Genomic DNA, 56,852 nt, shown 5'->3' on the forward strand with positions numbered 1-56,852 from the left:
TGCTGTATTGCTCGACGGACTGCCTCTGTCGTTGTGGCGCTCCCATGGAGAACCTGGCCCATAGCGCATCCCTCCATTCCGGCGATAAGAATGCACCATCAAACCCCGGGATCAAACATCCTAGGCAAGAGCCTTCGCTGCCGCCAGTACCTCCTCAGCGTGACCCGCTACTTTCACCTTCGGCCAGACCTGGGCGATGTTGCCTTCGCGGTTGATCAGCACCGTGGTCCGCTCCACGCCCATGTATTTGTGGCCGAACATGCTCTTCTGGGTCCAGACGCCGTAGGCTTCCAGCATGGTCTTGGTCTCATCCGAGGCGAGGGCGAAGTCGAGGCCGTATTTGGAGCGGAACTTGTCGTGGCTCTTCAGCGAGTCCGGTGAGACGCCGATGATCTCGGTGTCCGCGGCCGAGAAATCCTTCCTGAGAGCCTGGAAATCTTTAGCCTCCAGGGTGCAGCCGCTGGTGTTGTCCTTGGGGTAGAAATACAGCACGACCTTGCGGCCCTTCAGGCCTTCCAAGCTGATCTCCCGACCATCTGTCGCAGGCAGGGAGAAGGCCGGAGCTTTGGTTCCGATGGTAAGAGACATGAGTCGCCTTCCTTTTGGCGGAATGTATTGTTTGGAAACCTCGGGTGTGCACGACTGACAGGGACAGTCGCGGGAGGCACCCGAGACGGTTAAGGTCTCTACTCTGATTCCCTGATGAGCGCTCAAGCGCAAAACCGGATCACCTGACGTCACAAGAATGAAGCTGCCATTTCGTACCACGTTGTTCCGGCAAGACCCGGTCAAACGGAGCCTCTTCAAGCGCATTCTTCGTGGCACTCTCTATGTGAAGCTTGGGCTTGTCGTTCTCGTGGTGGCCACGTTGGGCCTGCTTTATCTGCGTCTTTCCGCAGCCCCCATGAGCTTCGGACGTCTGCCCGAGCGGGTTGCGGAAGCCCTGGCGGCCCGCATCGGACCCGGCTGGAACGTCACGTTGCGGAATACGGCGATCGAGCTGCATGAGGGCTCGCCGGCCCTGCGGGCAAATGGCCTCGACATCCGGGCCCCGGACGGCGATCTCGTGCTGCGGGCTCCTTATGCAATCCTGAGTGTCGATCTCACTTCTCTTCTGACGGCCAACCTCCAGCCCAAAGCCATCGAGGTGCGCGACCTGCAATTACGGGTTCTCGTCAACCGCGACGGTTCGCTTGCCTTCTCGCCCGTGCAGGCAGCTGAGACAGATGCGGGGGCAGCTCCGCCGCCCGTCACGTCTGAGCCTTCCAAGGAAGCCGCGGCGTCGCTGGCTCTCGATGTCAATGGGCCGTCCCCGGTCTCTGGCGTTGTCGGTTCGCTGCTTGAGCTGATCGTCGGTCCCGGAAGCGTCCTTAATTCGCTCGGCCAAGCCCAGCTGACCAATGCGCGCCTCGTCTTCGTCGATGCGGACGGTCGCGAGCGGGCTAGGTTCCAACGCGTAGATGCCGCCTTCGACTGGACCGAGAACGGAGGACGGCAGTTCGCCGCGACGGTCGAAGGGGATCAGGGCCCCTGGCAACTCAACGGCGATGCCGTTGTGGAAGGCGATGGCGCCTATCGGGCCGGCGTGGTCGCGAATGAAGTGCCGATCAAGGACATCCTGCTGCTCGCGGGGGCGTCCGAGCTGCCGGCGACCACGGACCTCGAATTCTCCGGGCGCTTCGATATCGCCTATGCGGACGGCCGCGTTACGGAGCTGAAGACACGGCTCGAGAGCAATGCCGGTACGTTTCAGATCGAGGACAAGGACACGTCGCCCTTCCCGGTCGAGCGGGCAACGATCGAGGCGCAATGGAACGAGGCCGAGAAGGCTCTCGAACTCCAGGAGCTTGACCTGACGGGCGGGGATACCAAGCTGCGCCTGCAGGGGCGCCTCGCGACGCCCGTCGCAGACAAGCCGTGGCATTTGTCGCTTCATGGCCGCGATATCGTTTGGTCCGGCGCGGCATCGGGAGACCGTCCCCTCCCGGTCAGCGAGTTCGCCGCGGATCTGTCCGGCCCGGACGGCGTCAGGATCAACAGTGTCACGCTGAAAGGGCCCGAATTGTCGGCCCGCATCAGCGGTCTTCTGGGAGCCTCCGCGGATCCGAAGGGCTTGAACCTGGATGTGCGCGCCGAGAAGACGAATATCCGCTCCGCCCTGCGCATCTGGCCCGAGGCTGTTGCTCCCCCGGTCCGCCGATTCCTTGTGTCCAACCTGACGGCGGGCACGCTGGAATCCATTGATCTCAAGGTGGCGATGACGGGCGCAGACATTGCAAAGGCGGTGACGGGCGGTCCGACGCCTGATGAATCCCTGAAGATCGATTTTTCCATTTCCGATGGTGTTCTCCAAGTCGCAGACGGCCTTCCACCGATCTCCGGGATGAACGTGACCGGTCATGTGACGGGCAGGAAGGTTGCCGTCCGCGCATCGACCGGACTGATCCAAATGGCGGGCAGCCGCTCCTTAAACGCCTCCGACGGTGCGTTCATCCTGGACAATTATTGGGATGACAGTGCCTTGGCCCGCATCGATTTCCGTCTCACGGGCGGAGCCGATGGGCTGGGCGCCCTGTTGCTTGAGCCGCGCATCAAGGAAATCGCCGGCTTCAACATCGATCCCGCCACGATGAAGGGGAAGACCGATCTGCGCATCGGCATCGGCCTTGCCGCCCACAACATCCCCGCCTTCGCCGACCTGCCTCTCAAAGTCAGCGGAACGGTCAACGACTTCGCCGTCGACAAGTTCTTCGGCAAGGATCGCCTGGAAGGCGCAAACCTGACGATTGCCTATGACAGGGGCGATCTCGCGGTCAAAGGCGACGGCAAGCTCGCCGGCAGTCCGGCTGTCATCGATCTGCAGAAGAACCGGCAGGGCGGGCAGGCCAGCGTGGCATTCTCCCTCGATGAGGCAGCGCGCAGCAGGCGGGGCCTCTCCTTCGGCTCCCAACTCACGGGAACGATCGGGCTCAAGGCGAGCCTGCCTCTGGGCGCATCGGCTCCGTCGGACATCCTCGTCGAAGCCGATCTCGCCAAGGCCGGTGTGGATCAGCTGATCCCCGGCTGGGTGAAGCCGGTCGGGCGGCCTGGGAAGCTGTCCTTCGCCATGGTCGAGGGGCCGACCAACGAGATCCGGGATCTGCAGCTCGACAGCGGTACGGTGCAGTTGAAGGGCCATGCCACGCTTTCAAGCGAGGGCAGCCTGGAGAAGGCCGAACTCTCGACCTTCAAGCTCTCGCCCGGCGACGACATGCGCGCCCAAGTCGAGCGCGCCAACAATGTCTACAAGGTCACGATACGCGGCAATGTGGGCGATGCCCGACCCTTCGTGAAAGGCGGGGCAACGGGTTCCGCCGTGTCCGGCCGAAATGCAACTGCGCAGAAGGACGGCAAGGATTTCGACCTCGACCTGAACCTCAACATCCTCACCGGCTACAATGAGGAGGCGATCACCAACGCCGTGATCAAAGCCTCCGTGCGAAAGGACAACCTTCGCCAGCTCGACATGAAGGGGCGGCTCGGTGCGACCGATATCATCGGGCGAACTCTGCCGGATGGCGGAGGTCAGGTGGTGATCCTTCAGGCGGAGGATGCCGGCGCGCTTCTGCGCTTCACCGATGTCTACAGGCGGATGTCCGGCGGCGATCTCATCCTCCAGCTTGCCACAGGCGACGGCCCGCAGGGTGGGCATGTCATTCTGCGGTCGTTTGCTCTGGTCAACGAGCCGGCGCTCCGGCGGATCATTCCCACCCAGACCCAGATCATCGCCGGGCAGGACCGAGCCGGCAATCCGCAGACCGTCCGCGTGGACGTGAACGAAGTGCAGTTCACCAAGGCGCGTCTCGAATTCACCCGCAATACCGGACGGCTTGATTTCAAGGACGCTGCTATCTGGGGCAATCAGATCGGGTTCACGCTCGGGGGCTTTATCGATTACGCCCGTGACCGGCTCGACATCACGGGGACCTTCGTGCCGGCCTATGGCCTCAACAACGTCTTTGCCCAGGTGCCGCTCTTCGGACCACTTTTGGGCGGAAGCCAATATGAGGGGCTGTTCGCCGTTAATTTCCGGCTGAACGGGCAGGCGAGTTCGCCGTCCCTGACGGTCAACCCGCTCTCGGCGGTCGCTCCTGGATTCCTGCGCAGGCTCTTCGGCGTCGGAGCGGGAGGGGAACCGCAGACGGGATCTCTGCCGGTGGTTCCGGAACGTTAGAAAGTCCTATTGTTGGGACAGGTCAATATCCGGTGTGTAATCGACGCCCTCCACCTCTTTGACGAGAGCTTGTCCGCAGATCACGCGCTTTTGCTCGTCGTTATAGGTGAGCGTTGGGTTGCCGTATAATTCCCAACCCCTGTTCAAAGCAGCCGTCACCCGTTCGCAAAAGCTCGCGTCATCGGGTCCTGTAAAATAGCGGAACAACTTCATGAGGGTCTCCCAGCATCGACGTTGCCGGGAGACCCATAACTTTCTTGACTTTCAAGATTATTAAAGCAGTTCTCACACAGCGCGCAGGAGAACGTGCTTCTTCTTGCCGAAGGACAGCTTGATCACGCCCTCGGCCGTGACGTCCGACAGGCTCAAAGTCCCGCGCTCGTCCGAAACGGTTTGGTCGTTCACCTTCAGGCCGCCGCTCTTCACCTGTCGGCGGGCTTCGCTCGATGACGGAACGAGCTTTGCGTAATCAGGCCCGAACGCCGCCAGGATGCCGAGGCCACCTTTGAGCACATCGGTCGCGATCTCGACGGTCGGCAGGCTTTCCGCCAGCGCGCCCTGCTCGAAGGTCTTGCGGGCGGTTTCCGCAGCGAGTTCCGCAGCCTCGCGGCCGTGGAGGAGGGCAGTCGCTTCCGTCGCGAGAACCTTCTTCGCCTCGTTGATTTCCGCACCGGGAAGCGCCTCGAGCCGCGCGATCTCGTCCATCGGCAGGATCGTGAAGAGCTTCAGGAAGCGGCCGACATCCGCATCCTCGGTGTTGCGCCAGAACTGCCAGTAATCATAGGGGCTCAGCATGTCGGCGTTGAGCCAGACCGCACCGGAGGCAGTCTTGCCCATCTTGGCGCCGGAGGCGGTGGTCAGGAGAGGGCAGGTGACCGCGTAGAGCTGCGGCGTGCCGAGGCGGCGGCCGAGATCGATGCCGTTGACGATGTTGCCCCACTGGTCCGAGCCGCCCATCTGCAGCACGCAGCCATAGCGCTTGTTGAGCTCCACGAAGTCGTAGGCCTGGAGGATCATGTAGTTGAATTCCAGGAACGACAGTTCGTGTTCGCGGTCGAGGCGCAGCTTCACACTGTCGAAGGACAGCATCCGGTTGACCGAGAAGTGCCGGCCCACATCGCGCAGGAACTCGATGTAATTGAGCTTGGTCAGCCACTCGGCATTATCCGCCATCATGGCGTCTGTCTTGCCCTCGCCGAACGAGATGAAGCGCGAGAACACCGTCTTGATGCTCTCCTTGTTGGCCTCGATCTGCTCGACGGTCAGGAGCCTGCGGCTCTCGTCCTTGCCCGAAGGATCGCCCACGCGGGTCGTGCCGCCGCCCATCAGCGTGATCGGCTTGCCGGCCCCGGTCTTCTGAAGCCAGTGCAGCATCATGATCGAGAGGAGATGCCCGACATGGAGGGAAGGGCCAGTGCAGTCATAGCCGACATAGGTCGTCAGCCGGTTCTCAAGGGCCGCGGCATCCATCCCCACCAGATCGGAGATCTGGTGAATGAACCCCCGCTCGGTGAGCACCTTCAGAAATTCGGATCTCGGCGCGTTCATCGCGTCTCTCTCATCAGTCTTGGTCGCATGTGAGGCGACCCTCTATCAGTTTCGTTCCAGGATTTCACGCGGTTTTGGCGACAGATGGATCCGGATCGATCGCGCCCCCACACGGATCTCCTCATTGGCTCTTAGAGCTTTAGTGTCCCGCAGAATCCTCTGGCGCGACAAGAATGCGAGGTCTTATAGGAATAAAAGCTCGTGTAACGTAACGGTATATTGACAAAGCTGGGCCGCGCCATATGCTAATGTAACATTGTTAAATTATGGTGAGTTCAATGTCCTGGTTCTCGGATGCCTTCAGATCTGCCGGCGATTGGGTTGTCGATCAAGTCGAAGCCATTGGGGACTGGATTGGCGACCAAGTTGATTCCGTGTGGAATTGGCTCGACGACAACATTTCTGGGCTGCCCTTAAAATTTTTCTCGGCCATGGCCGACCTATTCCCGTCCCAGTCCTTTGGTGGAGTTCAGTATTTTAAGCCCAATCATGCCGATAATGACGTGAATGCGCTCATGGGCGGCTCCAAATGGAACAAGGCTATCATAACCTATTCGCTGCCTGACTCGAAGTCAGACTACGGCTGGCTCAATCCGAGCGCATCGGGATTCTACCGTCTCTCGGCCAAGGGCGAGGAAGCCGTTCACAGCGCTATGGCCTCGGTTGCAGGATATGTGAACACCGGCATTGCATATGTCGGTCGGGATGGAGCCGACGTTCAGGTCGGGGGCTTTCAGCCCAATTCAATCATCACTCGCAGCCATGGTTATTATCCCGGGGTTCCGGTCTATGGCGGTGATACATGGCTGAATGTCGGGGCACAAAGTCATTTCACGAAGGGGACTGCTGCTTATTCTCTGGTCATGCACGAGCTTGGCCACTCGCTGGGCCTGAAACACTCCCATGATCATGCGAACGGCATTCCTAAGATGTCAGCTGCCCGTGACAGCACCGAATATACGGTGATGTCATACAATGATACTGAAGATAGCCCGCAATCCTTCATGCAATACGATATTGCCGCTTTACAGGCGATGTATGGTGCCGATTTTACGACGAACAACGGGGATACGGTCTATCGTTGGAATTCGTCCACGGGTGAGATGTATATCAACGGCTACAGCCAAGGACTGACCAATAAGGGGCTCATCTTCCTGACAATTTGGGACGGCGGCGGCATCGACACATACGACATGTCCAATTACGGCGCCGATACGGTGATCGATCTCGCCCCCGGTGGGTTCTCGCGCTTTTCCCAGGCACAGCTCGCGAATGTGAACAGTCAGGCAAAGGTGAATGGTAACGTCTATAACGCTTTCCAGTTTAAGGGCGACAGCCGCTCACTGATCGAGAACGCCATCGGTGGTAGTGGCGCTGATCAGATCCTCGGCAATCAAGCCTACAATTTCCTTCGAGGACTTGGCGCTGGCGACGTATTGAACGGCAAAGGCGGCAACGACACGCTCGACGGCGGCATGGGTGACGATACCCTGCTCGGCGGCGCAGGCGCGGACCATCTGATCGGCAGCTTTGGAATCGACTGGGTGTCCTATGCCGATGCCGCCGGCGGCGTCAGCGTCAGCCTGGCCGACGGACGCGGCTACCACGGCAGCCTGGGCGGCGGTGCCGACGCGGCCGGCGACACTTACGACAACATCGAGAACCTCGAGGGCAGCCATGGGCATGACGTGCTCGCCGGCAACGCGGCGGCCAACGTGCTCAAGGGCGTGGGCGGCGACGACATCCTGCAGGGCGGTTGGGGTGCCGACACGCTCGACGGCGCCGGCTTCAACTGGGCCTCATATACCAACGCGGCCACGGGCGTGACGGTCAACCTGGCCAACCGCTGGGCCAACACCGGCGAGGCAGCGGGCGACGTCTACATCGATATCCGCGGCCTGCAGGGCTCGCAGTATGGCGATTATCTGGTGGCGGATGCGACCACGGCCGGCAATGCTCTATCGGGGTTCGGTGGCAACGACACACTGCAGGGCGGCACCGGCGGTGATGCGCTCGAGGGCGGCGAGGGAAGCGACCGGCTTTCAGGCGGAGCAGGCTCAGATCAACTGATCGGAGGACAGGGAGCGGACAAATTCTGCTTTGATACCGCCCTCGGCGTCTCCAATGTTGACCGGATCAGTGATTTCAACATCCTTGAGGATAAGATCGAGCTGGATAGCCGAATCTTTGTCGGTCTCTATTCCTATTCTTGGGGAGCGCTTGTGGATTGGAATTTCAAGGCTGGACTTACCGCTGGCGATCAGTTTAGCCAGATCGTCTACAATAGCGCGACCGGCGAGCTGTTCTACGATGCGGATAGCTCGGGAACAGGGGCGGAGATTAAGTTTGCCGAGATTTCCAAGGGGGTGGCTCTGACTTCCAGTCACTTCCTCTTCGTATAAAGTGGCGGAGCGAAGACATCTGCTATTGTAAAACGAAAAGGCGCCGGCAGTCGATTTGCTGGCGCCTTTTCGTTTTCAGAGGTGGGATCCGAGGTCCCTTAGAGCATCGGATCGATCCCAAAGCGGCACATCGTCGGGCGCGGCCCTCTGGGTCCGCACGATGCGCTAGGCCGCTTCCTCAGTCGCCCCGAGCCGCTTGTCGAGGTACTCATCCACGGCCACCATCAGCTCGTCGACGCGGCCGTCGAAGAAGTGGTTGGCGCCGTCGATCACAGCGTGTTCGAGCTTCACGCCCTTCTGGGTCTTCACCTTCTCGATCACACTGACAACGTCCTTGACCGGGGCCACGCGGTCTTCCGAGCCGTGGACGAAGAGGCCGGAGGACGGGCAGGGGGCGAGGAAGGAGAAGTCGTAGCGGTTCGCCATGGCGGCGATCGAGATGAAGCCTTCGATCTCCGGACGGCGCATGAGGAGCTGCATGCCGATCCAGGCGCCGAAGGATACGCCGGCGATCCAGCAAGCGCGGGCATCCGGGTTCATCGCCTGGGCCCAGTCGAGGGCGGCGGCGGCGTCCGACAGCTCGCCCTGGCCGTGGTCGAAGGCGCCCTGGCTGCGGCCGACGCCACGGAAGTTGAAGCGCAGGACCGAGAAGCCGCGCTTCACGAAGTCATAATACAGGTTGTAGACGATCTGGTTATTCATCGTCCCGCCGAATTGCGGGTGCGGGTGCAGGATGATGGCGATGGGAGCGCCTTTTTCCTTGGCAGGCTGGTAACGTCCCTCGATGCGACCGGCAGGACCCGTGAAGATGACTTCAGGCATATACGCGAACCTCTTGATCACCTCTCCATCGGGAGAGGGAAAACCCCGTGACGACCTTGACTTCAGGCCGTGGATCCTCATAAAAGGACCCTTAGAATAATTCTAAATTGTTTCAATGTTTCATTTTCCCGGGCTGCTTCGGCGACGGGGGAAACATTGGACAGGTGGTTGCGGTGCTTTAACACGGCAACCAGGGTCGATTGCAAGAATTTCGTGAGGGCCCAGGGCAGCTATGACGTTCAGCCCGCGCACCTATCTCGACCATAATGCGACCTCGCCCCTGCGGCCGGAGGTGGCCGAGGTCGTTCTGCGCGCGCTCCGGCTTCCCGGAAACGCCTCGTCCGTCCATGCCGAAGGGCGCGCCGCGCGGGCCGAAATCGAGACCGCCCGCGAAAAGGTGGCCAAGCTCGTTGGTGCCAGGGCGAAGAACGTGGTCTTCACCAGCGGTGGCACCGAGGCCGCCAATCTGGTTCTGACGCCAAGCTTCCGTCGTTTGAGCCAGACCGGAGTGACAAGGCTTCTGATTGGTGCTGTCGAGCATCCTTGCGTCCTCAATGGCCATCGCTTTCCTGTTGACACAGTCGAGAACATTCCTGTCGACGCCCACGGAATCCTTGATCTCGCCTGGCTCAAAGCCCACCTGGAGAAGGCAGGCGATGAGCGGGTTCTGGTATCCGTTCAGCTTGCCAATAACGAGACGGGCGTGTTGCAGCCGGTGGCGGAAGCGGCCCGCCTGGTTCACGAGCATGGTGGCCTGATCCATACCGATGCCGTTCAGGCGGCTGGCAAGATCCCGGTCGACATCATCGCCCTTGGGGTCGATGTGCTCACGCTGTCTGCCCATAAGATCGGTGGTCCGAAGGGCATCGGGGCGGTGATTCTGGCCTCTGACCAGTTCGAGATCGCCGAGAAGCTGATCCGCGGCGGTGGGCAGGAGAAGGGTTTTCGGGCTGGCACCGAGAACGTGGCGGCCATCGCGGGCTTCGGTGCCGCGGCCGAGTTGGCGCTGGCGGGCTTGAAGCAGGAAGCCCAGCGTCTCCGGGAGCTGCGGGACGAGGTCGAGGCGCAGGTCCGCCGGATCGCGCCGGATGCACTTGTTGTGGCTTCCGCGGCTGAGCGGTTGCCTAATACCGTCGCCTTTGCCATACCCGGCCTCAAGGCCGAGACGGCATTGATCGCCTTCGATCTGGCAGGGGTGGCCCTGTCCTCCGGTTCGGCCTGCTCGTCCGGAAAGGTCAAGCGATCGCATGTGCTCGACGCCATGGGCGTGGAGCCCGCCCTTGCTGAGGGCGTTTTGCGTGTGAGTTTGGGGTGGTCGACCACACATGAGGACGTGATCCGCTTCGCGGAGGCGTGCGAAAGGGTGGTCGGCACCTTATATAAGCGGAAGGCGAGCGCGGCCTGATTGGGCCGGTTCGACTTCCATGTCATCAACCCGCGGCCCTTGAAGCCGTGAGCGGTGGGAGAGACGAATGCCTGCAGTGCAGGAAACGATCGATCAGGTCCGTCTGATCGACGTCGATCAGTACAAGTACGGCTTCGAGACCGAAGTCGAGATGGAGAAGGCACCGAAAGGCCTCTCCGAGGATGTGATCCGCTTCATCTCGGGCCGGAAGGGCGAGCCGGAGTGGATGCTCCAGTGGCGTCTCGATGCCTATAAGCGCTGGCTCACCATGAAGGAGCCGAACTGGGCGCGCGTGTCGTACGACAAGATCGACTACAACGACATCTATTACTATGCCGCGCCGAAGAAGAACCCGGCGCCGAAGTCCCTCGACGAGGTCGATCCGGAAATTCTCAAGACCTATGAGAAGCTCGGCATCCCTCTGCGCGAGCAGGAGATCCTGGCGGGCGTCGAGCCCTCGAGCCGGGTCGCCGTGGACGCGGTGTTCGATTCGGTCTCGGTCGCCACGACCTTCAAGGAAGAGCTGAAGAAGGCCGGCGTGATCTTCATGCCGATCTCCGAGGCGATCCGCGAATATCCGGACCTCGTGCGCCAGTATCTCGGCTCGGTCGTGCCGGTGACGGATAACTTCTTCGCCACGCTGAATTCGGCGGTCTTCACCGACGGCTCGTTCGTCTACATCCCTCCGGGCGTTCGCTGCCCGATGGAGCTGTCGACCTACTTCCGCATCAACGAGAAGAATACGGGCCAGTTCGAGCGCACCCTGATCATCGCCGACAAGGGCTCCTACGTCTCGTATCTCGAAGGCTGCACGGCGCCGAAGCGCGACGAGAACCAGCTCCACGCTGCGGTGGTCGAGCTGATTGCGCTCGACGATGCCGAGATCAAGTATTCCACGGTCCAGAACTGGTATCCGGGCGATGCCGAGGGCCGGGGCGGCATCTACAACTTCGTGACCAAGCGCGGCGATTGCCGCGGCAAGAATTCGGTCATCACCTGGACCCAGGTCGAGACCGGCTCCGCGATCACGTGGAAGTATCCGTCCTGCATCCTGCGCGGCGACAACTCGCGCGGCGAGTTCTATTCGATTGCGGTATCGAACGGTAAGCAGCAGGTCGATTCCGGCACCAAGATGCTCCATCTCGGCAAGAACACCACGAGCCGGATCATCTCGAAGGGCATCGCGGCCGGCAAGTCCGAGAACACCTATCGCGGTCTCGTGTCCGCTCACCGCAAGGCGACCGGCGCGCGCAACTTCACGAACTGCGACTCGCTGCTCATCGGCAACCAGTGCGGCGCGCACACGGTGCCGTACATCGAGTCGAAGAACGCGACCGCCGTGTTCGAGCACGAGGCGACGACATCGAAGATCTCTGAAGATCAGATGTTCTACTGCCAGCAGCGCGGCCTCTCGGAAGAAGAGGCGACGGCGCTGATCGTGAACGGCTTCGTGAAGGACGTTCTGCAGCAGCTCCCCATGGAGTTCGCGGTCGAGGCGCAGAAGCTGATCTCAATCTCGCTCGAAGGCTCGGTGGGATAATCGAAAACCAATGGTGTCATCCCGGCCGAAGCGTAGCGAAGAGCCGGGATCGGCCAAGCCAGTTCAATTCGGATAGCGATCCCGGGTCTCGCTACGCTCGCCCGGGATGACGCAGATGGAAGTGTAAAGATGCTCGAAATCAAGAACTTGGTTGTCCAGATCGAGGACAAGCGCATTCTCAACGGCCTCAACCTCACCGTGAACAAGGGCGAGGTGGCTGCCATCATGGGCCCGAACGGATCGGGCAAATCGACCCTGTCCTATGTGATCGCCGGCAAGGAGGACTATGAGGTCCTCGACGGCGAGGTCCTGCTCGACGGCCAGAACCTGCTCGAAATGGAGCCGGATCAGCGCGCCGCAGCCGGCGTGTTCCTGGCCTTCCAGTATCCGCTGGAGATCCCGGGCGTCGCGACGATGACCTTCCTCAAGGCGGCGGTGAACGCCCAGCGCAAGGCCCGCGGCGAGGAGGAGCTGACCACGCCGGACTTCATCAAGCGCGTGAACGCCGCAGCCACCCAGCTCGAGATTCCGAAGGACATGCTTAAGCGCGCTCTCAATGTCGGCTTCTCCGGCGGCGAGAAGAAGCGCATGGAGATCCTGCAGATGGCGCTGCTGCAGCCGTCCTTCTGCGTTCTGGACGAGACGGATTCCGGCCTCGACATCGACGCGCTTCGCATCGTGTCCGAGGGCGTGAACGCTCTGCGCTCGCCTGACCGCGCCTTCCTCGTCATCACGCACTATCAGCGCCTCTTGAACCACATCGTGCCCGACACCGTGCACGTGATGCATGGCGGTCGCATCGTGCGCTCGGGCGGCAAGGAGCTGGCCCTCGAGCTCGAGGCGAACGGCTACGCCGATTACCGGGAAAGCGAGGCCGCGTAACATGGCTGACGTCACCCTCATGAAAACGCCGGCGGAAACCGCGCTGGAGCAGGCGTTCGAGAGCGCGAAGACGGCCTTGCCCGGCGAGGCCGAGTCGCGCGCTCAGGCCTTTGAGCAATTCACTCAGCGGGGCCTTCCGCACCGCCGGGTCGAGGAGTTCAAGTACACCGATCTGCGCGCATTGCTGCGTGAGGTTGCGCCTTTCGCCGGCGTGCCTTCAGTCGACGAGGCTAAGGCTGCCCTGGCGAGCGCAAAGGCGCTCGCTGGTGTCGAGGCGCTTCAGGTGCCGTTCGTGAACGGTCACTTCATGCGCGAGGCGGTGGACTTCCACGCTCTGCCGGAGAATGTCGAGATCGTTCCGCTGGCCGAGGCTCTGGCGAATGGTCACGAGTGGCTCGCGAAGCTGAGCCCGGTTCCGTGGGCGAACGACAATCCGGTCTACCAGCTCAACACGTCCTTCATGGCCGATGGCGTCATGATCCGCGTAGCCGGACCTGTCGAGGCTCCGGTGCATCTGCGCTTCGTGACGGCTGCCGCTTCGGCGGTTGCCACAGCGACCCGCGTTCTCGTGGTCGTGGAGGAGGGCGCATCCGTGACCCTGCTCGAAACGCATGAGAGCACGAACGGCGCCAACCACCAGCCGAACGACGTGGTGGAAATGATCGCCGGCGACCGCACCAATGTGCAGCACGTGCGCGTCAATGCCGAGGGCGACAAGGCACTCGCGCTGTCGACGCTCGCCGCCAAGATCGGCGGCGAGTCCCTGTTTAACAGCATCAATGTGACGGTAGGTGCTGCAACCTCGCGGCATCAGGTCTTCGCCATCCTCAACGGCGAGAACACGAATCTGCGCGTCAATGGCGCGACGATGCTCAAAGGTACGCAGCACGGCGACTCGACCCTCGTCGTCGAGCACGCTGCGCCTCATTGCGAAAGCCGCGAGCTGTTCAAGACCGTCATCGACAACGAAGCGACCGGCGTGTTCCAGGGCAAGATCATCGTCCCGCATCACGCCCAGAAGACTGACGGCCGCATGATGTCGGCAGCGCTCCTCCTCGAGGAGGGTGCCTCCATGAACAACAAGCCTGAACTCGAAATCTTCGCCGACGACGTGCAGTGCGCCCACGGCGCCACCTGCGGCCAGCTCGACGAGGATCTCCTGTTCTACCTCATGGCCCGCGGCCTGCCGAAGAACGAGGCCGAAAGCCTTCTGGTCCAGGCGTTCCTCGGCGAGGCGCTGGAATTCGTGGAGAACGAGACCGTCCGCGAGGCGCTCATCGAGACGGTCGAGGGCTGGCTGGCGGCGCGAGCATAACCCTCCGCGTCATGCCCGGCCTTGTGCCGGGCATCCGCGTCTTTGCTTCGCGCCGACGTGGGAAGACGTAGATGTCCGGGTCAAGCCCGGCCATGACGGCAGAGAAACGGTTTAGGCAATGAATGCTCCTGTGAAGCCATACGATGTCGAAGCGATCCGGGCGGAGTTTCCGATCCTGGCGAGCCAAGTCTATGGCAAGCCGCTCGTCTATCTCGACAACGCCGCCTCGGCCCAGAAGCCGCGCGCGGTGATCGACGCCATGGTGAACACCATGCAGACGGGCTATGCCAACGTTCACCGCGGCCTGCATCACATGGCGAACGTGGCGACGGAGGGCTTCGAGCGTGCGCGGGAAACCGTGCGGGAATTCCTCAACGCCGAATCCATCGAAGAGATCGTCTTCACCAAGTCGGCCACGGAAGCCTACAACCTCGTGGCTGATTCCTTCGGCCGTATGGGAATCGGGGAGGGGGACGAGATCATCCTCTCCATCATGGAGCACCATTCCAACATCGTACCCTGGCATTTCCTACGTGAGCGGAAGGGCGCGGTGATCAAATGGGCGCCGGTGGACGACGAGGGCAACTTCCTCATCGAAGAGTTCGAAAAACTCATCACGCCGCGCACCAAGATCGTCGCCATCACGCATATGTCGAACGTGCTCGGCACAGTGACGCCGGCGAAGGAGATCATTCGCATCGCCCACGCGCACGGCGTGCCAGTGCTGATCGACGGCGCTCAGGGCGCGGTGCATCTCCAAGTCGACGTGCGCGATCTCGATGCGGATTTCTATGTCTTCACCGGCCACAAGGTCTATGGCCCGACCGGCATCGGCGTTCTCTACGGCAAGCGCGAATGGCTTGAGAAGATGCCGCCCTATTCCGGCGGCGGCGAGATGATCCGCGAGGTGCGCCAGGACGCGATTACCTACAACGATCCGCCGCATCGCTTCGAGGCGGGAACGCCGCCGATCATCGAGGCCATCGGGCTCGACGCGGCGCTCCGCTTCATGATGCAGCTCGGGCGGGAGAACATCCAGGCGCACGAGGCGGCTCTCTCGGCCTATGCTCATGAGCGCCTCGGCGCCATGAATTCGATCCGGATCATCGGCCGCGCCAAGGGCAAGGGGGCCATACTGGCCTTCGAGATGAAGAACGCGCATGCCCACGACGTCGCGACGATCATCGACCGGCAGGGCGTGGCTGTCCGGGCCGGCACCCATTGCGCCATGCCGTTGCTGGAGCGCTTCGGCGCGACCTCGACCTGCCGGGCCTCATTTGGCCTCTACAACACCATGCAAGAAGTCGATAAGCTGGCGGAAGCCCTGCAGAAGGCGGAAGCCCTGTTTGCTTGAGGATTGACCTGTGAATGACATGACCCCGACCCAGGATCGGCCCAACGCGCCCCAGGTGTCCCCGGGCTCCGCGATCGCGCCGGAAGAACTCGACCGCATGACAGATGACATCATTGCGGCGCTCAAGACCGTCTACGATCCGGAAATCCCGTCCGATATCTACGAACTCGGCCTGATCTACCGGGTCGATATCGACGACGACCGCAACGTCACCATCGATATGACGCTGACCGCGCCGGGCTGTCCGGTGGCCGGCGAAATGCCGGGCTGGGTCGAGAACGCCGTGTCCACGGTCCAAGGCGTTCAGAGCGTCAAGGTCAACATGGTCTTCGATCCGCCATGGGATCAGAGCCGCATGTCAGATGAGGCCCGTGTCGCGCTTGACATGTGGTAGGGCTTCGAGGCTCGTCGATTAATTTTAGCGTCATGGCCGGGCTCGTCCCGGCCATTCACGTTTTGAGGGCGTGAAAACGTGGGTCCCCGGAACCAGTCCGGGGATGACGAGGGGGATCAGCATTGACCGATCACGTCCGATTGATGGAAACGCCTCCATCGACGAGCATGGCCGTGCCTGTCGTGAAGCTCGATGCATCCGAAGCGAGGTAGAGCGCTGAACGGGCAATTTCCTCAGGCCGCGCCCGTCGCTTCAGCGCATGCAGGCCTTCGACGAAGGCCAAAGCCTCAGGCGTGCTGACCCAGGCCTCCGCCAAGGGCGTATCCGTACCTCCCGGCAGCAAGGCGTTGACGCGGATGCCTTTTGGGCCGAACTCGCTCGCGAGTGATTGCGTGAGTCCGATCAATCCGGACTTGCTCGCTGCATAGGCCGCGACACCCGGCATTCCGGCCGTGTAGCCGACGAAGGTGGAGGTGAAGATGATCGAGCCTCCGCCGCGGTCGAGCATGGCTGGGATCTGGTATTTCGCCCCCAGAAAAGCAGCCGTGAGATTGACCGCAAGTGTCTCGTTCCAGCCCGTGAGCGAGACGCCCGGCGTCGGCCCCATCTCGCCGTTCGTGCCGGCATTGTTGAAGGCGATGTCGAGACCTCCGAAACGGCTGACTGCCGTCTCGACCAGAGTTTGAGCCAAAGCCTCGTCGCTGATATCGCCGGCAACAGCGACGGCGCACCCGCCATCTCTTTCGATCTCGGCGACGAGCGTGTCCAGCGCATCGGATCGCCGTGCCGTCACGATGATGTTCGCGCCTTCCTGCGCGAACAGTCGTGCCGTGGCACGACCGATTCCGGAGCTTGCCCCCGTCACGATGGCGGTCTTGTTCATGAGCGTCGTCACAGCTGAGTCCCTTTCCTTGATGAGCTCAATGCTCGGGATTGGGATCGCAAATCGAGTCGCTGCTTCCGACCCGATTCCTGCGCCCGATTTCTGTGATGGAAGAAGAAGGGGGAGCCCCTGGGATGGAAACCGGGCTCGCGTTTTGGAAGTAGGCAGAATGGTCGTAGGGTTGTGCTGACTGACGGATGTTCCGAGGGCATCCCCAGGAGACCGCGCATGAACACACCTCACGCGTCAAGAACTCTTCAAACCCGTTGTTGCATCGTCGGAGGCGGCCCCGCCGGCATGATGTTAGGGTTTCTCCTTGCCCGCCAGGGTGACGAGGCTCTCGTTCTTGAGAAGCACGCCGATTTCCTGCGCGATTTCCGAGGTGACACCATCCATCCATCGACGCTCGAAGTGATGTACGAACTCGGACTGCTCGACGAGTTTCTCTCGCGGCCGCATCAGCAAACCCAGACGGTCAGTCTGGTCGTGGGCGGAACGACCTTGCAATTGGGCGACTTCTCTCACCTGCCGACGCACTGCAAGTTCATCGCCTTCATGCCCCAATGGGACTTCCTCGATTTCCTGGCCGATCACGCGCGTGTCTATCCTCATTTTCACCTGAAGATGCGGGCGGAGGTCATCGATCTGATCGAAGAGAAGGGCAGGGTGACGGGCGTGCGCGCTTCGACCCCCGAAGGCGTTCTCGATGTGCTGGCCGATCTTGTGGTCGCGGCCGATGGGCGACGTTCCGTCGTCCGCGAAAAGGCAGACCTCGAGGTCGTGAATATCGGTGCGCCGATGGACGTGCTGTGGATGCGGGTGCCCAGGCATCCGGGCGATCCCGGCCAGTTGCTCGGGCGCATCGAGGCGGGGCAGATGCTGGTCATGATCGACCGCGGGCAATACTGGCAATGCGCCTATCTCATCCCGAAGGGGTCGCTCGAGGCTTTGCAGCGGGAAGGCCTGGTGGCTTTTCGCACTAAGCTTGCCGGGCTTGCGCCGTTTCTTGGAGGGCGCGTCGAGGAAATCCAATCCTGGGATGACATCAAGCTTCTGACCGTCGCCGTCGACCGGCTGAAGCAATGGTATCGGCCAGGCCTTCTGTGCATCGGCGATGCGGCCCATGCCATGTCGCCGGCCGGCGGGGTCGGCATCAATCTCGCGATTCAGGACGCGGTCGCAACCGCCAACATCCTAGGATCGGTATTGAAGGCAGGGCCCGTGGGCCCTGAGCAGCTTGCCCTCGTTCAGAAAAGGCGCGAGCTGCCGACACGCCTGACGCAAGGGCTGCAGGTTCTGCTTCAGAAGCGGTTGATCGATCCTGTCCTAACCAGCAAGGGGCCTGTCTCAGCGCCCTGGATCATCCGCTGGCTGGCGCAATGGTCCCTGTTCAGGCGTATTCCCGCCCGTTTGATCGGTCTCGGCTTCAGGCCCGAGCACGTTCGTTGATGGTTGGGGCGGCGTGTTCTCGTCCGCACCGGCTTCATTCTGCTCGTCTTCCGCGGCGACACCGTCCGCCTCGTCGACCGCGGACAGCACGGGGGTGCGGGGCGCATCGGGCACGGCGGCGAACATAGCGCGCGCAATTTCCTGCTCGCCCATTACGATCCGCGACGCGCCATATTTCATGACGTGTTCTTCCTGAGCATCGGAGTGAACGCGAACGATGATCGGCAGGTCTGGATTGATTCTGCGGGATTGCTCGACAACCTGGCCGCTTTCGAAAGCATCCGGAATGGCTACGAGGAGGCAGCGGGCTTCCTTGATGTTGGCAGCGGCGGCCACCTCGGGATCGGCGGCATTGCCGATGATGATCGGGTGGTTGTCCTTCTGCAGGCCGGCGACCTGACTTTTGCTGGTCTCGATGACCAGGAAGGGGGTTCCCGATGCCAGCAGCTTGCCGGTGATGAATTTGCCGACCCGTCCGTGGCCCACGAGGACCACATGATCCGTGAGGGAGGTCACGGGGAGGGACTCCTTAGCATCGGCGGCTTTCTCCTCCTCGGTGACCATAGGCATGCTCTCGGCCGAGGGCTCTGCTTTCGCGGCGTGAGCCTTCTCGCGCTTGGCAAACCACCGGTCGAGCAGGGTGAAAAGGAACGGATTGATCAGGATCGACAGGATGGCGCCGGCCAGGATCAAGTCGCGGCCCTTTTCCGGCATGAGCTGAAGTTCGACGCCGAGGCCTGCGAGGATGAAGGAGAATTCGCCGATCTGGGCGAGGCTCGCCGCAATGGTCAGGGCCGTCTCGTTCGGGTGTCTGAAGAGCCTGACAATCGCGAAGGCGGCGAGCGATTTGCCGACGACGATGATCAGGAAGGTCGCGAGAACCGGGCCGAAATCGTTGATGAGGATCATCGGGTCGAACAGCATGCCGACCGAGACGAAGAAGAGAACCGCGAAGGCGTCCCGTAGCGGCAGGGTTTCTGACGCGGCCTGATGGCTGAGTTCCGACTCGCTCAACACCATGCCGGCAAAGAACGCGCCGAGTGCAAAGGACACGCCGAACAGCTCCGCTGCTCCGAAAGCGGCACCAAGCGCGATCGCAAGAACGGCCAGACGGAACAGCTCGCGCGAGCCGGTATGCGCGACGTAGTGCAGGATCCACGGAATCACCCTTCGGCCGACGATCAGCATGATCGCCACGAAGGCGACGACCTTGCCGAGTGTGACGCCGAGGGAGATTGCGATGGATTCAAGATCGGCCGAGGCGCTGGCCGTGGCGTTGGCGAAAGCCGGCAGCAACACCAGGGTCAGCACCATTGCCAGGTCTTCGACGATCAACCAGCCGACGGCGATATGCCCGCGCTCGGTTTCGACGAGCCGTCGCTCCTGGAGCGCGCGCAGCAGCACGACCGTACTGGCGACGGAGAGCGCCAGACCGAAGACCAGGCCGCCGCCGAGGTTCCATCCCATCAGCCAGGCGAGACCCATGCCCAGGACTGTCGCGCTTGCGATCTGGACCACGGCGCCGGGAATGGCGATGGCCCGGACTGACAGGAGATCCTTGAGCGAGAAATGAAGACCGACGCCGAACATCAGCAGGATCACGCCGATTTCGGCGAGCTGATTGGCGAGCCCCTGATCCGCCACATATCCCGGCGTGAAAGGTCCGGCCAGGACGCCAGCGAGGAGATAGCCGATCAGAGGGGAGAGACGGAAGCGATGCGCTATAGCACCGAGGGCAAATGCCATCACAAGGCCGACAACGATGGTTGATATCAGCGGCATATGATGCGGCATCTGCTCTCCTTAGGCTGTGGCGGAATTGGGGATGGGGTCTACCCGATATGGTCGACCTCGGCCGTTGGGGCAACCCTGAATGGTCTCGACGTTTGCCCTTTCAGCTCTTATCTATGGAAAAACCAACTCGTTCTGCCCGGGCCTTGAACCCGGCTGTCAGGAGAGAAGTCTTATGGCTTTACCCGGCTTCAAGGTCGTCACCTTGACCGACGCGGCAGCGAACCGCGTCAAGGATATCATCGGCAAGGCGGACCGCCCCATCGTCGGCGTCCGCGTCGGCGTCAAGAACGGCGGCTGCGCCGGCATGTCCTACACCATGGAATATGCGGAAAGCGTCAACCCGCTCGACGAGGTGGTCGAGGACAAGGGCGTGACCGTTCTGATCGATCCCAAGGCCGTGCTGTTCCTGCTCGGCACGGAGATGGATTTCCAGACGACCAAGATGTCGTCCCAGTTCGTCTTCAACAATCCCAATCAGACCTCGGCCTGCGGTTGCGGCGAGTCGGTCGCGATCACGCCGGCCACGCCTGCTGCGCTTCAATCAGCTAACTAAGCCATGGATGCAGAGGATCTACGCGACATCTTCCGCAGCCTCGGGCCCGTTCATATTCGGCGCATGTTCGGTGGGCAGGGGGTCTATCAGGATGAGCTGATGTTCGCCCTGGTGGCCTATGGCGAACTCTACCTCAAGGTTGATGACGAGAGTGTCGCTTATTTCCGTGACTTGGGCTCACGCCCTTTCACCTACGAAGCCCGCGACGGCCGCAAGACCACGATGAGCTATTGGCTCATGCCGGAATCCGCCCTTGACGATCCCGACGAGGCGGCCGAGCTTGCCACCATGGCCGTAGCAGCGGCGCGGAGGGCGAAATCCGCTCAGACGCGTAAAGGCAAGGCCGCGCCGAACCGGAAGGCTCGGAAGAAAGCATCCGAGCCCGTTACTTAGCTTTCTTATTTGACTTAGCTTTCTTATTTGGCTTTCTTGGCCGCCACCGGCCGCATGAGGAAGGCCGGTACGTGATCACCGAGACCGATCACCTTCTCGTCCATGTCGTCGTCACGACGAGAGCGGCCCTGATAGTTTCGATCCGACGAACGCTCGCCGCGCTCTTGGCGGGGCCTGCGGCTGGGCTGCTCCTCGCGGAGAGGCTCGACGGCACGACCAATTGAGGCCTCTTCCCGCGGCTCCTCGGAACGGCCACGGCTCCGGTCCCCCGACCGCACCTTGACCTTGCGGCCGCGCGAGCGTTCCTCACCTCGCCCGGCGCGGCGGCGCGAGGATCCTTCGGAGGGGGGACGCTCGGCGAGCGTCGGTCCCTGCCACTCGACCGGCTGGCCGATCAGCTTCTCGATGGCCGCCAGGGACTTCTCGTCCCCCGGACCCACCAGCGTAAAGGCCTGACCCGAACGTCCCGCTCGGCCCGTGCGGCCGATGCGGTGGACATAATCTTCTGCGTGGTGCGGGACGTCGTAGTTGAACACGTGGCTTACCGCCGGAATGTCCAAGCCACGGGCGGCCACGTCGCTGGCCACCAGGATCGGCATCTCCCCGCTGCGGAAGCTGTCGAGCGCCGCCATGCGGGCATGCTGGTCCATATCGCCATGAAGAGCGACTGCCGCGAAACCGTGCTTCTGCAGGGAACGATGAAGGACGGCCACGTCACGTTTGCGGTTGCAGAAAACGATGGCGTTCTGCAGGTCCGTGGCGCTCCGGATCAGCTCCCGCAGGGTCTCGCGCTGCTCGTAATCCTCACGGCCCGTCGCCACGAGGCGCTGGGTGATCGTCGCGGCAGTCGAAGCGGCGCGAGCGACCTCCACCTTCACCGGATTGTGAAGGAAGGCGTCGGCAAGACGCTGGATCTCCGGAGGCATGGTCGCGGAGAAGAACAGGGTCTGGCGGGTGAAGGGCACGAGCTTAACGATGCGCTCGATATCCGGGATGAAGCCCATATCGAGCATCCGGTCGGCCTCGTCGATGACGAGCAGCTCGACGCCGGTGAGCAGGAGCTTGCCGCGCTCGAAGTGATCGAGCAGGCGGCCGGGAGTCGCGATCAGCACGTCGACGCCGCGGGTGATCTTGGCATCCTGATCGCCGAAGGATACGCCGCCGATCAGCAAGGCGACGGAAAGCTTGTGATTGATGCCGTATTTGTCGAAGTTGTCCTCGACCTGGGCCGCCAACTCGCGGGTCGGCTCGAGGATCAGCGTGCGCGGCATGCGCGCCCGGGCCCGGCCGGATTCGAGCAGGGTCAGCATCGGGAGTGTGAAGGCGGCCGTCTTGCCCGTGCCAGTCTGGGCAATGCCCAGCACATCGCGGCGTGAGAGAACATGGGGGATGGCCTGGGCCTGGATCGGCGTCGGCTCCGTATATCCGGCGGCGGCGACGGCCTGTTGAACTTTATCGCTAAGTCCGAGTTCGGCGAACGACATGAATGCTAATTACCGTTGAGGGCTAGGCGCGCTCTAAAAGTGCCGGCCGCGCTCTACGGCAACAAACAAGCGCGAGACTGGTTTCACCTGAGGCTCTTGCTCAAGTTTAGGAGTGGCGGGACCATAAGATAAGCTATGCCAATGGCAAGTATTAAAATCAGCTACTTAGCAGAAACGTGTGACAAGGGACGGCTTGTGCCAAACTTTGTGCCGATGGTGATAGGGGATGCGTCGGTCCATCGACGTATAACTAATTGAAAACAATAGATTTTTCTTGTTATGCTGGAACTGGCCCTAAGATAAGCTATGCGCTTGTCAATCCAGGGAAACTTGCCGAGACGCGACAAAGGAAAGTTTGATGGCTGAAACACTCGTTCTGATTCCCGGATTGGCCTGCACCTCCCGGCTTTTCGAGCCCCAGATCGCCGCCCTGTCCAAGGAGCGCAGCATCGTTCTCATGGATCATACCCAGGATGATTCGATCCCGGGAATCGCCACGCGCCTCCTGCGCGAAGCGCCCGAGCGGTTCGCTCTCGCAGGGCTCTCCATGGGCGGGTACATCGCCATGGAGGTCATGCGGAAGGCGCCGGAACGGGTGACACGGCTTGCCTTGCTCGACACGAGCGCACGTCCCGATACCCCGGAGGCGAGCCAGGATCGCAAGCGGCTGATCGCGCTCGCGGAAGCGGGCCGATTCGAGGAGATTCATGCCGCGCTCTGGCCGCGTCTTGTCCATCCCGATCATCGGGGCGACCGGGATCTTCAGGACATCCTGTTCGGGATGATGCGGGAGACCGGGGCTGAGGCCTATGTCCGGCAGCAGCGGGCTATCATGGCGCGTCCCGACTCGCGTCCTTCCCTGTCGGGAATCGAGATCCCGACCCTGGTGCTGGTCGGGGAGGGCGATGCCATCACGCCGCCGGAGATCGCCCGCGAGATGGCCGAAATGATCGAATGGGCCTCCCTGGTCGTCATTCCCGAGGCCGGGCACATGTCGACGCTCGAGCAGCCGGAGCGGGTCAATCAGGCCCTCCAATTGTGGCTGAACCGGAATTAACCATAGATCCGTCCGCTGCTTGCGAAACTCCTCAGGAATATGGTCAATGATTGGTTACCGACCCTATCAGATGCCGGCCGTCTGCCTCATCGTTCCGATAACCTGCTGAAGTGGCAGGGTTATTGCGAATTTCCCGCTGAGGGTAACAGGGCGGCATGTATGGTTGTGCGAGGGTAAAAAACGCCCATCATGGGTTGCGAATGCGAAAAGCCGCGCTTCTTGCCTTAACTGTGGCAGGAAAGTGACAGACGCTGGGTCAAGTCTGGGATAGAAGCGGATCACATCCTTCTAACAGACGGACCAAGACAAATGAAAAAGATCCTCCTCTCCTCGGTTGCTCTGCTCGGCCTCGCCACTGGCGCCATGGCTGCTGACCTTCCGTCCCGCCGCGCTCCGGCTCCGGTGATTGCGGCCGTTCCGGTCTTCACCTGGACCGGCTTCTATGTCGGTGTGAACGCCGGCTATGGCTGGAACACCAATGACAGCGTCACGATCGGCGGCGTCCGCTTCGACATCGACGACGAAGGCGGCTTCGTCGGCGGCGCTCAGGCTGGCTACAACTACCAGATCGGTTCGTTCGTGGTCGGTCTCGAAGGCGACATCCAGTACGCCGACTTCGGTGGTGATGATGACCTCATCCTCGCTGACGGCACGGTTGTCGGCTTCGATCGCAGCGACTGGTTCGGCACGGTGCGCGCTCGCGCCGGTGTGGCCTTCGACCGCGCCCTGATCTACGCCACCGGTGGTTTCGCCTTCGCGGACGATGCTACCGGCTGGACCGTCGGTGGTGGTCTCGAGTACGCCTTCACCAACAACCTGTCGGCCAAGGTCGAAGGCCTGTACGTCAACCTCGATCAGGACGACAACAGCATCCTTGGCTTCGACGACGATGCCGAATTCGGCGTGATCCGTGCGGGTCTGAACTACCGCTTCGGCACCTACTAAGATCCATCGCTCCCGCGATAATCGAAAGGCCCGGGTCTCCCCGGGCCTTTTTGTTTGCGGAGGCGCAGGCGCCTCGCATCATGGGCGGCTGCGGGCGCTCGATCTGTGGGAGTTCGAGAAGCATCAAGAAACCGCTCCGGCTCTTCAGAACTGAGCTAACCCTGTCATTTGAGTTATTGGTCGGAAGCCTCCTGCCCACCGCGCGCAGAATCCCGCTATCTTAATCTCCGACCCCGAAGGCTCGCATCGAGCCAAGTCATCTCATGCGGCAATCAGATAAAAGATCGCGATAGCCGCAATGAAGAGGTCGGAAGCCATGGCAATGGTCTCCAAGCCGGTCCGATCCTTGTTGCGTAAGTGCTGCAGGCCTGCGAGGCCGTAGAAAACCGCGCCGGCGATCGCCGGCGGCGTTATCCAATCGGTTCGGTAAACTGAGAGAAGCGCGAGCAGCGCAATCGACACATTGCCGAAGCCCAGCTCCATGACGATCTTGCGCGCGTCCGGATCTTTGATCTTGAAGATCGTTTCGGCGGTAAAGGCTGGATCGAAGATCTGACGCAGCCCGGCAAGATGAGCCGAACACCTACGGCCCAGAACACGAACCATTTTCCGATCAGGAAGATGAGATTTCCGTTCGGCGCGACTGCGTATTCGATGCCGATCGAAGCCAGAGGCAGGAGGACCATCAGCAGGACGATCATGCCTAGATACATCGGCGCCTCCATCCAAATGCGTGTCGGATGTTCTTCCGGTGGGATCCGCAGCCTGACTTTACGCGAAAGGCTAAGCTTTGGGACCCCATCCCGATGCAGGCCATAAAAAAGCCGGAGCCCGAGGGCTCCGGCGAAGGAAGGCTGCGATCTAAGCAGCCGGGAGGATTCTCTGTCCGATTAGACGGAGTAGTACATCTGGAACTCGACCGGGTGCGGGGTCATCTCGAAGCGAGCGACCTCGGCCATCTTCAGCTCGATGTAGCTGTCGATGAAATCGTCGTTGAAGACACCGCCGGCCTTCAGGAATGCGCGGTCCTTGTCGAGGCTGGCGAGAGCTTCGCGCAGCGAGCCGCAGACGGTCGGGATCTTCTTCAGCTCGCGCGGAGGCAGATCGTAGAGATCCTTGTCCATCGCCTGGCCGGGATCGATCTTGTTGATGATGCCGTCGAGACCGGCCATCAGCAGCGCCGCGAAGGCGAGATACGGATTGGCGGTCGGATCGGGGAAGCGAACCTCGACGCGCTTGGCCTTCGGCGAGGTCGTCCACGGAATACGGCAGGAAGCCGAACGGTTACGGGCCGAGTAGGCCAGCAGCACCGGAGCTTCGTAGCCCGGGACGAGACGCTTGTAGGAGTTCGTCGACGGGTTTGTGAAGGCGTTGAGCGCCTTGGCGTGCTTGATGATGCCGCCGATGTACCACAGGCATTCCTGGGACAGGTCGGCATACTTGTTGCCGGCGAAGAGCGGCTTGCCACCCTTCCACAGGGACTGGTGCACGTGCATGCCCGAGCCGTTGTCGCCATAGACCGGCTTCGGCATGAAGGTCGCCGTCTTGCCGTAGGACTGGGCGACGTTGTGGATGCAGTACTTGTAGATCTGCATCTCGTCGGCGGTGCGAACCAGCGTGTTGAACTTCGTGCCGAGCTCGTGCTGGGCCGAGGCCACCTCGTGGTGGTGCTTCTCGACCGTCACGCCCATGGCCTTCATGGCAGCCAGCATCTCGCCACGCATGTCCTGAGCGGAATCCAGCGGCGGAACCGGGAAGTAGCCGCCCTTGGTCGGGATGCGGTGACCGAGGTTGCCGCCCTCGTAAGGCGTGTCGCCGTTGATCGGCAGCTCGGACGAGTCGAGCTTGAAACCGGTGTTGTAGGGATCGGCCATGAACTTCACGTCGTCGAACACGAAGAACTCGGCCTCGGGGCCGACATAGACCGTGTCGGCAATGCCGGTGGACTGCAGATAGGCCTCGGCCTTCTTGGCGATGCCGCGCGGATCGCGGTTGTAGGGCTCGCCGGTCGCCGGCTCGAGAATGTCGCAGTTGATCGTCAGGGTGGACGCCGAGAAGAACGGGTCCATCTGGGCGGTCGTCGGATCGGGCATGAGGGTCATGTCGGATTCGTTGATCGCCTTCCAGCCGGCGATGGACGAGCCGTCGAACATGACACCGTCGGCGAACATGTCTTCGTCGACCATCGAGACGTCGAAGGTCACATGCTGCCACTTGCCGCGCGGGTCGGTGAAACGGAAGTCGACGTATTGGACGTCGTTATCTTTGATCGCCTTGAGCACATCCTTGGCGGTCTGCATGATCGTCTGGTCCTCTTCTGCCCTTTTAAGATTATCCTCGGCCGACGGCCTTGGCTTTGGAAAGCGAGCTTAGATCGCGTCGGATCCGGTCTCGCCCGTGCGGATACGAACGGCCTCTTCGACCGTCGAAACGAAAATCTTGCCGTCGCCGATGCGGCCGGTCTGCGCGGCCTTGCGGATGGCCTCGATGGCGCTCTCGGCCATGTCGTCGTTCAGGACGATTTCGAGCTTCACCTTCGGCAGGAAGTCGACGACGTATTCCGCGCCGCGATAAAGCTCGGTATGGCCTTTCTGGCGGCCGAAACCCTTGGCCTCGATGACGGTAATGCCTTGAAGGCCTACTTCCTGGAGAGCTTCTTTGACTTCATCGAGCTTGAAGGGCTTGATGATGGCTTCGATCTTCTTCATCCCGGTCTACCGTTTTCGTTCGAGGTTTTGCCGCTTTTAGCACCAGCAAGAGGTGCCTTCCATGCGATCATCGATTCAAAGCGGGCCATTTTGCCGAGTTGTTAAGCATATTATGATCAAAGTTTGTGCAGTTGCGGAAAAGCTCGCCAAATCCCCAAAAACGAGTCCATTTTGCCCCCATGCCAGCCCCTGAACTCGTCCTGACACCCTCCGAAATGAAGCAGGCTGACCTGGATGCCATCGCAAAGGGCATTCCGGGCATCGAACTCATGAGGCGGGCGGGGCGCGCTGTCGCCGATTCTGCCGAAAAATTAGTCTCCAAAGGCGGCAGGATCGTCATCGTGGCAGGTCCTGGCCAGAATGGAGGCGACGGCTTCATTGCGGCTGCTCTTCTGGTCGAGCGAGGCTATCGGGTGAGCCTTAGCCTCCTGGGAGATCTCAACCGGCTGACGGGCGATGCGGCGGACGCAGCGCGGGGTTGGAAGGGAGAGGTCGGTGCAGCCGAGACCGCGCCCTTCCATGAGGCGGATCTCATCGTCGATGCTCTCTTCGGCACTGGCCTGTCCCGCGATCTCGATGGTGCGGCACGTCATGTGGTCGATCGGATGAACGGTTCGGGCAAGCCAATCCTGGCGGTCGATCTTCCCTCCGGCATCGACGGCGATACCGGTGGGGTACGCGGCATTGCGGTCAAGGCCGCTCGCACGGTGACCTTTGCGGCCCGAAAGCCCTGCCATCTCCTGATGCCGGGGCGGGCCTTCAGCGGGCCTGTCGCGGTGGCCGATATCGGAATTGGACGAGAGATTCTCGAGGCCAAGGGCGGGGAACTCTTCGCCAACAATCCGGCTCTGTGGCTGCACGCTTTGCCGAAACCCGGGCTTTCTTCTCACAAATATGAGCGGGGGCACACGCTCGTCGTCTCGGGAGGCGCCACCCGCACAGGCGCGGCGCGGCTGGCGGCTCGGGCGGCGCTCAGAATTGGCTCCGGCCTTGTCACGGTGGCCTCTCCGCCGGAGGCGATCGGGGTCAATTCCGCCCATCTCACCGCCATCATGCTGAAAGGCTGCGACGGACCCGAGGGACTGCATAATATTCTGCAGGATCCGCGTCTCAATGCTCTCGTCCTTGGGCCGGCCTTAGGCGTCCATGCTGGCACCCGTGCCATGGTCGCTGTTGCCGTCCAGACAAGACGAAGTCTCGTCCTGGATGCCGATGCACTGACGTCCTTCGAGGGGCTGGTGTCGGAGCTGCATGGAGTATTTCGCCATGCTCCGACGGTGCTCACACCCCATGGCGGCGAGTTCAGCCGTTTGTTCAAAGGTCACCCGGATATCCTTGATCCGGAATCGAAAATCGAGCGCGCCCGGCGCGCTGCTGCTTACACTGGGGCGGTCGTGCTGCTGAAGGGGAGCGATACTGTGATTGCCGCTCCCGATGGCCGAGCGGCTATCAGCGAGAACGGCACGCCCTATCTCGCGACGGCCGGTTCGGGCGATACGCTTTGCGGCCTCATCGCAGGGCTGATGGCCCAGAATGCGCCGGCTTTTGAGGCAGCCTGCGCGGGGGCCTGGATCCACGCCGAGGCCGGCGCGAGCTTCGGGCCGGGGCTGATCTCGGAGGATCTGGCGGATCTTGTTCCGAGCGTCCTGCGCACGCTCCTCAAGTAACCTCGATCCAGGTCCACAGGCCCGCATCGAACCGCTCCATGACGGTGGAGGCGAGAAGCCATTTGCCGGGGTTGTCGGCCACGAAGGCGATCCGGACCGTCTTGTTCTCAGGCACTTGCACAGTGTCCAGCCAATAGGGCTCCCAGCCGTCGTCGAGCGCATGCAGCAGACGGAATGAGTGGCCGTGCAGGTGCATGGGCTGGACGAAGGCGGTCTGGTTCGTGAGCGCCAGCACCACCGGGTTCCCACGCCTGACCTTGATCAGGGGGGCACCCGAAGAGCGTCCCGCCGCTCCGTTGATGGTCCAGGGCGCGTTGGGAACCTTCGGATCACCTTTGATCACCACATCCTTGCGGGTGGCGTTCTGGAGCTTGATGGCCTCCGGCAGCTTCGGGTTGGGCGGGAGCGGGACGAACACCGGCAGGTCGGGTCGCTTGTCCCCAGTGGTCACGATCTCGACGAGAGGCATTCCGTCGCCGATCAGGGCCATGACGGTGCCGGTTACGCCCGCTTCCGGCGCGAGATCGACCAGCAGATCGTAGCGGGTGCCAGGCCCGAAGGGCAGGGAGGCTTTGAGGGGCTCGAAGATGCTGGTCGGCTGGCTGTCGATGGCGATGACATAGGCTCTCACGCCATCGAAACGCAGGCGCATGGTCCGGGCGTTGCAGGTATTGGCAAGCCGCAGGCGTAGGCGGCCGCCGGGAGGCGCCTCAATCCGCTCGGGCGTCGCCTTGCCGTTGACAGTGAGCCAGCTTCCGAGCCGTCCGGCAGGGGTGGTTCCCGCAGGCTTGTCGAAAGGGGCCATCGAGCCGTCGCCGTCCAGGCGCCAGTCATCGACGAGCAGCGCGATGTCCCGATCTGCCTGGGGCGGGTTGGGCTCCTCCACGATCAGGAGGCCCGAAAGACCGCGTTCCGTGGGCTCGGCGCTGCCATCGAGAACACAGGGGCGGACCAGGAAGGTGCCGGCATCGGGCGGGGTGAAGCGATATTCGTGGCTCTTCCCGGGGGCTACAGGCTCCTGAGTCAGGCCGCCGACGCCATCCATGGCGTTCGGGCCCCGGACGCCGTGGAAGTGAAGTGAGAGGGGCAGGGCGGTCTCGTTCTGCAGCTTCAGGCTGAGTTCCTTCCCGTGCTTGATGTGCAGAGCAGGGTTTAAGACTCCGTTGAAGGTCCAGATATCGGCCTCGGCGGAGGCATCGGGACGGAATTTCATCGGGCTAGACTTTGCCGTCAGGACCTGTTCGGCGCCGTCCGCGTTCTGGCCATGCGCGTGCCGGGAGAGGGGGATCAGGGTCGTGGCGAGACCGGCGGTGATGGCGCGACGGGTGATCATGAAGGCAGGCTCGTCTCGAGGCTTGCGAATAGTCGGCATGGGTACAGCTTTGAACGTGAACGGCCAAGTTTGGTTGCCTTTTGGACGCACATGAACTTTTTTGATGCACTGTCTTTTAACCGTGCTATAGAGCCGCGTCCCGGAAGAGGGGTGCGTCTCGCGCGCCGCTCCCGCGCGGGCGTGGCGGAATTGGTAGACGCACTGGATTTAGGTTCCAGCGACGAAAGTTGTGGGGGTTCGAGTCCCTCCGCCCGCACCAATCCCGTCAGGGTTGGTTATCCGGAGGCTCCGAGTGGCCTGGTTGACGGCGTGACGCCGCATCGGCCGGAGCCTGACAGAAATTTTTCGAGTGAATGAAGGCGAATAGAACCATGCAGGTGACGGAAACACTGTCCCAAGGCTTGAAGCGAGAGTTCAAGGTCGTGCTCCCGGCCACCGAGTTGGAAGAGCGCCTGAACAGCGAATTGTCGACCCTCAAGGATCGCGTGCAGATCAAGGGGTTCCGTCCCGGCAAGGTGCCGGTGGGTCATCTGCGCAAGGTCTATGGTCGCTCGGTCATGGCGGACGTGCTGCAGAATGCCGTCAACGAGGCCAACCGCAAGATCGTTGAGGACAACAATCTGAAGCTCGCCAACGAGCCGAGAATCCAGTTCCCCGAGAGCCAGGAAGAGGTCGAGAAGGCTATGGAGGCCAAGGGCGACTTGGCCTACACCGTCGCTCTCGAGGTTCTGCCGGTGTTCGAGCTTGCCGACCTGTCCGACGTGACGGTCAAGAAGCCGGTGGCCGAGGTCACCGATGCCGAGATCAACGAATCGCTCGAGCGCATGGCCAAGCAGAATCGCTCCTTCGACACGAAGGAAGGCGCTGCAGTCGACGGTGATCGGGTCGTCGTGAACTTCGTCGGCCGCATCGACGGCAAGGAGTTCGAGGGCGGCAAGGGTGAGGACATCCGGGTCGAGCTCGGCTCGAACACCTTCATCCCCGGCTTCGAGGATCAACTCGCCGGTCTCAAGGCCGGCGACACCAAGCTCGTGAAGGTCACCTTCCCGGCGAATTACATGGCGGAACACCTGGCCGGCAAGGACGCCGAGTTCGACGTGACCGTGAAGGAAGTCGAGGCTCCGGGCGAGCTGAAGATCGACGACGAGATGGCCAAGGGTTTCGGCATGGAATCCCTGGACAAGCTCAAGGACGCGATCCGCGATGCCATCAAGCGCGACTTCGATGCCCAGTCTCGCCGCAAGGTGAAGAAGGATCTGCTTGATTCCCTCGACGCCAAGTACAGCTTCGAGCTGCCGCCGACCCTGGTCGAGCAGGAGTTCACAGCCGTGTGGTCGCAGGTCGTCGGCGACATGAAGTCGAACAACCGCACCTTCGAGGACGAGAGCACCACGGAAGACGAGGCCAAGGCCGAGTACCGCAAGATCGCCGAGCGTCGCGTGCGTCTCGGTTTGGTCCTTGCACAGATCGGTGAGAAGTCCGATATCAAGATTTCCGACGACGAGGTGACTCAGGCCCTCATCGAGCGGGTCCGCCAGTATCCCGGCCAGGAGCGGCAGGTTTGGGAGTTCTACCAGAAGAACCCGCAGGCCCTCGCTGAAATCCGGGCTCCTCTGTTCGAGGAGAAGGTCGTCGACCAGATCCTGTCCCAGGTGAAGGTGGACGAGGAAACCGTCTCCAAGGATGCGCTGTTCAGCGATGAGGACGACGGCGAAGAGAAAGCCGGCAAGGGCGAGTAACGCTCCTTTAAGCGTCTCGTTGCTTGCATGAAATGCACGGCCGCGAATCTGCGCGGCCGAATTGGAGCAGTGAGACAATGAGAGATCCGGTAGCGCTCTTTAACAATACGCTCGTCCCGATGGTGGTTGAGCAGTCGAACCGCGGCGAGCGCGCATTCGACATCTATTCGCGCCTCCTGCGCGAACGGATTATCTTCCTCACGGGCCCCGTTGAAGATTACTCAGCCTCGCTGATCGTGGCACAGCTTCTGTTCCTCGAGGCCGAGAACCCCAAGAAGGAAATCTCCTTCTATATCAACTCGCCCGGCGGCGTCGTGACCTCGGGCCTGTCGATCTACGACACCATGCAGTTCATCCGCTGCCCCGTCTCGACCCTCTGCGTCGGCCAGGCAGCCTCCATGGGCTCCCTCCTGCTGACTGCCGGCGAGAAGGGCATGCGCTTTGCCCTCCCGAATGCCCGCATCATGGTCCACCAGCCGTCCGGCGGCTACCAGGGTCAGGTCACGGACATCATGATCCATGCCCGCGAGAGCGAGGCTCTCAAGCGCCGTCTGAACGAGATCTATGTCGGCCATACCGGCCGCAGCTACGAAGAGATCGAGCGGGCCTTGGAGCGCGACAATTTCATGACCGCCCAGGCGGCCCTGGAATTCGGTCTGATCGACCAGGTGATCGAGAAGCGTCCCGAGCCAGCCGCCACCCCGGCTTAACCCTTAAAACCTGGGGACAAAATTCCCCCAGGTGCGTCTTTTTGCCGAGTAACCCCGTTTCTATTGATCAGGCGGCTTCCGCGTGATTGCATGGGGATTCGGGAGACACGGCGATTTGGGCGTTCAATTCTTAGCGACGGAACATTTTATTAGTTCCGTCGCCTATAACTTAGGTGTGTTGGGTCGGCTGGGGTCGTCCCGGCACGGATTGGAGATGTGATAATGACCAAGGCTGGCGGCAACGACTCCAAGAGTACGCTGTACTGCTCCTTCTGCGGCAAGAGCCAGCACGAGGTTCGCAAGCTGATCGCTGGCCCGACGGTTTTCATCTGCGATGAATGCGTCGAGCTGTGCATGGACATCATCCGCGAGGAGTCGAAATCGTCTCTCGTGAAGTCCCGCGACGGGGTGCCGACCCCGAAGGAAATCAGCCGCGTTCTGGATGACTACGTGATCGGCCAGGAGCACGCCAAGAAGGTGCTCTCGGTGGCGGTCCACAACCATTACAAGCGTCTCGCCCACGCGACGAAGCACAACGACGTCGAACTGGCCAAGTCGAACATTCTGCTGATCGGTCCCACCGGCTCGGGCAAGACTCTGCTCGCGCAGACCCTGGCCCGGATCCTGGACGTGCCCTTCACCATGGCGGACGCGACGACCCTGACCGAGGCAGGCTATGTCGGCGAGGACGTGGAAAACATCATCCTCAAGTTGCTCCAGGCCTCTGACTACAACGTGGAGAGGGCTCAGCGGGGCATCGTCTATATCGACGAGATCGACAAGATCTCCCGCAAGTCCGACAACCCGTCCATCACCCGCGACGTGTCGGGCGAGGGTGTGCAGCAGGCCCTCCTGAAGATCATGGAAGGCACCGTCGCCTCCGTGCCTCCGCAAGGCGGCCGCAAGCATCCGCAGCAGGAGTTTCTGCAGGTCGACACCACGAACATCCTGTTCATCTGCGGCGGCGCCTTCGCCGGTCTGGAGCGGATCATCGCCGGTCGCGGCAAGGGCACCTCCATCGGCTTCGGCGCCAGCGTGAGTTCGCCCGACGATCGCCGGACGGGCGAGATCTTCCGCGAGGTCGAGCCTGAGGATCTGTTGAAGTTCGGCCTCATCCCCGAGTTCGTCGGCCGTCTTCCGGTTCTGGCGACGCTGGAAGACCTCGATGTCGATGCCCTGAAGACCATTCTGCAGGAGCCGAAGAATGCCCTGGTGAAGCAGTACCAGCGCCTCTTCGAGATGGAGAACGTGCAGCTGACGTTCCAGGACGAGGCTCTGACCCTCATCGCCAAAAAGGCGATCGAGCGGAAGACGGGTGCCCGCGGCCTGCGCTCCATCATGGAAGGCATCCTGCTGGAGACCATGTACGACCTGCCGGGGCTCGATTCCGTCGAGCAGGTGGTGATCGGGCCCGAGGTGGTGGAGGGCAAGGCCAAGCCGCTCTTCATCCACGGCGAGCGCAACGATCAGGCCGCCAGCGCCAGCGCCTAAAAGGCTACCGGGGCTTAGCCATGACACGAAGCGTTGCGGGCAATCTTCTTGAAACGCTAAGCCCGCAACGCCACATTATCTCTTGCGCCGGGGCTGTCCGCTCAATCGAGGGAAAGGCCCGGCGTACCGGATGCAGCCCATAACAAAAGCCTGAGCATTCCGGTTATTCGTCTGGCATCCAGCTCATTCGAGGGGGTCGTCGGACGCAGTGAAAAGGATACCGTCTCATGACACAATCGAAGCCACGTCAGCCTGTCGTTCCAGGCTCGACCGGAACCTATGCGGTTCTGCCTCTGCGCGACATTGTTGTCTTTCCACATATGATCGTGCCGCTCTTCGTCGGCCGTGAAAAGTCGATCCGCGCGCTTGAGGAAGTGGTCAAGGGGGACCGTCACATTCTTCTGGCCACCCAGATCGATGCGACGGATGACGATCCGTCGACGGATGCGATCTACAAAGTCGGCACCCTGGCCAACGTCCTGCAATTGCTGAAGCTGCCCGACGGCACCGTGAAGGTGCTGGTCGAAGGCGCGAGCCGGGCGCAGGTGAAGGCCTATACCCGCACGGATGAATATTACGAAGCCGAAGCCGAGGCGCTTCCGGATTCGCTCGGCGATCAGGTGGAGGCCGAGGCGCTCGCCCGCTCCGTCGTGTCCGAGTTCGAGAACTACGTGAAGCTGAACAAGAAGGTGTCGCCGGAGGTCGTGACCGCCGTGACCCAGATCGACGAGCCTGCGAAGCTCGCCGACACCATCGCTTCGCATCTGGCCATCAAGATCGCCGACAAGCAGGCGATTCTCGAAACGCCTACCGTCGCTCAGCGCCTCGAGAAGGTGCTCGGCATGATGGAAAGCGAGATTTCCGTTCTCCAGGTAGAGAAGCGGATCCGGACCCGCGTGAAACGTCAGATGGAAAAGACGCAGCGCGAGTACTACCTCAACGAGCAGATGAAGGCGATCCAGAAGGAGCTCGGCGACGATGAAGGTCGCGACGAGCTGGCTGAGCTCGAAGAGAAGATCGAGAAGACCAAGTTCACGAAGGAAGCCCGCGAAAAGGCGCTCGGCGAGCTGAAGAAGCTGCGCCAGATGTCGCCGATGTCGGCGGAAGCAACCGTCGTGCGCAACTATCTCGACTGGCTGCTCGGCATTCCGTGGAATCGCCGCTCGAAGATGAAGAAGGACCTCAAAGCCGCCCAGGATCTGCTCGATGCGGATCACTATGGCCTCGACAAGGTCAAGGAACGCATCGTCGAGTACTTGGCCGTGCAGCAGCGCGCCAACAAGCTCACGGGCCCGATCCTGTGCCTTGTCGGTCCTCCCGGCGTGGGTAAGACCTCGCTCGGCAAGTCGATCGCCAAGGCCACGGGCCGCGAGTTCGTGCGCATGTCGCTCGGCGGCGTTCGCGACGAGTCGGAGATCCGCGGTCACCGTCGGACCTATATCGGCTCGATGCCCGGCAAGATCATCCAGTCGATGCGCAAGGCCAAGACGTCCAACCCGCTCATCCTGCTCGACGAGATCGACAAGATGGGCATGGACTTCCGCGGCGACCCGTCGGCGGCTTTGCTCGAGGTTCTCGACCCTGAGCAGAACAACACGTTCAACGACCATTACCTGGAAGTCGATTACGACCTCTCCAACGTGATGTTCGTGACGACGGCGAACACGCTCAACATCCCGGGTCCGCTCCTCGACCGCATGGAAGTGATCCGCATTGCGGGTTACACTGAGGAAGAGAAGGCGGAGATCGCCCGCACCCACCTGATCCCGTCGTCCATGCAGAAGCACGGACTGCAGGAGAAGGAATGGAAGATCGGCGATGAGGCTCTGCTCATGCTGATCCGCCGCTACACCCGCGAGGCGGGCGTGCGTAACCTGGAGCGAGAGATCGCCAACCTCATCCGCAAGGCCGTGAAGGAGATCCTGATCTCCAAGGTCAAGACGGTCGAGGTGACGACCGACAACCTGCCCGAGTTCCTCGGACCGCCGCGCTATCGCTACGGCGAGGCCGAGACGGAGGATATGGTCGGCGCGGTCACGGGTCTGGCCTGGACCGAGGTCGGTGGCGAGCTGCTCACCATCGAAGGCATCATGATGCCGGGCAAGGGCAAGATGACCGTCACGGGTAACCTGCGTGACGTCATGAAGGAATCGATCTCGGCTGCGGCGTCCTACGTCCGCTCCCGCGCTCTCGATTTCGGCGTCGAGCCGCCCATGTTCGACCGCCGCGACATCCACGTGCACGTGCCGGAAGGTGCGACGCCCAAGGACGGTCCGTCGGCCGGTATCGCCATGGCGACCGCCATCGTCTCCGTCATCACGGGTATCCCGGTTCGCCGCGATATCGCCATGACGGGCGAGGTGACGCTGCGGGGCAGGGTGCTTCCCATTGGTGGTCTGAAGGAGAAGCTCCTGGCGGCTCTGCGTGGTGGCATCAAGAAGGTGCTGATTCCGGAAGAGAATGCCAAGGATCTGGCCGACATCCCGGCCAGCGTGAAGAACGGCCTGGAAATCGTGCCGGTCTCCATGATGGATCAGGTTCTCCAGCATGCTCTCGTGCGCATGCCGGAGCGGATCGAGTGGGATGAGGCGTCGGAGCTCAAGAGTCACAAGCCGGGCGTCGAAGACGACTCGGCTGGGGTGATCGCTCACTAAAGCCGAGCTCCTTACGTTACGAGAAAGGCCCCTGGACTCCTGTCCAGGGGCCTCTTTTTTGATGAAAAGTGCAAAAAAACGGCTGATTTCAGCCACTTCGGGGCTTGCGTAAGGACAAGCTTTGCGCCAAACGGGTTGTCCCTGAAACGGTGGACCATTTCCTTTGCGACCGCCGTGATCACTGGAGGATATGACTATGAATAAAGGCGAGCTCGTTGCGGCCGTCGCCGATAAGGTGGGCCTTTCGCGTGGCCAGGCTGGTGACGCGATCGACGCCGCCATCGAGGCGATCACCGGCGCTCTGAAGAAGGGTGATGAGGTGAAGATCGTCGGTTTCGGCACGTTCGTTGTGACCAACCGCGCTGCCGGCGAGGCGCGCAACCCGCGCACCGGTGAGAAGGTCAAGGTTCCGGCCTCGAAGACCCCGAAGTTCCGCGCCGGCGCGGGCCTGAAGGACGCCGTCAACGCGAAGTAATCGCTTTTTGAGCGATGTTCGTTCGTAAAGAAGGCCGACGACGCTTGCGTTGTTGGCCTTCTCTTTTTATGTCAGGCCCATCGGGCGGTTAGCTCAGTTGGTAGAGCTTCGGTTTTACACACCGCAGGTCGGGGGTTCGAGTCCCTCACCGCCCACCATCCCCCCTTCATCATCATGTGTCGGCACCGAAGGCCCTGGCGCTCGTTCCAACCATGAGTTGGAACGTCGCACCTTGCGCGATGAAACATTCCGGCTTGGATTGGGTTTGGGAATGATCCCTCCAAGGATTGCTCCTGAGACCTTACCCGCCCCAGCCTCGACTGGGGCGGGTATTTTATCTGGACGTCAAATTGCGTCTTCCGGGGCGGCGTTTCGAGCGGTTTCCCTGCGAAAGTGCATTTCAGGGGTTGCGAACCGGGGACGCCGGAGCTAATTGACACAGGCCGTTCAAGGCGTCGGAGCGTAGCGCAGCCCGGTTAGCGCACTAGTCTGGGGGACTAGGGGTCGGAGGTTCAAATCCTCTCGCTCCGACCATTGAATGTCTTGAGCCGCCAAGGCTCCCGCAGCCGGCCGAGAGGCCGGTTTTTTGTTGTCCGGAATCGTGGGGCTGACACTGGCCCGCTATCCCAGAACTGTGGGTCTGCAAGCTACGATACGCTCGCTTGCCGGCGCCAGGCGTCGAGATCGTCCAAAGACAGGTTGGAGCCACAGAGCACGAGGCCGATCACGCTGTCGTCCGGCAGCGTCGGAATGATCGCCTCGGCTGCGGTCAGGACACAGGCGGCGGCAGGCTCGCAGAGCAGCTTTTCCGTCTGGAGGAGCCAGCTTACATCGGCGATGACCGGCTCGTCTTCTACGAGCAGGATCTCTTTGAGAAAGAGCTTCGCAGCCGCAAGGGTTCTGTGGGTGGCGAAGGGAGCCGCAAGGGTTCGTGCGATGGAGGTCGGACGGATCGTCACCGGCTCCTCCGCCTTAAGTGCCTCCGTCATGGTCTGTGCGCCTGTGGGCTCCACGCCGTAGACGGTGAGCGATGGCCGCTTTGCCTTGAGGGCTGCCGCCACGCCGGACATGAAGCCGCCACCGCCAATCGAGACGAACACGTGAGTGAGGTCGGGTATGCCCTCGATGAATTCGAGGCCGAGCGTGCCGTGGCCCGCGATGATGGCGGGATCGTCATAGGGATGCACGAAGAGCCGGCCCTGACGCTGGTAATCCTCGGCCTTGGCGAAGGCTTCCGCTGCATCGTCGCAAAGCTCGACGCGGGCGCCGAATTTCTCGGTCAGGTCGATGTTGAACTGGGCCGCTGTCTTGGGCATCAGAACGAGGGCATCGAGGCCGAGCGTTCCCGCAACCCTCGCGACGGCAATGGCGTGGTTCCCGCCCGAGACCGTGACGAGACCGCGCCTGCGCTCGTCCTCGCTCAGGGTCAGAACCTTGTTGAAAACGCCCCTGACCTTGAAGGAGCCTGCCAGCTGCAGTGCCTCCATCTTCAACGCGGTACGCCGTCCAAGCCGCGCTGACACGTCAGCGCTCTCATAGGCAGGAGTGCGTCTGACACGCCCGGCGATGCGGCTGCGGGCAGCTTCGATGTCAGCGAGCGTTACGTCAAAGGCGGTCATGAAGGTGTCCGTTCAACAAGGGCGATACATTCGACTTCGAGGAGCATCCCGCCGGGAAGCCGGCCGATCTCGATGGTCGAGCGCGCAGGGTAGGGTGATTTGAAAACGGAGGCGTAAACTTCGTTCATGCTGGAAAAGTCGTCGAGGCTCGTCAGGAAAACCGTGGTCTTGACCACTTGCTCCAGGGACGATCCGGCTTCGCGAAGAATGGCGGCAATGTTGTCGAAGACCTGCTTGGTCTGAGCTTTGATATCGCCGGGCCCCACCAGGCTGCCCCTCGGATCGAGAGGCAATTGGCCCGAGACGAACAGCAGGTCTCCGGCGCGGATGGCCTGGGAGTATGGGCCCGCAGGCGGGGCGGCGTCTGAGGTTTGAATTGCTGAACGGGTCATGGCGGGCGGCCCGATCATGCGAGCGCCGCCGTTGCCGAGTCAACGGGCGTGGGACGAAATAAGCGCCGATAAATCCAGCTTGACCGCAGGCTCAACAGGATCGGATGCTTGGCGCTTGTATTGAGGAGCTGTGTACGATGTCGCTGTCCCCTCGCGAGATGCTCGCGCGCCTGATTGCTTTCCCGAGCGTTTCAACAAGCAGCAATCTCGATATCATTGGTTTCTGCCGCGACTGGCTGAACAGCCATGGCGTCGAAAGCCATCTCGTCATGAGCCCGGAAGGAGACAAGGCCAATCTCTACGCCACCATCGGGCCGCGGGTCGAAGGCGGAGTCGTTCTGTCTGGCCATACGGATGTGGTGCCGGTGGAGGGCCAGAATTGGTCCATGGATCCCTGGACGCTCACGGAGAAAAACGGCCGCCTCTACGGTCGCGGCACGACCGACATGAAGGGCTTTGATGCGCTCGTTCTGGCGCTGGTACCCGAGATGGTGCGTGCACCGCTCAAGCGGCCGATTCATATCGCCCTTTCCTATGACGAGGAGATCGCCTGCCGTGGCGCGCCGTTCCTGGTGGAGGCGATGGCAAAGTCCATTCCGGCGCCTTCCGCCGTGATCGTCGGCGAGCCCACCCGTCATGCGGTGGTGACGGGGCACAAGGCGTCCGTGCAGCTGCGCACCCACGTGACGGGATATGCCGTCCATTCCAGCCGGATCGACCAGGGCGTGAGCGCCGTCATGAACGCGGCGCGGCTGATCGCCTGGCAGGAGGACGTCATGGAGGAAAATCGGAAACGGGTCGATCCGCAGAATCCGTTCGAGCCGCCCTACACGACGCTGCATTGCGGCATGATGGCCGGCGGCAATGCCGCCAATGTGGTCTCGTCCTCCGCCTGGTTCTTCACCGACATCCGGGCGATCCCGACCGAGAGCCCGATGGACTATCTCGCCCGCTACGAGGCCTATATCCGCGAGGTCGTCGAGCCCCGGATGAAGGCTATCGCTCCCGAGACGGGCGTCGCCGTCGAACTCATCGCCGAGGTGCCGGGCCTCAGGCCGGAGACGGACGGGGCGGCCGAGCGCCTGATGCGCCGCATCACCGGCGACAATGGCACCCATGTGGTGTCCTACGGGACGGAAGCGGGTCTGTTCCAGCGGGTCGGCTGGTCGACTGTGGTCTGCGGTCCCGGCGACATCGCCCAGGCCCACCAGCCGGACGAATACATCGAGGTTAGCGAGTTCGAGGCCGGCGAGGCGGTGCTGCGCCGTCTGATTGAGGATCTCTGTGCCTAATTGCTGAGCAAGATGGTCCAAGTCGGGGCTAGACCATCGGCCACTTTCCTGCCTAACTTCATGCCCGGCGGAAGAAACAACGGTTCATTCCGGTCTTCCGACAAGAAGAACATCGCGCAAAGACGCGGGACCTCCAGAGGAGAAAGACACAAGATGACGATCCGTTCGAAGTTTCTCGTGGGCACCATTGCGGCCCTCATGGTCGGCGTAGCCGTCCCGGCGATGGCCGTGACCTTGCGGTATGCCAACCAGGGCGACCTGAAGTCGCTCGATCCCTATACCCTCAACGAGACCACCACCATCGCGCATCACGGGCATGTCTATGAGGGCCTGACGAAGCGCGGCAAGGATCTGGCGATCGAGCCGGGCCTGGCTGAGCGCTGGGAGATCAGCGAAGACGGCATGACGTGGCGTCTGTTCTTGCGCAAGAACGTGAAGTTCCACAACGGCAATCCCTTCAATGCCGACGACGTGATCTTCTCGGCGAGCCGCGTGCGCGCACAGGGCTCGAACTTCCAGACCCGCGTTCCCAGCGGCTCGGAATGGGTGAAGGTCGACGATTTCACGGTCGACGTGAAGCTGAAGTCGCCGAACCCGATCATGAATGCCCAGTGGGATACCTGGTACATCATGGACAAGGAGTGGTCGGAGGCGAACAACAGCGTTGCGCCGACGCCGGCCGCGGCAACGACGCCGAGCTATGCCTCTCTGAACGCCAACGGTACCGGTCCGTTCAAGATCGAAAGCCACCAGCCCGGCGTGAAGACTGTCTTCAAGCCGAACAAGGATTGGTGGGGCAAGGTCGAGCACAATCTCGACGAGATCGTGTTCACGCCGATCGCATCCGATGCCACTCGCGTCGCTGCGCTGCTCTCGGGCGAGGTGGACGTGATCGAACCGGTTCCGTTGCAGGACGTGCAGCGCGTTAACGGCACTGCGAACGCGAAGGTGCAGGCAGGTCCAGAACTCCGCACCATCTTCCTCGGCTTCGACCAGACCCGCGACGAGCTTCTCTTCTCGAACGTGAAGGGTAAGAACCCGTTCAAGGACAAGCGCGTGCGCGAGGCCTTCTACAAGGCCATCGATATCGAGACGATCAAGTCCCGCGTCATGCGCGGCATGTCGACGCCGTCCGCGCTCATGATCGCACCGCAGCTCTTCACTCACTCGAAGGATTTCGTGCGTCCGAAATACGACGTCGAGGGCGCCAAGAAGCTCCTGGCCGATGCCGGTTACCCGAACGGCTTCGAGGTCGGCATGGACTGCCCGAACGATCGCTACGTCAATGACGAGGCGATCTGCCAGGCCGTGGTCGGCATGTTGGCCCGTGCCGGTGTCAAGGTGAACCTGATGGCCCAGCCGAAGGCGCAGTATTTCGGCAAGGTGCTGAAGTCGGGCAATTACAACACCTCGTTCTACCTGCTGGGCTGGACGCCGGGCACCTTCGACAGCCACAACGTGCTGTTCGACATCGAGGGCTGCCGCAACGATCCGAATTCCTCGCGGGGCGAGTCCAACCTCGGCAACTTCTGCAACAAGCAGCATGACGAGTTGACCGACAAGATCCTGGTCGAAAGCAACAAGGAGAAGCGCGACCAGATGATCAAGCAGGCCTTCCAGATCACCTTCGACGAATACGGCTATATCCCGCTGCATCAGCAGGCTCTCGCCTGGGGTGTGTCGAACAAGGTGACGATGGTCCAGCGCGCCGACAATCAGGTGCTGTTCTACTGGGCGCAGAAGAAGGAATAGTCCGCGTCTGATCGCTCGTCCCGGACAGCGATGAGCTGTCCGGGACGATTCTTTCGAAGGTTCCGGGCAGAAGTTTTGTCCGGGACGCAGCGATCAAGAGATTGTACATGTTCGCTTTCATCATCCGGCGTGCCCTCCAGGCCATCGGCGTTCTTCTGGCCGTCGGAATTATTTCGTTCGCGATGTTTCGCTTTGCCGGCGATCCGGTGAACCAGATCGTCTCCCTCGATACCCCCGCCGCGGAACGGGAGCAGGTCCGCCGCTCTCTCGGGCTCGACGATCCGGTGCCGGTGCAGTTCCTGCGCTATCTCACCAGCGCGGCCCAGGGCAATTTTGGCGTGTCCTATCAGTTCCGGCAGCCGGTCTCGGATCTCCTGGCCGAGCGCATGCCGGCAACTCTGGAGCTGGCCCTGTGCGCCACGTTGTTCGCCACCGGTTTCGGCGTACTGATGGGCGTCTATTCGGGACTGAAACGAGACAGCTTCCTGGCGAAGGTGTTCCAGACCATTTCGCTGATCGGCATCTCGCTCCCGACCTTCCTGATCGGCATTCTGCTGATCTATCTCTTCTCCGTGACCCTCGGATGGCTGCCGTCTTTCGGGCGCGGCGACACCGTCCGTCTCGGCTGGTGGACGACCGGTCTTCTCACCCTGTCGGGCCTGAAGGCGCTGATCATGCCCTCCATTACGCTGGGCCTGTTCCAGATGACGCTGATCATGCGCATCGTCCGGGCCGAGATGCTGGAGGTGCTTCGCACCGACTACATCAAGTTCGCACGGGCGAGGGGGCTTACCACCCGCGCCATTCATTTCGGACACGCGCTCAAGAACACGCTGGTGCCGGTCATCACCATCGTTGGCCTGCAATTCGGCTCGGTGATCGCGTTCGCGATCATCACGGAGACCGTGTTCCAGTGGCCAGGCATGGGCCTGCTCTTCGTTCAGGCCGTGCAGAACGTCGATATCCCGATCATGGCCGCCTACCTCATGCTGGTGGCGCTGATCTTCGTGGCGATCAACCTCGCCGTCGACATCCTCTACACCATCGTCGATCCTCGCCTGAGGACCACGATCCGGCAGCCGGCCTGAGGAGGCGACCATGGCTGAAGCAATTCAAGCGGCGCCCGCGCCTCAGTCCCAACGGACGACCTGGATCGGCCGTTTTTTCGACAGCGATATCTGGGCGAGCTTCAAGCGTTCCAAGCTGACGATGGCAGCCGCCTTCGTGACGGTTCTGTTCATGGCGTCGGCCGTCCTCGCCGGCCTTCTGTCGCCGCAGGATCCCTTCGATCCAGCACAGCTCGAGCTGATGAACAGCCGTCTCCCACCGATCTGGAGCGCGGAAGGACAGATGCCCTTCATGCTCGGCACGGACGAGCAGGGCCGCGACATCTTCTCGGCCATTCTCTACGGTCTGCGGATCTCGCTCGCCGTCGGCTTCCTCGGCGTCGCTTTCTCGGCGACGCTCGGCATTGCGCTCGGCCTAATCGCCGGGTATGTGGGCGGTACCACGGATGCGGTTATCATGCGCATCGCCGATGTGCAGCTGACCTTCCCGGCGATCCTCATCGCTCTTCTGGTCGATGGCGTGGTGAAGTCGGTGCTCGGCGGTCAGCTCGACGGCGTGACGACGCTCTCGGTGCTGGTCTTCTCCATCGGCCTGAGCTTCTGGGTGCAATATGCCCGCACCGTGCGCGGCTCGGTGATGGTGGAGAAGAACAAGGACTACATCGCTGCCGCCCGGCTCATCGGCCTGCCGGCGCCTGTCATCATGTTCCGGCACGTCCTGCCCAATGTGCTGGGTCCGGTGCTGGTCATCGCCACCATCAACCTCGCGCTTGCGATCATCACCGAGGCGACCCTGTCCTTCCTCGGCACCGGAATGCCTGAGACGATGCCCTCGCTCGGCACGCTGATCCGCATCGGCAACAACTACCTGTTCTCCGGCGAGTGGTGGATCGTGGCCTTCCCCGGCATCGCCCTGGCGCTTCTCGTGCTTGCCATCAACCTCCTGGGCGATTGGCTGCGCGATGCACTCAATCCGAAGCTGCGATGAGAGAGGGAACATCCATGGTTCAACCGGTCCTCTCCGTCCGCGATCTGCGCGTCGAGTTCGTCACCCGCCGAGGCATTCTTAACGCCATCGACGGCATTTCCTTCGACATCGGCAAGGGCGAGGTGCTCGGCGTCGTTGGTGAATCCGGCGCCGGCAAATCGGTGACTGGATCTGCCGTCATCGGCCTCATCGATCCGCCAGGGCGCATCGCTGGCGGCGAGATCCGGCTTTCCGGCATGCGGATCGACAACCTGCCGCCGGAAGAGATGCGCAAGGTGCGCGGCAAGCGCATCGGCATGATCTTCCAGGACCCGCTCACCAGCCTCAACCCGCTCTACCGGGTCAGCGAGCAGCTGATCGAGACCATCCGCACGCACACGAACCTTAATGCCTCGGCGGCGAGGAAACGCGCCATCGATCTTCTGGCGGAAGTCGGCATTCCGGCGCCGGATAAGCGGATCGACAGCTATCCGCACGAGTTCTCCGGCGGCATGCGCCAGCGCGTCGTGATCGCGCTCGCATTGTGCGCTGAGCCCGAACTCATCATTGCCGACGAGCCGACGACCGCTCTCGATGTGTCGGTGCAGGCGCAGATCATCGCGCTCCTGAAGCGGCTCGGACGCGAACACGGAACAGCCATCATGCTGGTCACGCACGATATGGGCGTGATTGCGGAAACCGCGGATCGTGTGGCCGTCATGTATGCCGGCCGCATTGCGGAGATCGGGCCGGTGCGTGAGGTGGTGCAGAATCCGTTGCATCCCTATGCCAAGGGCCTGATGGGCGCGATTCCGTCGCTCGAGAGCGATACGGATCGCCTCGTGCAGATCCCAGGCTCCATGCCGCGTCTGTCTGCCATCCCGCCTGGATGCGCTTTTAATCCGCGCTGCCCCTATGTGTTCGACCGCTGCCGGATAGAGCGGCCGGAGCCCATCCAGCACAGCGAGCATCGCGTCGCCTGCCATCTCTACGATCAATCTTCCGTCCGGTCGGAGGCCGTCGCGTGACCGAGAAAACTTACGTCGAAGTCAAAGACCTCCGCCGCGTGTTCGACGTCTCCAAGCCCTGGCTCAACCGGATGCTGGAGGGAGGCGAGAAACAGTACCTGAAGGCCGTCGACGGCGTCTCCTTCACCATCGCAAAGGGCGAGACGTTTGCACTCGTCGGTGAATCCGGCTCCGGCAAATCGACGGTGGCACGGATGGTGGTGGGTCTTCTGCCGCCCTCGGGCGGCGAGGTGTCGATCGACGGCATCTCCATGTCGAGCCGCGCCGCTTCCGTCGAACGCCAGCGCCTGCGCCGCCGCATCCAGATGATCTTCCAGGATCCCTATGCCAGCCTCAATCCGCGCTGGCAGGTGGATCGCATCGTCGCCGAGCCGATCCGGGCCTTCCATCTGATCGAAAGCGAGAAGGATATCACCGACAGAGGCGGGGAGTTGCTGTCGCTGGTCGGTCTGCATCCGGCGGACGGCAAGAAGTACCCGCACGAATTCTCAGGCGGTCAGCGCCAGCGCATCGCCATTGCCCGTGCGATTGCCTCCGATGCGGAGTTCATCGTCTGCGACGAGCCGACCTCGGCGCTGGACGTTTCCGTGCAGGCGCAGATCCTGAACCTCATGCGCGATCTGCAGGATCGTCTGGGGCTGACCTATCTGTTCATCAGCCACAACCTTGCCGTGGTGCGCCACATGGCGAGCCGCATCGGCGTCATGTATCTCGGCCGCATCGTCGAGATCTCCAACGGCCGCGAGCTCTTCGCCCATCCGAAGCATCCCTATACCCGGATGCTTCTCGATGCGGTGCCGGACGTGGGCATGACCGGGCGCCAGCGCATTCCCGTGCAGGGCGAGATTCCGAACCCGATCAATCCGCCGACCGGCTGCACCTTCAACCCGCGCTGCCCCTTCGCCAACGACCGCTGCCGGACGGAAATTCCGCCGCTGCTGGCAGGCGTGGCCTGTCACGCGATCCATGAGGGGCGATTGGCCATCGACGCTGCGGCATAGGCGGCCGGGCCGCTCTCACGCAAATAGTTGACTCAGTCAACAATCTGCCCAATTCTGCGCGGCAGGGAGGCGGCCATGTCTCACATGCCGGAATTGCCGACGGACGGGCAGATCGAGAAAGTCCGGAGCTTCAATCGCTTCTACACGCGCCATATCGGCCTTCTGAACGAAGGGCTGCTCGAAAGCCCGTTCTCACTGACCGAAGCGCGGGTTCTCTACGAACTGGCCCATCGCGGTTCGGTGACCGCAGCGGATCTGGGGCGGGAGCTCGGTCTCGATGCCGGCTATCTCAGCCGCCTTTTGAAGAGGTTCGACGCTCAGGGACTGATCGAGCGCTCCCCGTCGCGAGATGACAGGCGCCAGTTTCTGCTCTCGCTCACCGATAAGGGGCGCGCGGCCTTCGAGCCGCTGAACCAAGCCTCCGCGACGCAGGTCGCGGCCATGCTGCTCGCGCTCTCAGAGAGCGAGCGCGAGAGGCTGGTCCGAGCCATGGGCACGGTCGAGCGCCTCATCGGCGACGGCCAGGAGCCCGATCCTCCGTACATTCTGCGTTCGCACCAAGTCGGGGATATCGGCTGGATCGCGCACCGGCAGGGATTGCTCTACGCTCAGGAATACGGCTGGGACGAAAGCTTCGAGGCTCTGGTGGCGGAGATCGCAGCGACCTTCGTCAAGAACTTCGATCCGCAATGGGAGCGCTGCTGGATCGCGGAGCGTGACGGGGAGGTGGTCGGCAGTGTGTTCGTCGTGCGCCATTCCGACGAGGTCGCCAAGCTCCGGCTGCTCTATGTGGAACCATCCGCCAGGGGGCTCGGTCTCGGGCGTCGGCTCGTCGATGAATGTATCGGTTTCGCCAGAGCCAAGGGTTACAAGACGCTGACCCTATGGACCAATGGTATCCTTGTGGCGGCCCGCAGCATCTATCAGGCGACCGGCTTCCGGCTGGTGAAGGAGGAGGCGCATCGCTCCTTCGGAAAGGATCTCGTCGGGCAGACCTGGGATCTCGACCTGTGAGACGCCAGGAAGGGCTTGCCCTGATGGCAGCGGCGGCGACTGGCATTCAGGTTGGCGCCGCCATGGTCGCCACGCGCTTCGTGGTCCACGACATCGGTCCGGCATCCCTGGCCTTCCTGCGCTATGCCATCGCCGTTCTGTGCCTGGTTCCGCCCTTGCTGGTGAGCGCGCGCGTGCGGTTTGCGACACGCGACCTTCTCGTCGTCATGGCTCTCGGCATCGTGCAGTTCGGCGTTCTGATCGCGCTCCTGAATCTCAGCCTTCAATTCATCTCGTCCACTCGCGCGGCGCTCCTGTTCGCAACCTTCCCGCTGATGACCATGATCATCGCGGCTTGTCTCGGACGCGAGCATCTGACCGGAGCGAAAGTCGCGGGAGTGGCTCTGACCATCGTCGGCGTGGGAGCGGCCCTGGGCGAGCGGCTGGTCACTGAGAGTGGAACCGGCGAATGGCTGGGAGCGATTCTGGTGCTCGCCGCAACCCTGTGCGGCGCCCTATGCTCGGTGCTGTACCGGCCTTATCTCGCCCGCTACCCGACTCTGCCCGTCGGCACGTGGGCCATGTTGGCGTCGGTCGTCGCCCTTGCTGCACCCGCAGGCATGGAGGGGCTTTTCACGGAGACCTCGCGCCTCGATCCATCGGGATGGCTGATTGTCCTGCTCATCGGCCTGTCGAGCGGGATCGGCTATGTGCTCTGGCTCTGGGCGCTCAAGAACACTACGCCGACACGCGTCACGGTCTTTCTCTCATTGAGCCCCATCACGGCAGCTTTGCTCGGGGTCTGGGTTCTGGGCGAGCCCTTTACGTACGGCGTTCTGCTCGGGCTTGCGGGTGTCGTCGCGGGGCTTTGGCTCGCCACGAGGGCCGTGCCGGCTTCCAGGTAAGCGAGACATTCGGCATCACACATGGCTCTATTCGCAGGGGAGCTAAATTTCATCGGCAATGTATATTCGTGCCGAAAATTTGATCAAAATGTTAGAATATTTATAGATTAACTGTTCGATGAGTTTATGGTTTCTGGAGTAACTGACCAAAAATGACTTGAAATATATGGATTTCAAGCTGAGCGTTTGCGAAGCTTTGCTTTTCACGGATGGTGCTATCACAACTGTGTGTGTTGAAATTACGTTTGGAAACCATCCGCGCCAAGTGCGTTTAGCCTATGTCCTTTATGGCGAGAGGCCATTTTCAAATAAAGCACAGGAGGCATCTATGAAGAAGCTCGCGATCTTTGCTGGCGCAGGACTAATGGCGTTCGGCATTATCGGCACTGCTTCGGCGCAGCCATCTCCTATTTCCGGAACGCCGGGCTCTCTCTTCCCGGACGCGGCTCCGCACGAAATCCGGTACATCAATGGTGTACCTTGCCGGACTATTTATGACCACAGCTCCAAGCAGCGCATTCCGATCGCGTGTGCCGGCCAGGTCAGCGGTGTCGTGGCGCCTGTGGCTGGTGACGTCGTGACGACCGGCAGCATAGCCCCCGCTCCAGTAGGCCCGATGATGGGTGCTCCCGTCCCGATGGCTTCGCCCGATCCTTATGCGGCTCCGCATGAGATCCGCGTCATCAACGGCGTGCCCTGCCGCACCGTTTACGATCCGCAGTCCGGTGGTCGCATTCCGGTTGCCTGCGGGCGTTAAGGAAAGGTCTCATCGACCACAAGACGCGGGCCATTTGGCCCGCGTTTTCTTTTCCCAATCAACTCAGGCCTCCTATTCGGCGGCTTGTCTCAAAGGCAGGAAGCCGATGGACTGGCGCTGCGGGCCTTCCTGTTTCAGGGTCCGGACCATGTCCTCGTATTCCCGTTCCATTTCGGGCGTGACGGAAGGACGTGTCTCCCGCAGGGCGTGCTCGAAATGGGCCATGGTCACGTGCTCGGCCTGCAAGGATTCCCGCAGGGCGAGGAGACCGGCCCGGCGCGTGAGGTCTTCGAGATCCGCGCCGGTAAAACGGCTCGTCCGTTCGGCGATCGTGTCCAGGTCCACATCCGGCCCGAGCGGCATGTCCTTGGTGTGGATGCCAAGAATGTGGCGGCGTCCTTGCGCATCAGGAACAGGCACATAGATCAGCTCGTCGAAACGACCGGGCCGGAGGAGGGCGGGGTCGATCAGATTCGGTCGGTTGGTGGCCGCCATGACCACGACGCCCTGCAGTTCCTCAAGGCCGTCCATTTCGGCGAGGATCGTGTTCACCACACGCTCCGTCACCGCAGGTTCGCCGAGCCCGCCGCCGCGCACTGGCGCGAGGGAGTCTATCTCATCGATGAAGATCACCGTCGGAGCGACCTGCCGGGCGCGGGCGAAGAGCCGGGACACCTGTTGCTCGGATTCTCCATACCATTTCGAGAGAAGATCGGAGGATTTCGTCGCCACGAAATTGGCCTGGGCTTCGCGGGCGACGGCCTTTGCTAGGAGCGTCTTGCCGGTGCCGGGTGGACCGAAGAGCAGGAAGCCCTTCGCTGGGCGGATGCCGAGGCGGCGGAAGGATTCCGGACTTTTCAAGGGAAGCTCGACACCTTCGCGCAGCCGCGTGCGTGCCTCTTCGAGGCCACCGATATCGTCCCAAGTCACGTTCGGAACCTGGATCATGATCTCACGCAGGGCTGAAGGCTGGACTCGCTTCATGGCATTGCTGAAATCCTGCCGCGTGACCTGCAAGCTCTCGAGCACATCGGAGGGAATGCCGTCCCTCAGATTGATGCCTGGCAGAATGCGACGGAGCGAATCCATGGCGGCCTCGCGGGAGAGGGCGGCCAGATCGGCTCCGACGAAGCCATAAGTTGTGCGGGCGATATCGTCGAGATTCACGTCCTCGGCCAAGGGCATGCCGCGGGTGTGAATGCCGAGGATTTCCCGGCGTCCGGACTCGTCCGGGACGCCAATGACGATCTCGCGATCGAAGCGGCCTGGGCGCCGCAGGGCCTCGTCTATCGCCTCACGCCTATTGGTCGCGCCGATGACCACAATGTTCTGACGTGGTTCCAACCCGTCCATCAGGGTGAGGAGCTGCGCCACAATGCGTCGCTCGACCTCACCCGTGACCTCCTCGCGCTTAGGCGCGATGCTATCGATCTCGTCGATGAAGATGATGGCGGGTGCGTTCTGTTCCGCTTCCTGAAAGACTTGCCGCAGTCGCTGTTCGGATTCGCCGTAATGCTGGCCCATGATCTCGGGGCCGGCGATGTGAAAGAACTGCGCTTCCGTCTCGTTGGCGACGGCCCGCGCCAGGCGGGTCTTGCCGGTCCCGGGAGGGCCGTAGAGCAGCACTCCCTTCGGCGGATCGATGCCGAGGCGCTGGAACAGTTCCGGATGGCGAAGCGGTAGTTCCACCATTTCGCGGACCTGATCGACCGTGCTGCCGAGACCGCCGATATCGTCATAGGTCACGTCAGCCCGCCGCGCCTCCCGTGGTTCCTCGAATTGCGGACGCAGCTCGATCTCGGTCTCGGCCGTCACATGCACGATGCCGCGCGGCTGGGTCGAGACCACGACGAGACGGATTTCCTGGAGGCCGTAAGCCGGGATGTTAAGGAGTCCGCGCAGCTCCTCCGGCAGCCTTTGATCCGCGGAGCGTTGCGAATAGACCGAGGTCGAAATCACATCGCCTGCCGTGAGCGGGCGCTGATAGAAGGTGCGTTTCAGGGCGTCGCCCGAGCCCTGCAGACGGAGGCCTTTCTGGGCCGGAGCGAGCACGACGCGGGTCGCGGGGCGGACCTCGACCCGCTTCACTTCTACATGATCGCCGCTGCCCACGCCGGCATTGACGCGCTGCAGGCCATCGAGCCGGATGATGTTTAGGCCCTCATCCTCCGGGTAGGGCGTAACGGCGATGGCTGTGGTGTGGCGCTTGCCCACGATCTCGACCGCTTGGCCTTCCTGAATGCCGATTTCGGCAAGGGACTGGCGGCTTATGCGTGCAATGCCACGGCCTGAATCGTCCGGCCGGGCATTCGCGACTTGAAGGCGTACACTCTGCCCTTCCTCTGCCATTGCTGTCTCCCCATCGTTCGAGAGGTTTTTGATGCGTTGGCAGGTGAGGGAAAGGGATTCTGAGGTTCAGGCTTCCCGAGTGCCACGCGTTCGGGATTTCGCAGGCTGTTGCAGGCGGCGAAACCGCAGGGCCAACGCCACATGCCTGGAATTGTTGCAGGCGATAACCCTACAAGCTGTACGCTAAGACGAAATCCGGTTCGAAGGCGCCCAGAGTTTTCTGAGGGACGCTTCTACCTCATCCTCACCAGATGGTGGCGCGAGCAGGGCGCCGGTTGCCGGCATGAAGGGTGCGATCAGGGGAAACTTATCGGCGCCCGCTTCGGCAGCGTCCGGGGGTGGATCGATCAGCTCCCAGCTGTCGAACAGATCCATGGACGAGTGGCCGGGAAGGTTCGGGCCGAGATAGGGAACGATCTCGATCCACGGCCTGCCAGTGGGGCGAGGCGTGACCTTGGTGACCCGCCCGAAGAAGCGCGTCAGAGGACAACGGACGAAGTCGCCAGGGATCGGCATGCGGGCCCTTTCGAACTCCAATGCCGCTTCGGCTTCCTGGAGCTCAGCCCGCAGCTTGGCCACACGCGCTTCCAATTCCACGACGCGCTTCGTGCAGGGGCTCTCATGCTCCTGGGTCAGCGTCGAGACCAAGGACAAGCTTTTGTCCGAATCGACGTCCGTCACTGGAAATGCCCTCATGACGGTCCTCCCATCCTGTATCGATTTTGGAGCGTCCGGCCACAAGGGCAAGGCTCCCAGAAGATGGAGATGGAACTGAACCTTGGCGCATGAGGGTTATAGACAGGGTGGGCTTGAGAATAGGAGCCGGGATGGGTCTTCGACGCCGGATGGTAGGGCAGGTGGGCAGCATCATGAGCGTGATGCTGATGCTCTCCTCCGCCGCTCTGGCGCAGGATCCGACACCACCGCTGCCGCCGCCAAGGCCGGATCGCCCGGCTGAGCCACTGCCTCCGCCGAGGCCTGTTTTCAAGGTTGAGCCGGAGACCGAGCGGCGCGCGGAAGAAGTGCCGCGGAACGAGACGCCCCTCACGCAGCAGGCCGAGTTGGACAGCGAAGACAAGGATTGCCTGCAACGCCTCACTCAGCGTGGCCTGCGCTTCGAGAGCCGCCCGCCGGTGAAAGAGAACGGTTGCGGGATCGAAAACCCGGTTCTCGTCTCCGCGCTTCCCAACGGTGTCACAATCGTACCGGCATCGTTGATGGGCTGCCCTGCAGCGGAGAGCATCGCTCGCTGGATGAGCGACGTGGTCGCGCCGGAGGCCGAGCGCCAGTTCCAGACCACCCCAACGAAGCTTCTCATCGGCACCGCCTATCAGTGCCGCGACCAGCGCAATGGCGCAAAGCTCAGCGAGCATGCCTTTGGCAATGGGCTCGATATCATGGGTTTCGAATTCGCCAAGCGGGCCGCGCTGACAATCGGCAGCCATCCAGAGAACTCTCCCGAGGCGACATTTCAGTCAGCGATCCGGAAGGCCGCCTGTCCGATCTTCAACACGGTGCTCGGCCCCGGCTCGGACGCTTCCCACGGCGACCATCTTCATCTCGATCTGCGTCAGCGCAAAGGCGACTACCGCATTTGCCAATAAGCTTACGGAACAGCAGATGCGGCCAGGGCTTTGTTTGTCCGTGACCTGGCCCATGGAGCGTTTCATGAAAATCGTTGCGTATGCCCTTGTTGGGATCGTTGGACTCTCAAGCTTTGTCCTGGCTGCGCCTCAGAAGTTGGACCTTGGATCCGTCAATAAGGCTGAGTGGCCAGCCAAAAGCGGCAGGGACAAGGAGAACGAGATCGATCCGGCTCTCGTCAGGACACAGGTGCTGCTCGACCGGGCTCGTTTCTCGCCGGGCGTCATCGATGGGCATAACGGCGAGAATCTGCGGAATGCCATCAAGGCATTCGAGAAGGAGCGCGGCCTGAAACCGGACGGATCCCTCGATGAGGAGCTATGGGCAAAGCTCAATGAGACGTCCTCGGACCCGGCTCTGGTCGAATACACGATCCGGGACGAGGATGTGAAAGGTCCCTTCGTCGATATCCCTGACAAGCTGGAGGAGCAGGCGGATCTGGATCGGCTCGGCTATTCCAGTCCGGAGGAGCTTCTGGCCGAAAGGTTTCATATGGACGTGGATCTGCTCAAAGCCCTGAATCCCGGTAAGAGCCTCGACAAGGCCGGGACATCCATCGTCGTTGCCAACGTCGAGGCAAAGCCGGCTCTAGAGAATTTGGGAAAGGCCGCGAAGATTGAGATCGTCAAAAGCGAGCACGTCTTACGCGTCCTCGACAAAGATGGAGCCCTGGTTGCGGTCTATCCGGCGTCCATCGGTAGCGAGGAAAATCCTGCGCCCAGCGGAACGCACAAGGTGCGCGCGGTGGCTCCGAACCCGAACTACACCTACAACCCGGATTACGCTTTCAAGGGCGTGAAGGCCAAGGAGAAGTTCGAGATCAAGCCCGGCCCGAACAACCCGGTCGGGAGTACCTGGATCGACCTTTCCGTCGAGTCCTTCGGTATCCATGGAACGCCCGAGCCCGAAAAGGTCGGCAAGGCCTATTCGCGGGGCTGTGTGCGGCTGACGAACTGGGACGTGGAGGAGTTGTCGAAGATGGTCGAGAAGGGAACGCCGGCGGAGTTCATCGATTAGTGCCGGCGCTCCTTATGCTTGGCTCAGTCGTCGTTGGCGGAGTTCAGCTGATCGGGCCTCAGGCCTTCATCCACGTCGGCGTCATGCGCCCTGACGAGCCATTCCAGCTGCTCCTGCAGGAAGTCGGGATCACTATGGAAGCGCATGGCGCAGGCGACGAGAAAGACTGCGATCTCGGGCAGATCCTCGTCGCCCAGATCCGGAAGAATCAGCTCGAGTTCTGTCATGTTACCGGAGGTCAGGATGGCGGCCTCGTTGGGAGGGATGACGGTACCGATGCTGTCAGAGTCTCGTGTCATTAGTTGTTCCTAAACCCTACATGCGAAGTTGCGACACGGCGTTTTCAGTGCGGCCATGCCAGACTGTGGTTCGTTCGAACCTGTATCGCTTTGTTCTATTTGTTCTATGGCGCCGGCCGACAGGGTAAAGGTTTAGCTGCCACGTCACAGCGCCTCGGCAAGCAAAAGCCCCGCCACAGGTTCTGCGGCAGGGCCAGGATGCTGCGAAGCTGCAGAGCTTACGGATAGGTGCAGACGTAACGCATACCGTTCGTCGCCAGGAAGGTTCCTGTTCCCGGGTCGTAGGAGCGGTACTTACGTGCGCAATAAGCCGCGACCTGTGGATCGACGACGCCAGGCGGCGGCGGAGCGGCAGGCTGTGCCTGGGCCTGGTTTGCGATGGCGCCTGCAATCAGGGCACCCGCCGCGAGGCCTGCAACGCCGGCGGCAACGGCGGCGCCATTGTCGCGGCGATAGTAGTACCGGTCACGGTAGTAAGGGCGATAGCCGCGGCGATAGTACTGGGCGTAGCTCTCGTTCGGGTACGGCTGGTCGACCTGAGGCAACGGACGGCTCTGGAGGGGGGCTGCGCCGGCGGGCAATGCCGACACGAGCATTGCCGCTCCCACCAGGGCCGTTATGAATTTACGCATATCAAACTCCTCGTTTGCAAAAGCTCCGGCAAAGGGCCCGTTTATAATCGGGCGAAATATAGCGCTATCGGCCAAGCTTGCACAATCCCGATCTTGAGCGAGTTATGGAGCTAATATTTTTAGATGTATTTGTAATTCGTGTTCGAATTCGAGAAGAAATAGATAGGTTGAGTTTGTAGTTTGCTTTGTTATTTGAAGTTTTGATCGGTTATATATTGCAGTGTAGGGGGATTATTGTGTGAAAATGATAGCTGGTGGGGCATAGATATATATTCATATGAAATTTCTTATCTATCCAGGGAATGCCTCAAGGGGATGAGGAGGTTGTTTCTCAAGGGCGGCACTGGATTTTTTGCAATAAATCGCCGATGATGTATGTGTTCTATTATAATCTCTCTTGGTTTGGGAACTTATGCTCCGCCTCACGTTCCTCGTGTCTGTGATCGCCTTCGTGGGGGGCTGGATGCCTGCTCATGCGGCCGAGCCTTTGCCTCCTGCCAAAGGAACCGTCTTGTTGACGATTTCCGGGAATATCGAGCAAACGAACGCCCCCGGGCGAGCGGAGTTCGATCGAGACATGCTGGAGGCGTTAGGCAAGGCATCGTTCTCTACAGGCACGGAAGTATCGAGCCAACCTCAATTTTTCGAAGGCGTTCTCTTGAGCACTGTTTTGAAACGGGTAGGCGCTCAAGGTACGGTGATGAGAGCGTCGGCCCTCAACGATTACGAGATTACTATTCCACTTGCCGATCTCAAATTCGAGCCTCTTCTTGCGATGGCCGTTGATGGGAAAATGCTGACTATTCGCGACAAAGGGCCTCTATGGATTGTGTATCCCCGAGATGCTCATGAGGTGCTTTACGATGTCCAATATTATGCCCGATCCGTCTGGCAGTTGAACAAGCTTCACATTCAACAGCCATGAAGCTGATTATCAAAAGCTATAAAACTGGTTTGATTACGCTTTTTGCGATAGCAGGCTTTGTTGTTTGTCTCGGCTTTACTGTGGCGCGACTGCTGGAGGTTGAGCGCGCTTTGCGGACCGACGGCATGTATACCAACATGTGGGTGGTTACGCAGACGCAGTTCGAAGCTGCAGTTCTTGCGGAATGTCTCGCGCGAATTGCAGCGGGGCAACGCATCGCTACGCAAGATCAAGAGCCGGGCTATCGGGCCAATATCCTGATTAGTCGGCTCGCCGTGCTGGTGGAGGGGCCACAAGGGCAGGCATTCGAAGATGTCGGATTGGCTGGCGATTTGCGACAGGCTTATCTTCAACTCACGCTCGCTGAGCCGCTCCTGAGGGGAGAGCTTGATCCACAGGCAGCAGACTTGTTGCGTGGGCAGATGCACGATCTCGCATACAAACTGCGGGACGCAGCTAATAAGATTGTCGTACAAGGTCGTGATCGAACTGCAGCAAAGCGCGCTACGTATCTGCAAACCGTATTCGAAAGTTTTGCCTTTCTCGTAGGCATTGTCCTTAGTGCTGCATTTCTTTTGTTTAAGCTTTTCAAGGGAGTGCAGGAAGCAAGCCAGGCAAAGCAGCTTCTCAAGCAGGAGCAGGAACTCTCCGATCTGGTCATCAACAACATCAGCAATCAGGGCATTGTCATGTTCGATGGCCAGCTTCGATGCTTGCTCTGGAACCCGGGCATGGAAGACTTGCTGAGCCTGAAGTCCGATCAGGCTATCGGGCAACACATACAGGGCCTCGATCCCATTTTTGCCCAGGAGGACGTGATTGGTTCTCTCGTTCGGGCAACGGAAGGAACGAGCTCGATCTTCGAGAATGAGGCGACTTCGCCAGACGGGCAGGAACGGTGCCTGGAGATCAACTGTTTTCCCGTCTATATGGCCGAACGCAAGCTCGGCATCGCCTTCATGCGTGATGTGACCGAGCAATGGCTTGCCCGCAAACAGGCTGA

The 56,852-nt window shown here is 61.5% G+C and carries 49 protein-coding genes and 3 tRNA genes (1 of these 52 running past the window's edge); 35 read left to right on the plus strand and 17 right to left on the minus strand.

What is annotated here, in order from left to right; translation table 11 throughout:
- Positions 1-120: 120 nt before the first annotated feature.
- A complete protein-coding gene (locus tag ACS5Q1_RS11290; protein WP_473098274.1) occupies positions 121-588 on the minus strand; it encodes a peroxiredoxin in 468 nt (155 codons plus the stop codon).
- A 157-nt stretch (positions 589-745) separates the two neighbouring features.
- On the opposite strand from ACS5Q1_RS11290, the gene ACS5Q1_RS11295 reads away from it, so the two are divergent.
- A complete protein-coding gene (locus ACS5Q1_RS11295; RefSeq protein WP_473098275.1) occupies positions 746-4,213 on the plus strand; it encodes a hypothetical protein in 3,468 nt (1,155 codons plus the stop codon).
- 6 nt (positions 4,214-4,219) lie between these two features.
- Here the strand turns inward: ACS5Q1_RS11295 and ACS5Q1_RS11300 are convergent, their stop codons facing one another.
- Together ACS5Q1_RS11300 and tyrS are read right to left on the minus strand one after the other, a co-directional pair.
- A complete protein-coding gene (locus ACS5Q1_RS11300; RefSeq protein WP_473098276.1) occupies positions 4,220-4,426 on the minus strand; it encodes a DUF1737 domain-containing protein in 207 nt (68 codons plus the stop codon).
- A 72-nt stretch (positions 4,427-4,498) separates the two neighbouring features.
- Entirely contained in the window at positions 4,499-5,761 is a 1,263-nt protein-coding gene (gene tyrS / locus ACS5Q1_RS11305; protein ID WP_473098277.1) for a tyrosine--tRNA ligase, read from the minus strand.
- A gap of 374 nt (positions 5,762-6,135) precedes the next feature.
- Here tyrS and ACS5Q1_RS11310 point away from each other — a divergent pair, with 374 nt between their 5' ends.
- Positions 6,136-8,163: a M10 family metallopeptidase C-terminal domain-containing protein gene (locus tag ACS5Q1_RS11310; RefSeq protein WP_473098278.1), complete on the plus strand. Its 2,028-nt coding sequence runs from the start codon at positions 6,136-6,138 to the stop codon at positions 8,161-8,163.
- 165 nt (positions 8,164-8,328) lie between these two features.
- Here ACS5Q1_RS11310 and ACS5Q1_RS11315 read toward each other — a convergent pair whose 3' ends face one another.
- Positions 8,329-8,985: an alpha/beta hydrolase gene (locus ACS5Q1_RS11315; RefSeq protein WP_203443667.1), complete on the minus strand. Its 657-nt coding sequence runs from the start codon at positions 8,983-8,985 to the stop codon at positions 8,329-8,331.
- Positions 8,986-9,217: 232 nt separating this feature from the next.
- Here ACS5Q1_RS11315 and ACS5Q1_RS11320 point away from each other — a divergent pair, with 232 nt between their 5' ends.
- The 6 genes from ACS5Q1_RS11320 (at position 9,218) to ACS5Q1_RS11345 (ending at position 15,875) form a co-directional block, all read left to right on the plus strand.
- On the plus strand, positions 9,218-10,390 hold the full coding sequence (locus tag ACS5Q1_RS11320) for a cysteine desulfurase family protein (protein ID WP_473098279.1): 1,173 nt from the start codon (positions 9,218-9,220) through the stop codon (positions 10,388-10,390).
- A gap of 67 nt (positions 10,391-10,457) precedes the next feature.
- The gene (gene sufB / locus ACS5Q1_RS11325; RefSeq protein WP_473098280.1) at positions 10,458-11,930 is read left to right on the plus strand and encodes a Fe-S cluster assembly protein SufB; all 1,473 of its coding nucleotides are present in this window, start codon (positions 10,458-10,460) and stop codon (positions 11,928-11,930) included.
- Positions 11,931-12,059: 129 nt separating this feature from the next.
- A complete protein-coding gene (sufC, locus tag ACS5Q1_RS11330; RefSeq protein ID WP_473098281.1) occupies positions 12,060-12,812 on the plus strand; it encodes a Fe-S cluster assembly ATPase SufC in 753 nt (250 codons plus the stop codon).
- Between the two features lies 1 nt (position 12,813).
- Positions 12,814-14,127, plus strand: coding sequence for a Fe-S cluster assembly protein SufD (gene sufD, locus ACS5Q1_RS11335; protein WP_473098282.1), 1,314 nt, complete (start codon positions 12,814-12,816; stop codon positions 14,125-14,127).
- 118 nt (positions 14,128-14,245) lie between these two features.
- A complete protein-coding gene (locus tag ACS5Q1_RS11340) occupies positions 14,246-15,481 on the plus strand; it encodes a cysteine desulfurase (RefSeq protein ID WP_473098283.1) in 1,236 nt (411 codons plus the stop codon).
- Positions 15,482-15,500: 19 nt separating this feature from the next.
- A complete protein-coding gene (locus ACS5Q1_RS11345) occupies positions 15,501-15,875 on the plus strand; it encodes an SUF system Fe-S cluster assembly protein (protein WP_203444144.1) in 375 nt (124 codons plus the stop codon).
- A gap of 130 nt (positions 15,876-16,005) precedes the next feature.
- Here the strand turns inward: ACS5Q1_RS11345 and ACS5Q1_RS11350 are convergent, their stop codons facing one another.
- A complete protein-coding gene (locus ACS5Q1_RS11350; RefSeq protein ID WP_473098284.1) occupies positions 16,006-16,758 on the minus strand; it encodes an SDR family oxidoreductase in 753 nt (250 codons plus the stop codon).
- A 228-nt stretch (positions 16,759-16,986) separates the two neighbouring features.
- On the opposite strand from ACS5Q1_RS11350, the gene ACS5Q1_RS11355 reads away from it, so the two are divergent.
- Complete coding sequence (locus tag ACS5Q1_RS11355; protein ID WP_473098285.1) at positions 16,987-18,207, plus strand: FAD-dependent oxidoreductase; 1,221 nt, start codon at positions 16,987-16,989, stop codon at positions 18,205-18,207.
- On the opposite strand, the gene ybaL is transcribed toward ACS5Q1_RS11355, so the two are convergent.
- The gene (ybaL, locus tag ACS5Q1_RS11360; RefSeq protein WP_473098286.1) at positions 18,106-20,001 is read right to left on the minus strand and encodes a YbaL family putative K(+) efflux transporter; all 1,896 of its coding nucleotides are present in this window, start codon (positions 19,999-20,001) and stop codon (positions 18,106-18,108) included. The two genes, ACS5Q1_RS11355 and ybaL, sit on opposite strands and share 102 nt — an antisense overlap.
- A gap of 172 nt (positions 20,002-20,173) precedes the next feature.
- Between ybaL and ACS5Q1_RS11365 the strand changes: the two genes are divergently transcribed.
- Positions 20,174-20,554 carry a HesB/IscA family protein gene (locus tag ACS5Q1_RS11365; RefSeq protein WP_203443676.1) on the plus strand — a complete coding sequence of 127 codons (381 nt, stop codon included), beginning with the start codon at positions 20,174-20,176 and terminating at the stop codon, positions 20,552-20,554.
- 3 nt (positions 20,555-20,557) lie between these two features.
- Entirely contained in the window at positions 20,558-20,947 is a 390-nt protein-coding gene (locus tag ACS5Q1_RS11370; protein ID WP_473098288.1) for a TfoX/Sxy family protein, read from the plus strand.
- Positions 20,948-20,970: 23 nt separating this feature from the next.
- On the opposite strand, the gene ACS5Q1_RS11375 is transcribed toward ACS5Q1_RS11370, so the two are convergent.
- Entirely contained in the window at positions 20,971-22,431 is a 1,461-nt protein-coding gene (locus tag ACS5Q1_RS11375; protein WP_473098289.1) for a DEAD/DEAH box helicase, read from the minus strand.
- Between the two features lie 358 nt (positions 22,432-22,789).
- On the opposite strand from ACS5Q1_RS11375, the gene ACS5Q1_RS11380 reads away from it, so the two are divergent.
- The gene (locus ACS5Q1_RS11380) at positions 22,790-23,488 is read left to right on the plus strand and encodes an alpha/beta fold hydrolase (RefSeq protein WP_473098290.1); all 699 of its coding nucleotides are present in this window, start codon (positions 22,790-22,792) and stop codon (positions 23,486-23,488) included.
- A gap of 309 nt (positions 23,489-23,797) precedes the next feature.
- Entirely contained in the window at positions 23,798-24,433 is a 636-nt protein-coding gene (locus tag ACS5Q1_RS11385; RefSeq protein WP_473098291.1) for an outer membrane protein, read from the plus strand.
- Between the two features lie 261 nt (positions 24,434-24,694).
- On the opposite strand, the gene ACS5Q1_RS11390 is transcribed toward ACS5Q1_RS11385, so the two are convergent.
- From ACS5Q1_RS11390 to ACS5Q1_RS11400, 3 genes are all read right to left on the minus strand, one after another.
- The gene (locus ACS5Q1_RS11390) at positions 24,695-25,039 is read right to left on the minus strand and encodes a hypothetical protein (protein ID WP_473098292.1); all 345 of its coding nucleotides are present in this window, start codon (positions 25,037-25,039) and stop codon (positions 24,695-24,697) included.
- Between the two features lie 284 nt (positions 25,040-25,323).
- On the minus strand, positions 25,324-26,733 hold the full coding sequence (glnA, locus tag ACS5Q1_RS11395; RefSeq protein WP_203443682.1) for a type I glutamate--ammonia ligase: 1,410 nt from the start codon (positions 26,731-26,733) through the stop codon (positions 25,324-25,326).
- 69 nt (positions 26,734-26,802) lie between these two features.
- Positions 26,803-27,141 (minus strand): P-II family nitrogen regulator, encoded by a 339-nt coding sequence (locus ACS5Q1_RS11400; RefSeq protein WP_009490961.1) that lies wholly within the window; start codon positions 27,139-27,141, stop codon positions 26,803-26,805.
- A 179-nt stretch (positions 27,142-27,320) separates the two neighbouring features.
- Here ACS5Q1_RS11400 and ACS5Q1_RS11405 point away from each other — a divergent pair, with 179 nt between their 5' ends.
- Complete coding sequence (locus ACS5Q1_RS11405) at positions 27,321-28,808, plus strand: NAD(P)H-hydrate dehydratase (protein WP_473098293.1); 1,488 nt, start codon at positions 27,321-27,323, stop codon at positions 28,806-28,808.
- Here the strand turns inward: ACS5Q1_RS11405 and ACS5Q1_RS11410 are convergent.
- A complete protein-coding gene (locus ACS5Q1_RS11410) occupies positions 28,801-30,141 on the minus strand; it encodes a multicopper oxidase family protein (protein ID WP_473098294.1) in 1,341 nt (446 codons plus the stop codon). The two genes, ACS5Q1_RS11405 and ACS5Q1_RS11410, sit on opposite strands and share 8 nt — an antisense overlap.
- A gap of 174 nt (positions 30,142-30,315) precedes the next feature.
- On the opposite strand from ACS5Q1_RS11410, the gene ACS5Q1_RS11415 reads away from it, so the two are divergent.
- The 8 genes from ACS5Q1_RS11415 (at position 30,316) to ACS5Q1_RS11450 (ending at position 37,744) form a co-directional block, all read left to right on the plus strand.
- A tRNA-Leu gene (locus ACS5Q1_RS11415) sits at positions 30,316-30,400 on the plus strand.
- 112 nt (positions 30,401-30,512) lie between these two features.
- Entirely contained in the window at positions 30,513-31,880 is a 1,368-nt protein-coding gene (gene tig / locus ACS5Q1_RS11420; RefSeq protein WP_473098346.1) for a trigger factor, read from the plus strand.
- A gap of 77 nt (positions 31,881-31,957) precedes the next feature.
- A complete protein-coding gene (locus tag ACS5Q1_RS11425) occupies positions 31,958-32,590 on the plus strand; it encodes an ATP-dependent Clp protease proteolytic subunit (RefSeq protein ID WP_203443684.1) in 633 nt (210 codons plus the stop codon).
- A 222-nt stretch (positions 32,591-32,812) separates the two neighbouring features.
- Positions 32,813-34,081: an ATP-dependent Clp protease ATP-binding subunit ClpX gene (clpX, locus tag ACS5Q1_RS11430; RefSeq protein WP_183450532.1), complete on the plus strand. Its 1,269-nt coding sequence runs from the start codon at positions 32,813-32,815 to the stop codon at positions 34,079-34,081.
- 227 nt (positions 34,082-34,308) lie between these two features.
- Complete coding sequence (gene lon / locus ACS5Q1_RS11435; RefSeq protein WP_473098296.1) at positions 34,309-36,735, plus strand: endopeptidase La; 2,427 nt, start codon at positions 34,309-34,311, stop codon at positions 36,733-36,735.
- 196 nt (positions 36,736-36,931) lie between these two features.
- On the plus strand, positions 36,932-37,210 hold the full coding sequence (locus ACS5Q1_RS11440) for an HU family DNA-binding protein (protein WP_009490969.1): 279 nt from the start codon (positions 36,932-36,934) through the stop codon (positions 37,208-37,210).
- Positions 37,211-37,292: 82 nt separating this feature from the next.
- Positions 37,293-37,368 (plus strand) — tRNA-Val (locus tag ACS5Q1_RS11445).
- 298 nt (positions 37,369-37,666) lie between these two features.
- A tRNA-Pro gene (locus ACS5Q1_RS11450) sits at positions 37,667-37,744 on the plus strand.
- A 113-nt stretch (positions 37,745-37,857) separates the two neighbouring features.
- On the opposite strand, the gene ACS5Q1_RS11455 is transcribed toward ACS5Q1_RS11450, so the two are convergent.
- Positions 37,858-38,829, minus strand: a complete 972-nt coding sequence (locus ACS5Q1_RS11455) for a threonine ammonia-lyase (protein WP_473098297.1) — start codon at positions 38,827-38,829, stop codon at positions 37,858-37,860.
- A complete protein-coding gene (locus tag ACS5Q1_RS11460) occupies positions 38,826-39,221 on the minus strand; it encodes a RidA family protein (protein WP_473098298.1) in 396 nt (131 codons plus the stop codon). The genes ACS5Q1_RS11455 and ACS5Q1_RS11460 overlap by 4 nt, the downstream gene beginning before the upstream one ends.
- Positions 39,222-39,358: 137 nt before the next feature.
- Between ACS5Q1_RS11460 and argE the strand changes: the two genes are divergently transcribed.
- The 9 genes from argE to ACS5Q1_RS11505 all read left to right on the plus strand — a co-directional run bounded on the left by argE (position 39,359) and on the right by ACS5Q1_RS11505 (position 48,983).
- On the plus strand, positions 39,359-40,513 hold the full coding sequence (argE, locus tag ACS5Q1_RS11465) for an acetylornithine deacetylase (RefSeq protein WP_473098300.1): 1,155 nt from the start codon (positions 39,359-39,361) through the stop codon (positions 40,511-40,513).
- 198 nt (positions 40,514-40,711) lie between these two features.
- Positions 40,712-42,265: an ABC transporter substrate-binding protein gene (locus ACS5Q1_RS11470; protein WP_473098347.1), complete on the plus strand. Its 1,554-nt coding sequence runs from the start codon at positions 40,712-40,714 to the stop codon at positions 42,263-42,265.
- A 107-nt stretch (positions 42,266-42,372) separates the two neighbouring features.
- Positions 42,373-43,353 carry an ABC transporter permease gene (locus ACS5Q1_RS11475; RefSeq protein WP_203443690.1) on the plus strand — a complete coding sequence of 327 codons (981 nt, stop codon included), beginning with the start codon at positions 42,373-42,375 and terminating at the stop codon, positions 43,351-43,353.
- A 10-nt stretch (positions 43,354-43,363) separates the two neighbouring features.
- On the plus strand, positions 43,364-44,320 hold the full coding sequence (locus ACS5Q1_RS11480; protein WP_473098301.1) for an ABC transporter permease: 957 nt from the start codon (positions 43,364-43,366) through the stop codon (positions 44,318-44,320).
- Positions 44,321-44,334: 14 nt separating this feature from the next.
- Positions 44,335-45,327, plus strand: coding sequence for an ABC transporter ATP-binding protein (locus ACS5Q1_RS11485; RefSeq protein WP_473098302.1), 993 nt, complete (start codon positions 44,335-44,337; stop codon positions 45,325-45,327).
- A 71-nt stretch (positions 45,328-45,398) separates the two neighbouring features.
- Entirely contained in the window at positions 45,399-46,328 is a 930-nt protein-coding gene (locus ACS5Q1_RS11490) for an ABC transporter ATP-binding protein (protein ID WP_473098350.1), read from the plus strand.
- A gap of 75 nt (positions 46,329-46,403) precedes the next feature.
- Positions 46,404-47,342 carry a bifunctional helix-turn-helix transcriptional regulator/GNAT family N-acetyltransferase gene (locus tag ACS5Q1_RS11495; protein WP_473098303.1) on the plus strand — a complete coding sequence of 313 codons (939 nt, stop codon included), beginning with the start codon at positions 46,404-46,406 and terminating at the stop codon, positions 47,340-47,342.
- Positions 47,339-48,226 carry a DMT family transporter gene (locus tag ACS5Q1_RS11500; protein ID WP_473098305.1) on the plus strand — a complete coding sequence of 296 codons (888 nt, stop codon included), beginning with the start codon at positions 47,339-47,341 and terminating at the stop codon, positions 48,224-48,226. Before ACS5Q1_RS11495 ends, ACS5Q1_RS11500 begins: the two co-directional genes overlap by 4 nt.
- 166 nt (positions 48,227-48,392) lie before the next feature.
- Positions 48,393-48,983 carry a hypothetical protein gene (locus ACS5Q1_RS11505; RefSeq protein WP_473098306.1) on the plus strand — a complete coding sequence of 197 codons (591 nt, stop codon included), beginning with the start codon at positions 48,393-48,395 and terminating at the stop codon, positions 48,981-48,983.
- Positions 48,984-49,055: 72 nt separating this feature from the next.
- Here ACS5Q1_RS11505 and ACS5Q1_RS11510 read toward each other — a convergent pair whose 3' ends face one another.
- Together ACS5Q1_RS11510 and ACS5Q1_RS11515 are read right to left on the minus strand one after the other, a co-directional pair.
- Positions 49,056-51,332, minus strand: a complete 2,277-nt coding sequence (locus tag ACS5Q1_RS11510) for a CDC48 family AAA ATPase (protein ID WP_473098307.1) — start codon at positions 51,330-51,332, stop codon at positions 49,056-49,058.
- A 183-nt stretch (positions 51,333-51,515) separates the two neighbouring features.
- Positions 51,516-52,028 carry a hypothetical protein gene (locus ACS5Q1_RS11515; RefSeq protein WP_473098309.1) on the minus strand — a complete coding sequence of 171 codons (513 nt, stop codon included), beginning with the start codon at positions 52,026-52,028 and terminating at the stop codon, positions 51,516-51,518.
- 131 nt (positions 52,029-52,159) lie between these two features.
- Between ACS5Q1_RS11515 and ACS5Q1_RS11520 the strand changes: the two genes are divergently transcribed.
- Positions 52,160-52,936, plus strand: a complete 777-nt coding sequence (locus ACS5Q1_RS11520; protein ID WP_473098310.1) for an extensin-like domain-containing protein — start codon at positions 52,160-52,162, stop codon at positions 52,934-52,936.
- 64 nt (positions 52,937-53,000) lie between these two features.
- Positions 53,001-53,993 carry a L,D-transpeptidase family protein gene (locus ACS5Q1_RS11525; RefSeq protein WP_473098312.1) on the plus strand — a complete coding sequence of 331 codons (993 nt, stop codon included), beginning with the start codon at positions 53,001-53,003 and terminating at the stop codon, positions 53,991-53,993.
- 23 nt (positions 53,994-54,016) lie between these two features.
- Here ACS5Q1_RS11525 and ACS5Q1_RS11530 read toward each other — a convergent pair whose 3' ends face one another.
- Both ACS5Q1_RS11530 and ACS5Q1_RS11535 read right to left on the minus strand, forming a co-directional pair.
- Entirely contained in the window at positions 54,017-54,292 is a 276-nt protein-coding gene (locus ACS5Q1_RS11530; RefSeq protein ID WP_473098313.1) for a hypothetical protein, read from the minus strand.
- A gap of 218 nt (positions 54,293-54,510) precedes the next feature.
- Positions 54,511-54,924: a BA14K family protein gene (locus ACS5Q1_RS11535; protein WP_473098314.1), complete on the minus strand. Its 414-nt coding sequence runs from the start codon at positions 54,922-54,924 to the stop codon at positions 54,511-54,513.
- 412 nt (positions 54,925-55,336) lie between these two features.
- Between ACS5Q1_RS11535 and ACS5Q1_RS11540 the strand changes: the two genes are divergently transcribed.
- Both ACS5Q1_RS11540 and ACS5Q1_RS11545 read left to right on the plus strand, forming a co-directional pair.
- Positions 55,337-55,849, plus strand: coding sequence for a putative pterin-binding protein (locus tag ACS5Q1_RS11540; RefSeq protein ID WP_473098315.1), 513 nt, complete (start codon positions 55,337-55,339; stop codon positions 55,847-55,849).
- Positions 55,846-56,852 carry the 5' portion of a sensor histidine kinase gene (locus ACS5Q1_RS11545; RefSeq protein ID WP_473098316.1) on the plus strand. Its footprint extends 1,138 nt past the window's final position, so the window shows 1,007 of its 2,145 coding nt (coding positions 1-1,007); it begins with the start codon at positions 55,846-55,848; its stop codon lies beyond the right edge, outside the window. The genes ACS5Q1_RS11540 and ACS5Q1_RS11545 overlap by 4 nt, the downstream gene beginning before the upstream one ends.

The sequence above is a fragment of the Microvirga sp. GN3 genome (genome assembly GCF_055792825.1).

Bases quoted from the DNA above. Each gene is read 5' to 3' on its own strand.
- ACS5Q1_RS11380 (WP_473098290.1), top strand. From the start codon at position 22,790: ATGGCTGAAACACTCGTTCTGATTCCCGGATTGGCCTGCACCTCCCGG.
- ACS5Q1_RS11455 (WP_473098297.1), bottom strand. From the start codon at position 38,829: ATGACCGCCTTTGACGTAACGCTCGCTGACATCGAAGCTGCCCGCAGC.
- ACS5Q1_RS11320 (WP_473098279.1), top strand. From the start codon at position 9,218: ATGACGTTCAGCCCGCGCACCTATCTCGACCATAATGCGACCTCGCCC.
- ACS5Q1_RS11535 (WP_473098314.1), bottom strand. From the start codon at position 54,924: ATGCGTAAATTCATAACGGCCCTGGTGGGAGCGGCAATGCTCGTGTCG.
- ACS5Q1_RS11385 (WP_473098291.1), top strand. From the start codon at position 23,798: ATGAAAAAGATCCTCCTCTCCTCGGTTGCTCTGCTCGGCCTCGCCACT.
- ACS5Q1_RS11480 (WP_473098301.1), top strand. From the start codon at position 43,364: ATGGCTGAAGCAATTCAAGCGGCGCCCGCGCCTCAGTCCCAACGGACG.
- ybaL (WP_473098286.1), bottom strand. From the start codon at position 20,001: ATGCCGCATCATATGCCGCTGATATCAACCATCGTTGTCGGCCTTGTG.
- sufC (WP_473098281.1), top strand. From the start codon at position 12,060: ATGCTCGAAATCAAGAACTTGGTTGTCCAGATCGAGGACAAGCGCATT.
- glnA (WP_203443682.1), bottom strand. From the start codon at position 26,733: ATGCAGACCGCCAAGGATGTGCTCAAGGCGATCAAAGATAACGACGTC.
- ACS5Q1_RS11350 (WP_473098284.1), bottom strand. From the start codon at position 16,758: ATGAACAAGACCGCCATCGTGACGGGGGCAAGCTCCGGAATCGGTCGT.
- ACS5Q1_RS11370 (WP_473098288.1), top strand. From the start codon at position 20,558: ATGGATGCAGAGGATCTACGCGACATCTTCCGCAGCCTCGGGCCCGTT.
- ACS5Q1_RS11440 (WP_009490969.1), top strand. From the start codon at position 36,932: ATGAATAAAGGCGAGCTCGTTGCGGCCGTCGCCGATAAGGTGGGCCTT.
- ACS5Q1_RS11490 (WP_473098350.1), top strand. From the start codon at position 45,399: ATGCTGGAGGGAGGCGAGAAACAGTACCTGAAGGCCGTCGACGGCGTC.
- ACS5Q1_RS11400 (WP_009490961.1), bottom strand. From the start codon at position 27,141: ATGAAGAAGATCGAAGCCATCATCAAGCCCTTCAAGCTCGATGAAGTC.
- argE (WP_473098300.1), top strand. From the start codon at position 39,359: ATGTCGCTGTCCCCTCGCGAGATGCTCGCGCGCCTGATTGCTTTCCCG.
- ACS5Q1_RS11525 (WP_473098312.1), top strand. From the start codon at position 53,001: ATGAAAATCGTTGCGTATGCCCTTGTTGGGATCGTTGGACTCTCAAGC.
- ACS5Q1_RS11475 (WP_203443690.1), top strand. From the start codon at position 42,373: ATGTTCGCTTTCATCATCCGGCGTGCCCTCCAGGCCATCGGCGTTCTT.
- sufD (WP_473098282.1), top strand. From the start codon at position 12,814: ATGGCTGACGTCACCCTCATGAAAACGCCGGCGGAAACCGCGCTGGAG.
- ACS5Q1_RS11530 (WP_473098313.1), bottom strand. From the start codon at position 54,292: ATGACACGAGACTCTGACAGCATCGGTACCGTCATCCCTCCCAACGAG.
- ACS5Q1_RS11300 (WP_473098276.1), bottom strand. From the start codon at position 4,426: ATGAAGTTGTTCCGCTATTTTACAGGACCCGATGACGCGAGCTTTTGC.
- ACS5Q1_RS11375 (WP_473098289.1), bottom strand. From the start codon at position 22,431: ATGTCGTTCGCCGAACTCGGACTTAGCGATAAAGTTCAACAGGCCGTC.
- ACS5Q1_RS11515 (WP_473098309.1), bottom strand. From the start codon at position 52,028: ATGAGGGCATTTCCAGTGACGGACGTCGATTCGGACAAAAGCTTGTCC.
- ACS5Q1_RS11495 (WP_473098303.1), top strand. From the start codon at position 46,404: ATGTCTCACATGCCGGAATTGCCGACGGACGGGCAGATCGAGAAAGTC.
- ACS5Q1_RS11510 (WP_473098307.1), bottom strand. From the start codon at position 51,332: ATGGCAGAGGAAGGGCAGAGTGTACGCCTTCAAGTCGCGAATGCCCGG.
- ACS5Q1_RS11505 (WP_473098306.1), top strand. From the start codon at position 48,393: ATGGATTTCAAGCTGAGCGTTTGCGAAGCTTTGCTTTTCACGGATGGT.
- ACS5Q1_RS11410 (WP_473098294.1), bottom strand. From the start codon at position 30,141: ATGATCACCCGTCGCGCCATCACCGCCGGTCTCGCCACGACCCTGATC.
- ACS5Q1_RS11485 (WP_473098302.1), top strand. From the start codon at position 44,335: ATGGTTCAACCGGTCCTCTCCGTCCGCGATCTGCGCGTCGAGTTCGTC.
- tyrS (WP_473098277.1), bottom strand. From the start codon at position 5,761: ATGAACGCGCCGAGATCCGAATTTCTGAAGGTGCTCACCGAGCGGGGG.
- ACS5Q1_RS11365 (WP_203443676.1), top strand. From the start codon at position 20,174: ATGGCTTTACCCGGCTTCAAGGTCGTCACCTTGACCGACGCGGCAGCG.
- ACS5Q1_RS11355 (WP_473098285.1), top strand. From the start codon at position 16,987: ATGAACACACCTCACGCGTCAAGAACTCTTCAAACCCGTTGTTGCATC.
- ACS5Q1_RS11345 (WP_203444144.1), top strand. From the start codon at position 15,501: ATGACCCCGACCCAGGATCGGCCCAACGCGCCCCAGGTGTCCCCGGGC.
- clpX (WP_183450532.1), top strand. From the start codon at position 32,813: ATGACCAAGGCTGGCGGCAACGACTCCAAGAGTACGCTGTACTGCTCC.
- ACS5Q1_RS11390 (WP_473098292.1), bottom strand. From the start codon at position 25,039: ATGGTTCGTGTTCTGGGCCGTAGGTGTTCGGCTCATCTTGCCGGGCTG.
- ACS5Q1_RS11460 (WP_473098298.1), bottom strand. From the start codon at position 39,221: ATGACCCGTTCAGCAATTCAAACCTCAGACGCCGCCCCGCCTGCGGGC.
- ACS5Q1_RS11405 (WP_473098293.1), top strand. From the start codon at position 27,321: ATGCCAGCCCCTGAACTCGTCCTGACACCCTCCGAAATGAAGCAGGCT.
- sufB (WP_473098280.1), top strand. From the start codon at position 10,458: ATGCCTGCAGTGCAGGAAACGATCGATCAGGTCCGTCTGATCGACGTC.
- ACS5Q1_RS11425 (WP_203443684.1), top strand. From the start codon at position 31,958: ATGAGAGATCCGGTAGCGCTCTTTAACAATACGCTCGTCCCGATGGTG.
- ACS5Q1_RS11315 (WP_203443667.1), bottom strand. From the start codon at position 8,985: ATGCCTGAAGTCATCTTCACGGGTCCTGCCGGTCGCATCGAGGGACGT.
- ACS5Q1_RS11520 (WP_473098310.1), top strand. From the start codon at position 52,160: ATGGGTCTTCGACGCCGGATGGTAGGGCAGGTGGGCAGCATCATGAGC.
- ACS5Q1_RS11340 (WP_473098283.1), top strand. From the start codon at position 14,246: ATGAATGCTCCTGTGAAGCCATACGATGTCGAAGCGATCCGGGCGGAG.
- tig (WP_473098346.1), top strand. From the start codon at position 30,513: ATGCAGGTGACGGAAACACTGTCCCAAGGCTTGAAGCGAGAGTTCAAG.
- ACS5Q1_RS11295 (WP_473098275.1), top strand. From the start codon at position 746: ATGAAGCTGCCATTTCGTACCACGTTGTTCCGGCAAGACCCGGTCAAA.
- ACS5Q1_RS11470 (WP_473098347.1), top strand. From the start codon at position 40,712: ATGGTCGGCGTAGCCGTCCCGGCGATGGCCGTGACCTTGCGGTATGCC.
- ACS5Q1_RS11290 (WP_473098274.1), bottom strand. From the start codon at position 588: ATGTCTCTTACCATCGGAACCAAAGCTCCGGCCTTCTCCCTGCCTGCG.
- ACS5Q1_RS11540 (WP_473098315.1), top strand. From the start codon at position 55,337: ATGCTCCGCCTCACGTTCCTCGTGTCTGTGATCGCCTTCGTGGGGGGC.
- lon (WP_473098296.1), top strand. From the start codon at position 34,309: ATGACACAATCGAAGCCACGTCAGCCTGTCGTTCCAGGCTCGACCGGA.